General features: G+C 71.6%; 58 protein-coding genes (1 of these 58 only partly in view). 24 read left to right on the top strand and 34 right to left on the bottom strand.

Going from position 1 to position 55,152, the window contains the following annotated elements; all coding sequences use genetic code 11:
- Window positions 1-269, top strand: the 3' end of a protein-coding gene (locus AB0D49_RS31010; RefSeq protein WP_362763720.1) for an MFS transporter. It extends 955 nt beyond the left edge of the window; 269 of the gene's 1,224 nt are visible here — the last part of the coding sequence; its start codon lies off the left edge, out of view; it ends in the stop codon at window positions 267-269.
- Here the strand turns inward: AB0D49_RS31010 and AB0D49_RS31005 are convergent.
- Window positions 206-1,369: a hypothetical protein gene (locus AB0D49_RS31005; protein ID WP_362763973.1), complete on the bottom strand. Its 1,164-nt coding sequence runs from the start codon at window positions 1,367-1,369 to the stop codon at window positions 206-208. The two genes, AB0D49_RS31010 and AB0D49_RS31005, sit on opposite strands and share 64 nt — an antisense overlap.
- A gap of 38 nt (window positions 1,370-1,407) precedes the next feature.
- On the bottom strand, window positions 1,408-2,349 hold the full coding sequence (locus AB0D49_RS31000; RefSeq protein WP_362763718.1) for a 5-dehydro-4-deoxyglucarate dehydratase: 942 nt from the start codon (window positions 2,347-2,349) through the stop codon (window positions 1,408-1,410).
- Between the two features lie 264 nt (window positions 2,350-2,613).
- On the opposite strand from AB0D49_RS31000, the gene AB0D49_RS30995 reads away from it, so the two are divergent.
- The 8 genes from AB0D49_RS30995 (at window position 2,614) to AB0D49_RS30960 (ending at window position 11,153) form a co-directional block, all read left to right on the top strand.
- The gene (locus AB0D49_RS30995; RefSeq protein WP_362763715.1) at window positions 2,614-3,423 is read left to right on the top strand and encodes an NAD(P)-dependent oxidoreductase; all 810 of its coding nucleotides are present in this window, start codon (window positions 2,614-2,616) and stop codon (window positions 3,421-3,423) included.
- An 823-nt stretch (window positions 3,424-4,246) separates the two neighbouring features.
- The gene (locus AB0D49_RS30990; protein ID WP_362763712.1) at window positions 4,247-5,017 is read left to right on the top strand and encodes a DeoR/GlpR family DNA-binding transcription regulator; all 771 of its coding nucleotides are present in this window, start codon (window positions 4,247-4,249) and stop codon (window positions 5,015-5,017) included.
- A 208-nt stretch (window positions 5,018-5,225) separates the two neighbouring features.
- Window positions 5,226-6,596, top strand: a complete 1,371-nt coding sequence (locus AB0D49_RS30985; RefSeq protein WP_362763710.1) for a sugar ABC transporter substrate-binding protein — start codon at window positions 5,226-5,228, stop codon at window positions 6,594-6,596.
- Entirely contained in the window at window positions 6,593-7,534 is a 942-nt protein-coding gene (locus tag AB0D49_RS30980) for a sugar ABC transporter permease (protein WP_362763707.1), read from the top strand. Before AB0D49_RS30985 ends, AB0D49_RS30980 begins: the two co-directional genes overlap by 4 nt.
- Complete coding sequence (locus AB0D49_RS30975) at window positions 7,531-8,376, top strand: carbohydrate ABC transporter permease (protein WP_362763704.1); 846 nt, start codon at window positions 7,531-7,533, stop codon at window positions 8,374-8,376. The genes AB0D49_RS30980 and AB0D49_RS30975 overlap by 4 nt, the downstream gene beginning before the upstream one ends.
- Window positions 8,373-9,362, top strand: coding sequence for a zinc-dependent alcohol dehydrogenase family protein (locus AB0D49_RS30970; RefSeq protein WP_362763701.1), 990 nt, complete (start codon window positions 8,373-8,375; stop codon window positions 9,360-9,362). The genes AB0D49_RS30975 and AB0D49_RS30970 overlap by 4 nt, the downstream gene beginning before the upstream one ends.
- A 45-nt stretch (window positions 9,363-9,407) precedes the next feature.
- Window positions 9,408-9,671, top strand: a complete 264-nt coding sequence (locus tag AB0D49_RS30965; RefSeq protein WP_362763698.1) for a hypothetical protein — start codon at window positions 9,408-9,410, stop codon at window positions 9,669-9,671.
- Between the two features lie 252 nt (window positions 9,672-9,923).
- Window positions 9,924-11,153 (top strand): TerD family protein, encoded by a 1,230-nt coding sequence (locus AB0D49_RS30960; RefSeq protein WP_362763696.1) that lies wholly within the window; start codon window positions 9,924-9,926, stop codon window positions 11,151-11,153.
- A 136-nt stretch (window positions 11,154-11,289) separates the two neighbouring features.
- Here the strand turns inward: AB0D49_RS30960 and AB0D49_RS30955 are convergent, their stop codons facing one another.
- The 4 genes from AB0D49_RS30955 to AB0D49_RS30940 all read right to left on the bottom strand — a co-directional run bounded on the left by AB0D49_RS30955 (window position 11,290) and on the right by AB0D49_RS30940 (window position 13,342).
- A complete protein-coding gene (locus tag AB0D49_RS30955) occupies window positions 11,290-11,514 on the bottom strand; it encodes a hypothetical protein (RefSeq protein ID WP_362763693.1) in 225 nt (74 codons plus the stop codon).
- The gene (locus tag AB0D49_RS30950) at window positions 11,511-11,717 is read right to left on the bottom strand and encodes a hypothetical protein (protein WP_362763691.1); all 207 of its coding nucleotides are present in this window, start codon (window positions 11,715-11,717) and stop codon (window positions 11,511-11,513) included. Before AB0D49_RS30950 ends, AB0D49_RS30955 begins: the two co-directional genes overlap by 4 nt.
- Window positions 11,705-12,037, bottom strand: coding sequence for a hypothetical protein (locus tag AB0D49_RS30945; protein WP_362763688.1), 333 nt, complete (start codon window positions 12,035-12,037; stop codon window positions 11,705-11,707). Before AB0D49_RS30945 ends, AB0D49_RS30950 begins: the two co-directional genes overlap by 13 nt.
- A 102-nt stretch (window positions 12,038-12,139) precedes the next feature.
- Window positions 12,140-13,342: a helix-turn-helix transcriptional regulator gene (locus AB0D49_RS30940; protein ID WP_362763685.1), complete on the bottom strand. Its 1,203-nt coding sequence runs from the start codon at window positions 13,340-13,342 to the stop codon at window positions 12,140-12,142.
- Window positions 13,343-13,421: 79 nt separating this feature from the next.
- On the opposite strand from AB0D49_RS30940, the gene AB0D49_RS30935 reads away from it, so the two are divergent.
- Window positions 13,422-14,090, top strand: coding sequence for an HAD hydrolase-like protein (locus AB0D49_RS30935; RefSeq protein WP_362763682.1), 669 nt, complete (start codon window positions 13,422-13,424; stop codon window positions 14,088-14,090).
- Between the two features lie 86 nt (window positions 14,091-14,176).
- Here the strand turns inward: AB0D49_RS30935 and AB0D49_RS30930 are convergent, their stop codons facing one another.
- Complete coding sequence (locus AB0D49_RS30930) at window positions 14,177-14,572, bottom strand: DUF6188 family protein (RefSeq protein WP_362763679.1); 396 nt, start codon at window positions 14,570-14,572, stop codon at window positions 14,177-14,179.
- A gap of 53 nt (window positions 14,573-14,625) precedes the next feature.
- Window positions 14,626-15,846, bottom strand: a complete 1,221-nt coding sequence (locus tag AB0D49_RS30925) for an IS30 family transposase (protein WP_362763676.1) — start codon at window positions 15,844-15,846, stop codon at window positions 14,626-14,628.
- Between the two features lie 192 nt (window positions 15,847-16,038).
- Between AB0D49_RS30925 and AB0D49_RS30920 the strand changes: the two genes are divergently transcribed.
- Together AB0D49_RS30920 and AB0D49_RS30915 are read left to right on the top strand one after the other, a co-directional pair.
- Window positions 16,039-16,581 carry an NUDIX domain-containing protein gene (locus AB0D49_RS30920; protein WP_362763673.1) on the top strand — a complete coding sequence of 181 codons (543 nt, stop codon included), beginning with the start codon at window positions 16,039-16,041 and terminating at the stop codon, window positions 16,579-16,581.
- Window positions 16,582-16,874: 293 nt separating this feature from the next.
- On the top strand, window positions 16,875-17,483 hold the full coding sequence (locus AB0D49_RS30915) for a hypothetical protein (protein ID WP_362763670.1): 609 nt from the start codon (window positions 16,875-16,877) through the stop codon (window positions 17,481-17,483).
- A gap of 236 nt (window positions 17,484-17,719) precedes the next feature.
- Here the strand turns inward: AB0D49_RS30915 and AB0D49_RS30910 are convergent, their stop codons facing one another.
- From AB0D49_RS30910 to AB0D49_RS30895, 4 genes are all read right to left on the bottom strand, one after another.
- Window positions 17,720-18,289 (bottom strand): helix-turn-helix domain-containing protein, encoded by a 570-nt coding sequence (locus tag AB0D49_RS30910; protein WP_362763667.1) that lies wholly within the window; start codon window positions 18,287-18,289, stop codon window positions 17,720-17,722.
- 78 nt (window positions 18,290-18,367) lie between these two features.
- Window positions 18,368-19,408 (bottom strand): 1-aminocyclopropane-1-carboxylate deaminase, encoded by a 1,041-nt coding sequence (locus AB0D49_RS30905; RefSeq protein ID WP_362763664.1) that lies wholly within the window; start codon window positions 19,406-19,408, stop codon window positions 18,368-18,370.
- Window positions 19,405-20,106, bottom strand: coding sequence for a GntR family transcriptional regulator (locus tag AB0D49_RS30900; protein ID WP_362763661.1), 702 nt, complete (start codon window positions 20,104-20,106; stop codon window positions 19,405-19,407). The genes AB0D49_RS30905 and AB0D49_RS30900 overlap by 4 nt, the downstream gene beginning before the upstream one ends.
- A 146-nt stretch (window positions 20,107-20,252) precedes the next feature.
- On the bottom strand, window positions 20,253-21,731 hold the full coding sequence (locus AB0D49_RS30895) for an alkaline phosphatase PhoX (RefSeq protein WP_362763658.1): 1,479 nt from the start codon (window positions 21,729-21,731) through the stop codon (window positions 20,253-20,255).
- On the opposite strand from AB0D49_RS30895, the gene AB0D49_RS30890 reads away from it, so the two are divergent.
- Window positions 21,721-21,876: a hypothetical protein gene (locus tag AB0D49_RS30890; RefSeq protein WP_362763655.1), complete on the top strand. Its 156-nt coding sequence runs from the start codon at window positions 21,721-21,723 to the stop codon at window positions 21,874-21,876. The two genes, AB0D49_RS30895 and AB0D49_RS30890, sit on opposite strands and share 11 nt — an antisense overlap.
- A 192-nt stretch (window positions 21,877-22,068) precedes the next feature.
- Here AB0D49_RS30890 and AB0D49_RS30885 read toward each other — a convergent pair whose 3' ends face one another.
- Entirely contained in the window at window positions 22,069-23,541 is a 1,473-nt protein-coding gene (locus AB0D49_RS30885) for a hypothetical protein (protein WP_362763652.1), read from the bottom strand.
- A 407-nt stretch (window positions 23,542-23,948) separates the two neighbouring features.
- Here AB0D49_RS30885 and AB0D49_RS30880 point away from each other — a divergent pair, with 407 nt between their 5' ends.
- A complete protein-coding gene (locus tag AB0D49_RS30880; RefSeq protein ID WP_362763649.1) occupies window positions 23,949-25,769 on the top strand; it encodes an endonuclease/exonuclease/phosphatase family protein in 1,821 nt (606 codons plus the stop codon).
- Window positions 25,770-25,806: 37 nt separating this feature from the next.
- Here AB0D49_RS30880 and AB0D49_RS30875 read toward each other — a convergent pair whose 3' ends face one another.
- The 3 genes from AB0D49_RS30875 to AB0D49_RS30865 form a co-directional block, all read right to left on the bottom strand.
- On the bottom strand, window positions 25,807-26,595 hold the full coding sequence (locus tag AB0D49_RS30875) for an SRPBCC domain-containing protein (protein ID WP_362763646.1): 789 nt from the start codon (window positions 26,593-26,595) through the stop codon (window positions 25,807-25,809).
- Window positions 26,596-26,708: 113 nt separating this feature from the next.
- Window positions 26,709-27,389, bottom strand: coding sequence for a helix-turn-helix domain-containing protein (locus tag AB0D49_RS30870; protein WP_362763643.1), 681 nt, complete (start codon window positions 27,387-27,389; stop codon window positions 26,709-26,711).
- 64 nt (window positions 27,390-27,453) lie between these two features.
- On the bottom strand, window positions 27,454-28,155 hold the full coding sequence (locus AB0D49_RS30865; RefSeq protein WP_362763640.1) for an antibiotic biosynthesis monooxygenase: 702 nt from the start codon (window positions 28,153-28,155) through the stop codon (window positions 27,454-27,456).
- A 188-nt stretch (window positions 28,156-28,343) separates the two neighbouring features.
- Between AB0D49_RS30865 and dapA the strand changes: the two genes are divergently transcribed.
- On the top strand, window positions 28,344-29,369 hold the full coding sequence (gene dapA / locus AB0D49_RS30860; RefSeq protein ID WP_362763637.1) for a 4-hydroxy-tetrahydrodipicolinate synthase: 1,026 nt from the start codon (window positions 28,344-28,346) through the stop codon (window positions 29,367-29,369).
- Here dapA and AB0D49_RS30855 read toward each other — a convergent pair.
- The 14 genes from AB0D49_RS30855 to AB0D49_RS30790 form a co-directional block, all read right to left on the bottom strand.
- Complete coding sequence (locus AB0D49_RS30855) at window positions 29,312-30,508, bottom strand: WD40 repeat domain-containing protein (RefSeq protein WP_362763635.1); 1,197 nt, start codon at window positions 30,506-30,508, stop codon at window positions 29,312-29,314. The two genes, dapA and AB0D49_RS30855, sit on opposite strands and share 58 nt — an antisense overlap.
- Complete coding sequence (locus AB0D49_RS30850; RefSeq protein WP_362763632.1) at window positions 30,505-31,041, bottom strand: SigE family RNA polymerase sigma factor; 537 nt, start codon at window positions 31,039-31,041, stop codon at window positions 30,505-30,507. Before AB0D49_RS30850 ends, AB0D49_RS30855 begins: the two co-directional genes overlap by 4 nt.
- A 192-nt stretch (window positions 31,042-31,233) precedes the next feature.
- A complete protein-coding gene (locus AB0D49_RS30845) occupies window positions 31,234-31,497 on the bottom strand; it encodes a hypothetical protein (RefSeq protein WP_362763629.1) in 264 nt (87 codons plus the stop codon).
- A 170-nt stretch (window positions 31,498-31,667) separates the two neighbouring features.
- Window positions 31,668-32,657 carry a 2,3,4,5-tetrahydropyridine-2,6-dicarboxylate N-succinyltransferase gene (gene dapD / locus AB0D49_RS30840; RefSeq protein WP_362763626.1) on the bottom strand — a complete coding sequence of 330 codons (990 nt, stop codon included), beginning with the start codon at window positions 32,655-32,657 and terminating at the stop codon, window positions 31,668-31,670.
- A 53-nt stretch (window positions 32,658-32,710) separates the two neighbouring features.
- A complete protein-coding gene (locus AB0D49_RS30835; RefSeq protein WP_362763624.1) occupies window positions 32,711-33,265 on the bottom strand; it encodes a TetR family transcriptional regulator in 555 nt (184 codons plus the stop codon).
- Entirely contained in the window at window positions 33,265-33,585 is a 321-nt protein-coding gene (locus AB0D49_RS30830) for a multidrug efflux SMR transporter (RefSeq protein ID WP_362763621.1), read from the bottom strand. Before AB0D49_RS30830 ends, AB0D49_RS30835 begins: the two co-directional genes overlap by 1 nt.
- Window positions 33,586-33,749: 164 nt before the next feature.
- Window positions 33,750-34,082, bottom strand: coding sequence for a metal-sulfur cluster assembly factor (locus AB0D49_RS30825; protein WP_362763618.1), 333 nt, complete (start codon window positions 34,080-34,082; stop codon window positions 33,750-33,752).
- The gene (gene sufU, locus AB0D49_RS30820; protein WP_362763616.1) at window positions 34,079-34,558 is read right to left on the bottom strand and encodes a Fe-S cluster assembly sulfur transfer protein SufU; all 480 of its coding nucleotides are present in this window, start codon (window positions 34,556-34,558) and stop codon (window positions 34,079-34,081) included. Before sufU ends, AB0D49_RS30825 begins: the two co-directional genes overlap by 4 nt.
- Before the next feature lie 16 nt (window positions 34,559-34,574).
- Window positions 34,575-35,831 carry a cysteine desulfurase gene (locus tag AB0D49_RS30815; protein ID WP_362763613.1) on the bottom strand — a complete coding sequence of 419 codons (1,257 nt, stop codon included), beginning with the start codon at window positions 35,829-35,831 and terminating at the stop codon, window positions 34,575-34,577.
- Window positions 35,828-36,592 (bottom strand): Fe-S cluster assembly ATPase SufC, encoded by a 765-nt coding sequence (sufC, locus tag AB0D49_RS30810; RefSeq protein WP_362763610.1) that lies wholly within the window; start codon window positions 36,590-36,592, stop codon window positions 35,828-35,830. Before sufC ends, AB0D49_RS30815 begins: the two co-directional genes overlap by 4 nt.
- Before the next feature lie 7 nt (window positions 36,593-36,599).
- A complete protein-coding gene (locus tag AB0D49_RS30805; protein WP_362763607.1) occupies window positions 36,600-36,920 on the bottom strand; it encodes a non-heme iron oxygenase ferredoxin subunit in 321 nt (106 codons plus the stop codon).
- Window positions 36,917-38,101: a Fe-S cluster assembly protein SufD gene (gene sufD, locus AB0D49_RS30800; protein ID WP_362763604.1), complete on the bottom strand. Its 1,185-nt coding sequence runs from the start codon at window positions 38,099-38,101 to the stop codon at window positions 36,917-36,919. Before sufD ends, AB0D49_RS30805 begins: the two co-directional genes overlap by 4 nt.
- Before the next feature lie 116 nt (window positions 38,102-38,217).
- The gene (gene sufB, locus AB0D49_RS30795) at window positions 38,218-39,639 is read right to left on the bottom strand and encodes a Fe-S cluster assembly protein SufB (RefSeq protein ID WP_362763601.1); all 1,422 of its coding nucleotides are present in this window, start codon (window positions 39,637-39,639) and stop codon (window positions 38,218-38,220) included.
- Complete coding sequence (locus AB0D49_RS30790) at window positions 39,636-40,418, bottom strand: ArsR family transcriptional regulator (RefSeq protein WP_362763598.1); 783 nt, start codon at window positions 40,416-40,418, stop codon at window positions 39,636-39,638. The genes sufB and AB0D49_RS30790 overlap by 4 nt, the downstream gene beginning before the upstream one ends.
- Before the next feature lie 173 nt (window positions 40,419-40,591).
- Here AB0D49_RS30790 and AB0D49_RS30785 point away from each other — a divergent pair, with 173 nt between their 5' ends.
- The 4 genes from AB0D49_RS30785 (at window position 40,592) to AB0D49_RS30770 (ending at window position 44,635) form a co-directional block, all read left to right on the top strand.
- A complete protein-coding gene (locus AB0D49_RS30785) occupies window positions 40,592-41,416 on the top strand; it encodes an AAC(3) family N-acetyltransferase (protein WP_362763595.1) in 825 nt (274 codons plus the stop codon).
- Between the two features lie 212 nt (window positions 41,417-41,628).
- Window positions 41,629-42,552: an ABC transporter ATP-binding protein gene (locus AB0D49_RS30780; RefSeq protein ID WP_362763592.1), complete on the top strand. Its 924-nt coding sequence runs from the start codon at window positions 41,629-41,631 to the stop codon at window positions 42,550-42,552.
- Window positions 42,549-43,319 (top strand): ABC transporter permease, encoded by a 771-nt coding sequence (locus AB0D49_RS30775; protein ID WP_362763589.1) that lies wholly within the window; start codon window positions 42,549-42,551, stop codon window positions 43,317-43,319. The genes AB0D49_RS30780 and AB0D49_RS30775 overlap by 4 nt, the downstream gene beginning before the upstream one ends.
- A 275-nt stretch (window positions 43,320-43,594) precedes the next feature.
- A complete protein-coding gene (locus tag AB0D49_RS30770; RefSeq protein WP_362763970.1) occupies window positions 43,595-44,635 on the top strand; it encodes a COX15/CtaA family protein in 1,041 nt (346 codons plus the stop codon).
- On the opposite strand, the gene AB0D49_RS30765 is transcribed toward AB0D49_RS30770, so the two are convergent.
- The 4 genes from AB0D49_RS30765 to AB0D49_RS30750 form a co-directional block, all read right to left on the bottom strand.
- Window positions 44,590-45,354: a nucleotidyltransferase gene (locus AB0D49_RS30765; protein ID WP_362763586.1), complete on the bottom strand. Its 765-nt coding sequence runs from the start codon at window positions 45,352-45,354 to the stop codon at window positions 44,590-44,592. The genes AB0D49_RS30770 and AB0D49_RS30765 overlap by 46 nt on opposite strands.
- 18 nt (window positions 45,355-45,372) lie before the next feature.
- A complete protein-coding gene (locus AB0D49_RS30760) occupies window positions 45,373-46,479 on the bottom strand; it encodes an amidohydrolase family protein (RefSeq protein WP_362763583.1) in 1,107 nt (368 codons plus the stop codon).
- 127 nt (window positions 46,480-46,606) lie between these two features.
- On the bottom strand, window positions 46,607-46,969 hold the full coding sequence (locus AB0D49_RS30755) for a hypothetical protein (protein WP_362763580.1): 363 nt from the start codon (window positions 46,967-46,969) through the stop codon (window positions 46,607-46,609).
- A gap of 67 nt (window positions 46,970-47,036) precedes the next feature.
- The gene (locus AB0D49_RS30750; RefSeq protein WP_362763967.1) at window positions 47,037-47,990 is read right to left on the bottom strand and encodes a heme o synthase; all 954 of its coding nucleotides are present in this window, start codon (window positions 47,988-47,990) and stop codon (window positions 47,037-47,039) included.
- 389 nt (window positions 47,991-48,379) lie between these two features.
- Between AB0D49_RS30750 and tkt the strand changes: the two genes are divergently transcribed.
- The 5 genes from tkt to pgl are packed head-to-tail and all read left to right on the top strand — an operon-like array spanning window position 48,380 to window position 55,014.
- On the top strand, window positions 48,380-50,488 hold the full coding sequence (gene tkt, locus AB0D49_RS30745; RefSeq protein WP_362763577.1) for a transketolase: 2,109 nt from the start codon (window positions 48,380-48,382) through the stop codon (window positions 50,486-50,488).
- A 39-nt stretch (window positions 50,489-50,527) separates the two neighbouring features.
- Entirely contained in the window at window positions 50,528-51,646 is a 1,119-nt protein-coding gene (gene tal, locus AB0D49_RS30740; RefSeq protein WP_362763575.1) for a transaldolase, read from the top strand.
- A gap of 4 nt (window positions 51,647-51,650) precedes the next feature.
- The gene (zwf, locus tag AB0D49_RS30735) at window positions 51,651-53,207 is read left to right on the top strand and encodes a glucose-6-phosphate dehydrogenase (protein ID WP_362763572.1); all 1,557 of its coding nucleotides are present in this window, start codon (window positions 51,651-51,653) and stop codon (window positions 53,205-53,207) included.
- Window positions 53,204-54,235 carry a glucose-6-phosphate dehydrogenase assembly protein OpcA gene (gene opcA, locus AB0D49_RS30730; RefSeq protein WP_362763569.1) on the top strand — a complete coding sequence of 344 codons (1,032 nt, stop codon included), beginning with the start codon at window positions 53,204-53,206 and terminating at the stop codon, window positions 54,233-54,235. Before zwf ends, opcA begins: the two co-directional genes overlap by 4 nt.
- Window positions 54,232-55,014, top strand: a complete 783-nt coding sequence (pgl, locus tag AB0D49_RS30725) for a 6-phosphogluconolactonase (RefSeq protein ID WP_362763566.1) — start codon at window positions 54,232-54,234, stop codon at window positions 55,012-55,014. The genes opcA and pgl overlap by 4 nt, the downstream gene beginning before the upstream one ends.
- Window positions 55,015-55,152 lie beyond the last annotated feature (138 nt).

The raw sequence follows: 55,152 nt of genomic DNA, 5'->3' as shown, positions 1-55,152 counted from the left end.
GGCTGCCCTGTGTGCTGATCGCCGCGCTCACGGCGGTGCAGCGGGCGGTGCCGGACGCCGTGCTGGGCCGGGCGTCCGCCACCGCGAGCACCATGATGTTCGCGCCGAACGTGATCGGTCTGGGCGTGGGCGCCGCCCTGGTCGGCGCGGTGCCGTACGCGCCGCTGCTGCTGCTCGTCGGTCCGGTGCTGCTACTGACGGCCCTTCAGCTGGAGCGCAGCGCCGCGCGGACGGCCGCCAGATCGGCGTCGGACGCCAGTCCGACGTGATAGAGGCGCAGTCCGGTCGCGCCCAGTACCCGCGCGCGTGCCGCGTCCCGGGCGAGGGTGGCGGGGCTGCCGCCCATGCCGGACACCACGGTGAGGTTGGCGGCGAGCACCTGGCCCGCGCGGGCGTGCCGCGCGAACGGAACCAGCGCCCCGGCGCCGCCCGTGCAGGGCACGACCACGCCGTCGGCGACGGACAGGATGTGCGCGGGGTCGACTCCGGCGTTGGCGCCGCAGTGGTAGGACACCGGGTCGGCGTGCAGGAGGACCTGGAAGCCGTCGGGCGCCGCCGCGCGGACGGCCGTGACGACGGACTCCTGGAGGCTGCGGGCGGTGCGGTCGCGCCAGGCGCGCGTGGCGTCGGCGGTGGTGCGCCCGAGGAGCTTCCCGACCCCGTTCCAGGCCCCGTCGGAGGGGCCGCCGCGCCAGACCGGTTCCAAGGCGGTGCGTACGGCCCGCGCGAGCCGGTCGGGGTCGAGGCCCTGCTCGCCGTAGCCCGTGCGGCAGTCGGGGCAGAAGCAGAGCGACATCAGGTACTGCCCGGCGTCGCCCAGGGCGACGCCGGCGGTCTTGTCGTGGGCGTGCAGATGGGCCAGGCCGTACCAGCCGAGGGACTCCAGTTCGGTGCCGTGCGCCCCGGGCCGCACGGCCGCCTCGGCGGCGAGGGCGACGAGGTAGGCGCGGGTGGCGGGCTGGGCGATACAGGGCGCCCAGGGGTAGCGGTCGCCGTAGGCGTTCACGACGGAGGTGTCCGGGTGTTCGGCGCCGAGCGCGGAGTCGTGCGCGAGGACGACCCAGGTGTGCACCTCCAGACCGGCCGCGGTGAGCGCGGCGGAGGCTTCGCCGAAGGCGTCGCCCGGCGCCCAGTCGCCCGCCGCGCGGGGGCGCGGTGCGCGGCCCGCCCAGTGGTCGCCGGGCGGGTAGAGCACGGCACTGTGCCCGGCGGTGACCACGCGGTGCCGGGGGTGGCGGGGGGTCAGGGCGCGGGTGGAGTGGTAGGCGGCGGCCAGGGTGGCGCTCCGGACACCGAGGTCGGCCACGGCTGCGGCGGCGCGCGGGTCGCCGTTGATGTCCCAGGGGTACACGAACGCGGACGCCTCCAAAGGAGCGGCCTCCGCCACGGGGGCCGTATGCGCGGTGCTCACGCGTTCTCCTCCAGGAGCGCGTGGCCGCGCTCGATGAGCCGGACGAGTTGCTTGAGGTGGTCCTCGGTGGGTTCGTGCAGCGGCGGGCGGACCTCGCCGACGTCCAGACCGCGCAGCCGGACGCCCGCCTTGACCAAGGAGACGGCGTAGCCCCGGCCCTGGGCGCGGAGTTCGACGAACGGCTTGTAGAAGCCGTCCAGGAGGCGCTCGGCCGTGTCGCGGTCGCCGGTGGCCGCGGCGTGGAAGAAGGCGAGGGCGATCTCGGGGGCGAAGCAGAAGACGGCGGACGAGTACAGGTCGATGCCGATGCCGCCGTAGGCGAGCTGGGTCTGTTCGGCGGTGGGCAGTCCGTTGAAGTACAGGAAGTCCGCGAGCCCTTCGAGGCGTACGGCGCTGACCACGCGCTGCATGAGGTCGAGGTCGCCGAGTCCGTCCTTGAAGCCGATGATCCCGTCGGTGCGGGCGAGCGCGACGACCGTCTCGGGCGTGAATACGGCGTTGTCGCGCTGGTAGACGATGACGGGCAGGTCGGTGGCGGCGGCGATGTCGCGGTAGTGCCGCAGCAGTCCGTCCTGCCCGGCGACGACGAGATAGGGCGGCATGGCGAGCAGTCCGTCCGCGCCCGCGTCGGCGGCGAGCCGGGCGTAGCGCGCGGCGAGGGCGGTGCCGTAGCCCGCGCCCGCGACGACGGGGACGCGCCCGGCGGTCTCCTCGGCGGCGGCCTGGACGCAGCGCGCGAACTCCTCGGGGGTGAGCGCGTGGAACTCGCCGGTGCCGCAGCAGGCGAAGACCGCGGCGGCCCCGGCCTCGACTCCGCCGCGCACATGGGCGCGGTAGACGTCGAGGTCGACCTGTCCGTCCGGTCCGTAGGCCGTGACGGGGAAGAACAGCGGCCCGCTGGGGGCACGGAGGCGGTCGGCGAGGGGCGCTGTCGTCACGGGCTCTCCCTAGTCCATATTCATGATCTGCGTCCATGTTTCTGAACTCACTCACGCTAAGACGGCACCATGGGGGCGGTCAAGCGCGTCAACCCCGGACACACCAGCGGATTCCCCAGCCGGGCCGGGTACTTGACGAGTCCCCGCACCCCTCCTTAGCGTGTCCACGAATGTGAATCACGTCTACACATGCGGCTCCCCTGAACGGTCTTGACCGGTCAGGAACAGGGAATCGCCGCCACCGGCCAGCCGAGGAGACCGAGGATGCCCACGCCCCGCACCGTTCTGCTCACCGGCGCCGCCGGGGGACTCGGCACCCTGATGCGCGAACTGCTCCCCGCGTACGGCTACACGCTCCGCCTGTTCGACGTCCGGCCGGTCGAGGGCGCCCCGGAGGCGATCACCGCCGATCTGAACGACAAGGCGGCTCTGCGCGAGGCGGTGCGCGGTGTCGACGCGGTCCTGCACCTGGCCGGGATCTCCCTGGAGGCCCCGTTCGAGAAGATCCTCAGATCGAACATCGAGGGCACCTACCACCTCTACGAGGCCGCGCACGAGGCGGGCGTGGCCCGGATCGTCTTCGCCTCCTCCAACCACGCGGTGGGCTACACGCCCCGCCCCCTGGACACCGACCCCCTGATCCCGGTCGACACGCCACGACGCCCCGACACCCTCTACGGCCTGTCCAAGGCGTTCGGCGAGGATCTCGCGCAGTTCTACTGGGACAAGTACGGCATGGAGACCGTCTCCGTGCGGATCGGCTCCTGTTTCGCCGAACCGACCAGTGTGCGGATGCTCTCGGTCTGGATGAGCCCGGCCGACGGCGCGCGGCTCTTCCACGCCGCCCTGAGCGCCGCCGAGGTCGGCCACACGGTCGTCTACGGCTCCTCCGCGAACACGCGGCTGTGGTGGGACCTCACCTCCGCGCGGGCCCTCGGCTACGCCCCGCAGGACGACTCCGAACCGTTCGCCGAGAAACTGATCGCCGCGCAGGGCGAACTGGACCCGGACAACGAGGCGCACGCCTACCTGGGCGGCCCCTTCGTGACGGACCCCCCGATCTGGCCGTACTGACCAACCGGCCCGCCCCAGGCGACGCCCCCACCACCGGGACGCCCCAACCTGCCCCGCGCGAACGTTCGCACACTCGCCCTGCGCGAACGATCACCCCCGCCCACAGGATCGTTCGCTCACGCCCCACACGACTGTTCACTCACCCGCCTGTGCGAACGGTCACTCATCCACCCACGCGATCGACCGCACACCGACCGCACGCACACGGTCATCGACTCACCGCACACGGCTGATCACCACACACCTCACGCGCAACAACCGCCCACCCACCCGCACGAACGGTCACCCACCCACCCCACGGTGATCGATCGCCCACCCGAACGAACGATCACCCAACACACCCCACCCGCACAGAGGCCCCCCACCCGTCACACCTCCCCCGGCGCCCCTCCCCCACCCCGCACCCCCTGACCGTTCCTGCCCGTTCGCCCCCACCCGTGCTCGAACGAACATCACGCCCCTGCCCGTACGAACACCGCACCCACGCCCGTACGAACACCCCGCCCCCATCAACTCCCCGCCACCCGCCGCGCCCCGGCCGCGCGCCGACGCCGATCGGGCCGTGAACGGGCCCCGCGATCACCCGATTCGGGCACGCGAGCCGCCCGATCCCCCACCCGCCACCGCAACCGTGCTGGTCCGCGACGGGCAGGCGCCAGCCGCAGTCGGGCACATACGGGCAGGATCGGGCCCGCGACAGACCTGGTGAGCGCCGGACGGCCGCTGTAGAACATCCCCCAAGGACCCGACGGGCCCGAACGGGCACCGGGCCCGGACGCACGGTGCGATCAAAGGCGAACAGAGGCAGAGGCAGGTGTCGGCCATGACGGCGAGGACCGCGGAGGAACGCCAGCGCGAGATCGTGCTGGCGGCGCGCCGCGCGGGCTCGGTCGACGTCAACGCGCTCGCCGAGGAACTCGGCGTGGCCAAGGAGACCGTCCGGCGGGATCTGCGGGCCCTGGAGGACCACGGGCTGGTCCGCCGCACCCATGGCGGCGCCTACCCCGTGGAGAGCGCCGGGTTCGAGACGACCCTCGCCTTCCGGGCCACCAGCCATGTGCCCGAGAAGCGCAGGATCGCCGCCGCGGCGGCCGACCTGCTCGGGGACGCCGAGACCGTCTTCGTCGACGAGGGGTTCACGCCGCAGCTGATCGCGGAGGCGCTGCCCCGGGACCGGCCGCTGACCGTGGTCACCGCCTCCCTGCCGGTCGCGGGCGCGCTCGCCGGGGCGGACGGCTTCTCCGTGCTGCTGCTCGGCGGACGGGTGCGCTCCGGGACGCTGGCGACCGTGGACCACTGGACGACGAAGATGCTCGCCGGGTTCGTGGTGGACCTGGCCTTCATCGGCGCCAACGGCATCTCCCGCGAGCACGGTCTGACCACGCCCGACCCGGCCGTCAGCGAGGTCAAGGCGCAGGCGGTGCGGGCGGCGCGGCGGACGGTGTTCGCGGGGGTGCACACCAAGTTCGGCGCGGTCAGCTTCTGCCGGTTCGCGGAGATCGGCACGCTGGAGGCGATCGTGACCAGCACGCTCCTGCCGTCGACGGAGGCCCACCGCTACTCACTGCTGGGACCGCAGGTCATCCGCGTCTGAGCACCCGACCGACCGATCAACCAACCGATCAACCAACTGATCATTCGATCAACCGATCCACCCTCCCCACCCACCGCTCTCCCCCTCCTCCCCCGCACCTCTCCCCACCCCCTCCCTTCTCCCCTTCCCCCCTCTCCCCTTCCCTCCGAGGGGCGCCTCCTCATCCCCCATCACGCCCCTTATGTCCCTATATCTTCAGGAGCGAACCATGCGAACCCAGAGCCGACGGAGGCCGCGAGACATGCTCGCCACGGCCGCCGCAGGGACGCTGCTCGCCCCGCTGCTCTCCGGCTGCTGGGTCGGGGCGGGCGGGTCCGGCTCCGGCGGCGACGCCATCAATGTCCTGATGGTGAACAACCCGCAGATGGTCGAGTTGCAGAAACTCACCGCAGAGCACTTCACCGCGGAGACCGGCATCAAGGTGAACTTCACGACGCTGCCGGAGAACGACGTCCGCGACAAGATCAGCCAGGACTTCGCCAACCAGGCCGGCCAGTACGACGTGGCGACGCTGTCCAACTACGAGATACCGATCTACGCCCGCAACGGCTGGCTGAAGGAGATGGACTCCTATGTCGCCGACGACCCGGGCTACGACGAACAGGACGTCCTGGTGCCCATGCGCCAGTCGCTGACCGGCGAGGACGGCAAGCTCTACGGCCAGCCCTTCTACGGCGAGTCGTCCTTCCTGATGTACCGGAAGGACATCTTCGAACAGGAGGGCCTCACCATGCCCGCCGCCCCCACCTGGACCGAGGTCGCGGACCTCGCCGCGCGGCTCGACGGCGCCGAGGAGGGCATGAAGGGCATCTGTCTGCGCGGACTGCCCGGCTGGGGCGAGGTGATGGCACCGCTCACCACGGTCGTGAACACCTTCGGCGGCACCTGGTTCGACCAGGACTGGAACGCCCGCCTGGACTCCCCGGAGTGGCAGAAGGCGACGAAGTTCTATGTCGACCTGGTGCGCGAGCACGGCGAGTCCGGCGCCGCCCAGTCCGGCTTCGCCGAGTGCCTCAACAACATGACCCAGGGCAAGGTCGCCATGTGGTACGACGCCACCTCCGCGGCCGGGTCCTTGGAGGCCGATGGCTCACCTGTCAAGGGGAATGTGGGGTACGCGCCCGCTCCGGTGGAGCGGACCGAGTCCTCCGGCTGGCTCTACACCTGGGCCTGGGGCATCCAGAACAGCTCCCGCAACCCCGACAAGGCATGGCAGTTCGTCTCCTGGGCGTCGAGCACGGAATACGAGCAACTGGTCGGCGATCAGATCGGTTGGTCGAACGTGCCCGCAGGCAAACGCGCTTCCACCTATGCGAACCCGGACTACCGCGCGGAGGCCGCCGCCTTCCAGGAGATGACCAGGGAAGCGATCGAAGGCGCACGACCGGACGATCCCGGGGTGCAGCCGCGCCCGGCGCCCGGCATCCAGTTCGTCGGCATCCCCGAGTTCACCGATCTCGGCACCAAGGTGTCCCAGGAGATCAGCGCGGCCATCGCCGGACGCCAGTCCGTGGAGGACGCCCTCGACCGGTCCCAGCAGCTCGCCGAAGAGATCGCAGAGGAGTACGAGGGACGATGAGCGCGACCACCACAGCCCCCGTGGCCACTCCTTCCGTCCGTACGGACCCCCCGCGTCCGCCCGCCCGGCTCAAGGCATGGACGACCCGTGCACCGCTGCTGCCCGCCCTGGTCTTCATGATCGCGGTCACCCAGCTGCCGTTCGTGGCCACACTGGTGATCTCCTTCTTCGACTGGAACGCGCTCTACCCGGACGCCCGCAGCTTCACCGGGTTCGGCAACTACTCCGAGGTGCTCGGCGACGCCGACCTGCGCCGCTCGGTGTGGACGACGATCCTGCTGACGGTGGCGGTGGTGCTGGCGAGCCTGGTCCTCGGGCTGCTGCTGGCGCTGCTGCTGGACCGCCGCTTCAAGGGCCGGGGCGTGGTCCGCACGCTGCTGATCGCCCCGTTCCTGGTCGTCCCGGTGGCGGCGGCGCTGCTGTGGAAGCACGTCCTGTACAACCCCGAGTACGGCCTGCTGAACGGTCTGCTCGGCTATGTCGGCGGGCCGCAGCCCGACTGGATCTCCAACACGCCGCTGCTGGCCGTGGAGGCGGCCCTCGTGTGGCAGTGGACGCCGTTCATGATGCTGATCCTGCTGGCGGGGCTCCAGAGCCGTGATCAGCAGCAGATCGAGGCCGCGCGGGTGGACGGCGCCAGCGACTGGCAGATCTTCCGCCATCTGACGCTGCCGCATCTGCGCCGCTATCTCGAACTGGGCGCTCTGCTCGGTTCGATCTACATCGTGCAGAACTTCGACGCGGTGTTCACGATCACCTCGGGCGGCCTCGGCACCGCGAACCTGCCGTACACCGTCTACCAGAGCTTCTACCAGGCACATGAGAACGGCCTCGCGTCCGCCGCCGGTGTGCTGGTGGTCATCGGTTCGATCATCATCGCGACCTTCGCCCTGCGCGTGGTGTCGTCCCTGTTCCGCGAGGAGGTGGGCCGCGCATGAGCACCGCCGCCGTACGCGTCCGCAAGCGCAAGGGCCTCGGTCTGGGTCTGGTGGCCTGGCTGGCCGGGATCGTCTTCTTCCTGCCGATCGCCTGGATGGCGCTGACGTCGTTCCACTCCGAACAGGACGCGGCGACCAATCCGCCGTCCTTCCTGGCCGCGCTCACCCTGGACGGCTACCGGGAGTTCTTCGGCGCGGGCGGCGGGGCGAGCCCCTGGCCGTCGCTGGTCAACTCGACGGTCGCCTCGGTCGCGTCGACGCTGCTGGTCCTGGTGCTGGCGCTGCCGGCCGCGTACGCGCTGTCGATCCGGCCGGTGCGGAAGTGGACGGATGTCCTGTTCTTCTTCCTGTCGACCAAGATGCTGCCGGTGGTGGCGGGTCTGCTGCCGATCTATCTGTTCGCCAAGAACGTGAACATGCTGGACAACATCTGGCTGCTGGTCATCCTCTACACCTCGATGAACCTTCCGATCGCGGTGTGGATGATGCAGTCGTTCCTGTCCGAAGTACCAGTAGCGATCATCGAGGCCGCGCGGGTCGACGGGGCGCGACTCCCGACGGTCCTCGGGCGTGTCGTGGCGCCGATCGCCCTGCCCGGGATCGCGGCGACCGCCCTGATCTGTTTCATCTTCAGCTGGAACGAACTGCTGTTCGCGCGGGTGCTCACCGGTGTCGTGGCGGAGACCGCGCCCGTCTTCCTGACCAGCTTCATCACCAGTCAGGGCCTGTTCCTGGCGAAGGTGTGCGCCGCGTCGCTCGTGATCTCCCTGCCGGTGCTCGCCGCGGGGTTCGCCGCCCAGGACAAGCTGGTCCAGGGTCTGTCGTTGGGAGCCGTGAAATGAAGGCCGCCGTCATCGAGTCCGTGGGCCGGGCCGTCGTCGCCGAGGTCCCGGACCCGACGCCGGGACCGCGCGAGGTGGTCGTGGAGGTCGCCGCCTGTGGACTGTGCGGCACGGATCTGCACATCCTCCAGGGCGAGTTCGCGCCGAAGCTGCCGATCGTGCCGGGCCATGAGTTCGCGGGCGAGGTGGTCGCCGTCGGCACCCAGGTCACCGAGGTCGCGCCCGGCGACCAGGTCGCGGTCGACCCGTCGCTGTACTGCCACGAGTGCCGGTACTGCCGCAACGGCCACAACAACCTGTGCGAACGGTGGGCGGCGATCGGTGTCACCACGGCCGGTGGCGCCGCCCAGTACGCGCTGGCGCCCGTCGCGAACTGTGTGAAGCTCCCCGAGCACATCCGCACCGCCGACGCCGCTCTGGTGGAACCCCTGTCCTGCGCGGTGCGCGGCTACGACGTGCTCCAGTCCCGACTGGGCGCACATGTGCTCATCTACGGATCGGGCACCATGGGCCTGATGATGCTGGAGCTGGCCAAACGGACCGGCGCCGCGAGCATCGACGTGGTGGACCTGAACGCCGGGCGCCTGGAGACGGCACGGCGGCTCGGGGTCTCCGGGGCGGCGGCGACCCCCGACGAACTGGACCGGCCGCAGGGCTGGGACCTGGTGGTGGACGCCACGGGCAACGCGGCGGCCATCCAGGACGGCCTGGGCCGGGTCGCGAAGGCCGGGACGTTTCTGCAGTTCGGCGTCGCCGACTACGCGGCCCGGGTCACCATCGACCCGTACCGGATCTACAACCAGGAGATCACCATCACCGGCTCGATGGCGGTCCTGCACAGCTTCGAACGGGCGGCGGAACTGTTCGCGGGCGGAGTGCTCGATCCGGACGTGTTCATCAGCGACCGGCTGCCGCTGGAGCAGTACCCGCAGGCACTGGAACAGTTCGCGTCGGGGATCGGCCGGAAGATCGTGGTCGTCCCATAGGTCTCCCGTACGGGCATCCCGCTGGTCGGCGGGTACGGCCCCGCCATGGCGGCGGAGGAGGCGCTCACCCGTGATCTGTCCGCCGAGCCGGCCCCGTACGGCATCCGGGTGGTCGGGCCGCGCCCGCAGGCGGTCCCGGAGACCCCGACGATCAGGGAGGCGTACGAGCCACGGGCCGAGGCGACGGGTCTGAGCTGGGCGGAGTGCCAGGAGCGGCCGGCGGCCCGGACCCGCGCGACGGCTGCGGACGCTGGACGAGCCGGCCGGGGCGGCGGTGTTCCTGGCGTCGGACCGGGGCGAGCGCGCTGACGGGCACGACGGTGAATCTGACGCTGACGGGCACGACGGTGAATCTGACGCTGGGGAGCCTGGACGACTGAGTTCGGGGGCGATCAGAGGAGGGAGAACCATCGGCGAGTGAACGAACGAACAACACCTGATCATTCGCTCAATCGGCGGTGAACCGATCATTTGATGGGCCGGTCGGTCGAAGGTGACCCGATCGGTGGCCTGGTAAGGGAACGGTAAAACGTGTTCGCTCGTTCATCGGGCATGACAGCTATGACCCCTGGCTCGAACATCCCTCTGACCGCCGCGCGTGTGACGGTGGACGTCTCCGCACCGGTGCGGCTCGACGTATCGGGCCTGCTGCTCACCGCCGACGGCAAGGTGCGCTCCGACGACGACTTCATCTTCTACAACCAGCCCCAGGGACCGGGAGTGACCTATCGCTCGGGCGGCGGTGCGGCCCCCGACGCGATCATGGTGGACACGGCTGCGGTCCCGCCGGGCATCGAGAAGATCGTGGTCACCGCCAGTCCCGACGCGGCCGGGCAGTCCTTCCAGGGCATCGAGCCCACGGCCACGATCCGCAACGCGGACGACAGCGGTGTGCTGGCCACGTTCACGCCGCCGCAGCTCGGCGCGGAGACGGCGCTGGTGATCGTGGAGATCTACCGGCGCAACGGCACCTGGAAGGCCCGTGCGGTCGGTCAGGGGTACGCCGACGGCCTGGCCGGGATCGCCACGGACTTCGGGGTGACGGTGGAGGAGCCGGCGGCTCCCGCCGCCCAGCCGGTGGCTCCGCCCGCGCCGACGATGCCGACGGTTCCGTCGATGCCGGTGGATCCGCGGCTGGCCGCGCCGCCCGCGCCCGCGGCTCCGCCCGCGCCTCCCGCTCCGGCCGCGCCGCCCGCCGCCGCGCCGGGCAGCGGGAAGATCAACCTGGACAAGGGCCGGGTCAGCCTCCAGAAGAACCAGACGGTGTCCCTCGTCAAGGGCGGCCGTCCGCTGCTGTCCCGGGTCAAGATGGGGCTGGGCTGGGAGCCCGCGTACCGGGGCAAGGACATCGACCTGGACGCGTCGGTCATCGCGTTCGGCCCGCAGCGCAATCATCTCGACAGTTGCTACTTCGGCAAGCTCCAGATCCTGGGCGGCTCGGTCCAGCACTCCGGGGACAACCTCACGGGTGAGGGCGGCGGGGACGACGAGGTGATCACCGTCGACCTGGGACGGCTCCCGCAGGAGGTCTCGGGGCTGGTCTTCACGGTCAACTCCTTCTCCGGCCAGAAGTTCACCGAGGTCGCGAAGGCGTACTGCCGTCTGATCGACGCGGCCTCCGGCGAGGAACTGGCCCGCTTCGACCTCACCAACGCCGAGCCGCAGACGGGCGTGATGATGGCGAAACTGATCCGGCAGTACTCCGGGGAGTGGGAGATGACGGCGATCGGCGAGTTCGTGAAGGGCCGCACGGTCCGCCAGATGGTGAAGCCCGCGGGCGCGGCACTGTAGCCGTTCGCGCGGGTCGGGTGACTGGCAGCGCCCCACTGCTACTGACCCCACGCCGCTTGAGCCCCGCCCCCTCCGGGGGGACGCATCGGCGACATGTACCGCCCGCCCCTCGCCGACCTGAGGGGCGGGCGGTGGCTCAAGGGGCGACCGTCGGTTCCTCGGCCGCCCGGTACGCCTCCCAGAGGTCCCCGGCCGTGACGCACACCTCGCCGTCCACGGCGCAGACGGGGCAGTCCCGCAGGTGATCGCCGTAGGCGAGGTAGGCGCGCTGGGCGGCGGTGTACTGGATGTCCGCCCCGATGCGCTGCGAGCGGACGGCACCCGCGCTGCCGCTTCGCCCCTCCCAGGCGGTGCCGCTCATGCCGGCCCCTGCGGGTGGTGGCGTTTGATCAGGACCGTCATGTCGATCGCGCGGGCCAGATCACCGACGTGCTTCGCCTCGGCCCGCTCGATGGCCCGTTGCGCACACTCCTCGCAGTCGGCGGGCGGTTCGACCGGGGGCAGGGGCAGGCCGAGGGTGACCGGCGGCTCGGATGTCCCGCAGCGGCGGCTCACGGCCGCCATCCGTGCATGAGGTAGCGGAGTGCCGCGCCGGTCGTGCAGCTGACTGCGTCGCGGATGCAGTTGTCGCACTGGGGGGCGTGGTCCTGGAGGGCCCGGTAGGCGTGCTTCCCCGTGTGCTGGCGGCAGGCTCGGGGGAACCAGTGGCGGTCCCCGTCGTGCTGCTCGCCGAGGTCGATCGCGGTCTCGGCGGTGAGCGGGTTCTCCGTCGCGCCCCAGACGCAGACCGCGCCGCGCGCCTGGTCGGGCGTCAGGGATTCCAGCAGCGGGAGCGCGAGCAGTTCCAGCGCCTCGGGCGGGATGGTCGTCTCGGTTGACGGCATGGCTACGCCTCCACGATCACGGTGATCCGTCTCACATGAGGACCGTATGGGCGCGGCGAGGGAGCGACCCGAGCTGTCAGCTCGGATGAACCACGGGCTCGTCTAGACGAGGCCGATCCGTCGTGCGAGATCCTCCGCATCCCGCGCCTGCCTCGCCCTGGCCCGGCGGATCACCGTGAGGAGCACATGCTGCGCGAGGGGAGTCCGCGCCAAGTCCTCCGGCGCGATCCGCTCCAGGCCGAGCAGGGACAGCAGTGCCCCGGCATCGTCGCGGCGCTGACTGTGGCAGGCGGCGACCTCCAGGCCGAAGGTGAACTCCCTTTCCATCGAGGGCAGCGCGCCGGTGTCGATCGCGTCGGCGGTGTGGAGGGCCTCTGTGGTGTCGCCTGCCTCCATGTCGATGGACACCGCGTGCAGCGCCACGTTCGTCGGGCCGAAGACGGTCCAGAGCAGGTTGCTGTCGTCTCCGACCCGGCGGGCCGCAGGTGCCGCGTGCTCCCGCAGCCGCTGCCGGGCCGGCCCCCACTGGCGGCGTCGCGCGGCGCCCACCACGGCAACCAGCTGGAGCGCACCGCCCATCGCGGTCCGGTCCGCCTCGGCGACCGGCTCCCCGGCCAGCTTCTCGGCGGATCGCAGCGCCAACTCCTCCGCCTCGGCGGGCTGCCCAGCCGCAAGCAGCACATGCCCCAAGTTCCACTGTGCGGCGGCGATACGGAGTGGATCGTCGGCCCCCTCGGCGGCACGCATCGCCCGGTCGGCGGCGAGGGTGGCGAGATCGACGCGGCCGGTACGGCGGAGGTACGACCTGAGGAGACAGTAGAGGTCGGCTGCCGCCCGGAGCACCGCCCGTCGCTCTGCGGCGTCCGTGCCTGCCCTGCTCGTTCGTGCGGCGTGCTCGGCGTCGGCTACGAGGGCGGGCAGGATCTCAGCTGCCTTGGTGAAGCGGTCTCCGTCGGTCTGCCAACTTCGCCACGCGGCCTCCACACGGTCCCTCAGCACGTCCGACCGTACGGGCTCGGCACTGGCGGCCGGGCCATAGCCGAGGAGTGCACGGCCCACCGCAGCCTCGCCCGTGGCAGGGGAATCGGGCTCAGCCGGTGCCTGTTCGGAGAGCAGTGCGGCGGCGGGCACGCCCAACTCCTGGGCGAGGGCGTACAAGATCTGGAGGGAGGGAATCTTGAGGCCGCGCTCGATCTGTGAGAGGTAGTCCGGCGCGATGCCGACCAGTCCGGCCACGGCGTCCTGGCGGCGCTCTCCCCGGTAGTGCCTGATCCTGTCCCCGATGGGGAGATCTGCCGCAACCATCCGCACTCCTCGTGTCTGGTCCTGAGCGTAGGGTGCCCGGTGCGCGGGGGCGCGGGGTTCATGGAGAGAGGAGGCGCCGGTGCCCGAACTGGTCCTGTGGGACATCGATCACACGCTGATGGCGACGAGGGGGCTCGGCCGTGAGCTGTGGGCCGATGCATTCGAAAAGGTGACGGGGGTGGCGCTTCGGGAACAGGCGGCCGTGACCGGATCTACCGAGCGGGCGATCTTGCGGGAGACGGCGAAACTCCACGAGCTCCCTTACGACGGCGACCTGTTCGATCGGTTCGCCGTGGCGCTGGGGCAAGCCCATGTCCGGCGAGCCGCTGAGCTTCGTGAGCGAGGCCACGCACTGCCCGGCGCGGCGGCGCTGCTCGCGCGCCTGCACCGCCAGGGTGTGCGGCAGTCCGTCGTCACCGGCAACGTCCGTGCCGCAGCGGAGGTGAAGGTGGCCACGTTCGGGCTGGACACCTACCTCGATCTGGCTGAGGGGGCCTATGCCGAGGATGGCGAGGACCGTTTCGAGTTGCTGCGGGCTGCCTTGACTCGGGCGGCTGTAGCCCCAGCCGATGCGGTGTTCCTCGGCGACACCCCGGCCGATGTCACCGGTGGACTGGAAGCGGGTGTGCGGGTTGTGGCCGTCGCCACGGGCAGGACTTCAGCGGCCGAACTGTCCGACCTCGGCGCAGACGTCGTATTGGACAGCCTGGCGGACGCCGAGCAGGCTCTCACCGCGATCAGAGGGTGACGAAACGCCCCCGTCCGCCCGGGGCGGATTCCAGCGGTCGTCGCAACACGGGTTGAGTGCCGCAACGGTGTCGGTTGCGGCGGTGATCAGTGTTGCCAGTCGGTTTCGCCGCCTGGGCCTACCAGGACGGGATCGATGCCTGAGCCGGTGAGGTTCCACGACTCGTAGTCGGGGTCTGGTTCGACGCTGAGCCGAGTGCCGTCATCGAAGCCGAGGGACAGGGCGCCTTGCCCGGTGACCTCGGCTTCGGTGACGAACTTGGCGAACAGGCCGAGTAGCGGCGCCAAGGACGGTCCGGTGGCTGGCGTCAGAGGGGACTGGTGGCCCTTGGCGTCTGTGAGGGTGAACGGTGTCTCGATGACGAGCTCACCATCGACGCGGATGCGGCCGTCTGGGGCGTGATCGGTGAAGCTGATCCGGACCTGGTGGTCGAAGGCCGTGCGTGTGACACGGGTGCCGACCAACTCCGCAGGTATCTTCACCGCTCCCCCTGCTGCGGTTCTGCCGTGTGTCGACGGAAAGGCGACGACCGGCTCTATCGGACCTTGAGCAGTGTAGACAGACGCTCGGCGGGCGTTTCCCAGCCGAGCGTCTTGCGGGGCCTGCTGTTCAGTTCGGCAGCGACGGCGTTCAGGTGTTCGCGGGTGTGGACGGACAGGTCGGTGCCCTTGGGGAAGTACTGCCGGAGCAGGCCGTTCGTGTTCTCGTTCGAGCCGCGCTGCCAGGGGCTGGCCGGGTCGCAGAAGTAGACGGGGACGTCCGTGGCGATGGTGAACTCGTGATGCCTTCCCATGTCGCTGCCCTGGTCCCAGGTCAGGGATCGCGTGAGACGGGCCGGCAGAGCCGTCACGGCATCCACCAGGGCGTCGCGGACCAGTTCGGTGCCACGGCCGCCTGGCAGGTGGAGGAGCATCACGTAGCGGGTGGAGCGTTCGACGAGCGTGCCGATGGCGGAGGCTCCGTCCTTGCCGATGGTCAGGTCGCCCTCCCAGTGGCCGGGCACTGCCCGGCCTTCCGCTTCGGCAGGTCGGTCACTGATCATGACCATCGGGTCGCGGAAGCGGGGCTGACATTGCTGGGCCTGGCGGCGGGGCTTGCGGCGGGCCCGGCCGGTGCGGAGGGCCTTCACCAGGTCCCGGCGCAGTTCGCCCCGGCCCTGGACGTAGAGGGCCTGGTAGATCGTCTCGTGGACCACGTGCATCTCCGGCCGGTCGGGAAAGTCCCGGTGCAGGTGCTGGACGATCTTTTCTGGACTCCAGCGCTTGCCCAGACGCTCCTGTATGTAGTCCCGCAGCTCCGGGTTCTGGGCAATCTTCCCGGCCTTGGGGCGGGGCCGACGCGACTCGGCGCGGGCCTCGGCGGCATGGGGCCGGTACTGGCCGTTGGTGGGGTGGCGGTTGCGGCGTATCTCGCGGCTGATCGTCGATGGGCTGCGGCCCAGGTCCGCGGCGATCCTCCGCACGGGCGCCTTCGCCCACACCTGGTCGGCGATGTAGAGACGCTCCTCCAGCGTCAGATGCCGAGACGCGGAAAAGACCCGCTCAGCCCGCACTCTGTGTGCAGGCTGAGCGGGTCTCTTCTTCGTTGCGTTGGTGCCGTTGCGCCAGCGCTTGCCGGTACGCCGGTTGATGCCGACGATCCGGCACGCCTCCCGGCTGCTCACGCCTTGATCCATGAGCCGGAAGTATTCCGCCCGCTCACGGTCGAGCTTCTTCCGTCCCTGAGCTGTGCGGATCTTGCGGATCTCGAAGGTCATCGCGTCCCCGAAGGTCGGGTGTTGCGATGACCGCTAGAACCTAAGCGGAGGCGGAAGGGGCCACGATCACCGACAGAACCCCCGCTCGCGCGGGGACCAGCGCGGGATCAGGCCGTGCACATAGACGGGCATGGGACCACCCCGCCACTGGCGGTGTGCTGGGATTGCGCCACCCGACGAGAGGCAGCGAGCGTGTCTGTGTGGCAGACGCACGGCGAGCACACGGTGTACGAGAACCGCTGGGTCCAGGTCGCCATGGCGGACGTGGAACTGCCGGACGGTCGGCACCTGGATCACACCGTCATCCGGCTGCGCCCGGTCGCCGTGGCCACCGTCGTCAACGAGGCGAACGAGGTGCTGCTCCTGTGGCGCCACCGCTTCATCACGGACGCCTGGGGCTGGGAGCTGCCGTCGGGCGGGACCGGCGCGGGCGAGGACCCGGCGGCTGCGGCTGCCAGGGAGTTCGAGGAGGAGACCGGCTGGCGGCCGGGGCCGATGCGGCTGCTGCTGGCTGTCGACCCGATGCCGGGTATCTCGACGTCTCACCACCGCGTCTACTGGTCCGACCGTGCCAAGCAGATGCGGACCGTCCCTGAAGACGCGTTCGAGTCCGCTCGCCGCGATTGGGTGCCGCTGGCCACGGTGCCCGAGCTGATCGCGCGGGGCGAGGTCCGATCCGCGAACGCCGTTGCCGCGCTGCTGATGCTGCACCACCTTCGCCTCTCCCAGGGCTGACCGCCGTTGCCGCGCTGCTGATGCCGCACCACCTTCGCCTCTCCCAGGGATGACCGGCGTGACCGTCGACTGGTGCACACCGGCACCGAGGCGCTCCGTCAGTCGCCGACATGGCAAGACGCCCCCTTCCGCCCAGAGGGCGTCGAACACCGCCACGACCCCGACGCAGTCCGCTGAAGGACCACCCCCAAACACACGTACACCCCGCCCCGTTGGAGAAAACCCCCACCACCCCCCACCCCCGTCCGGCATCGTCGACCCCGGACCGCCCACCGCGACGCGAAGGGACGACCATGGCAGACCACCGGGACGCATGGACCACCTCGGAGTTCGGCACCTCCCACGAGGGCGTCGTCGGCGTGCTGCTCGCCGACGGCACCGTCCCCGAGCCGGTCTACTTCGACATCGGCTCCGGCCCCACCATCGAGTCGTCCTCCCACTGGAGCGTCTACGACGGCCACCGCGCGGGCGTCCCCACGGCGGCAGCCCTCCGCGGTGTCTGCTCCTGCGGCTGGACCGGCACGGAGTACCCGATCGACGAGGACGGCGTCGGCAGCCGGGAGCGTCCGACCGCCGCCGTGGGCCTGGCGGGCCGCTGCGAAGCGGACTGGGACACCCATGTCGCCGACCTGGAGGCGTCCGCCATCCCCGTCCCGGAGACGGTCACCGCGCTGCTGAGCCGCCTCACCGAGGAGATCGAGCGACTCGCGCGCTCCTCCCCGCTCGCCGCCGTCCGCGCGGTCCGCCATATGGAGATCGCCGCCGAGGACCTCGGCTACTGGGCTGCCCGTGGCGTACGCCAGGACACCCCCGTCGCGCAGGTCGCCACCGCCCTCAAGCTCGACGAACACGAGGCCCGCAAGCTCCTGGCCCGGCTCGGCGGATGGAACCCGTACTTCTGATCGCCGCCCCTGCGCCCCCCGCAACCCCGCGCACAAGGCACACACGCCACCGGCCCGACGCCGCGGACGAAGCCCGCACTTCTACCCCCGCCCCTGCGCCCCTCCGCGCCCCGCGCACGAGGCACGCACGCCATCGGCCCGACTTCACACACGGAGCCCGCACTTCTGCCCCGCAACCCCCGCTGCACGACCACGAGGCACGGGAGCCACCAGCCCGGCTCCACAGACGGAGCCCCCTACCGACTCCCCAACCCCTCCATCAGCAACCGCAGATACCGCCCCATGTGCCGCCCCTCCCCATCCGCCAGTTCCGACGCCGTCGCCAGGCCGTGCGCCAACCGCAGGATCTCCACCGGCTCGACATCCGGCCGCAGCGTCCCCTCCGCCCGCGCCGCCCGCACCAACCGCTCCGCCGCCCCGTTGAGCGTGCTCGCGCAGACCGTCGCCGCGTAGGTGTCGCCGTCCGTCACCGCCGAGCCGAGGAGCGCGCGCAGGCCGCCGACCCGGATGATGCCGAGGCCGATCTCGCCCAGCCAGGCCAGCAGCGCCTCCCCCGGCGGGAGTTCGGCGGCGTACACGTCCGCCCGCGCCGCCAGCGCCTCCATCCGGCCCACGTACGCCGCCTCCAGCAGGGCCTGACGGGTCGGGAAGTGACGGTAGAGCGTGCCGGAACCGACGCCCGCGCGCTTGGCGATCTCGTCCAGCGACGCCTGCTCGCCCTGCTCGGCGAAGACCTCGGCGGCCACCTTCAGCAGCCGTTCATGGTTGCGCCGGGCGTCCGCCCGCATGGGCCTGACCTGCGCCATCCAGCACTCCTCGGGAACAGGGCCCCGTCGGCGGGCCCGCCCCCGACTCTACCCAGCCCCCCGCACCCCCGACGCCCGCTAGAACAGCGCGCTGTACGCGTTCAGCGCGGGCTGCCCGCCCAGGTGCGCGTACAGCACCGTCGCCTCCGCCCCGATCTCCCCCCGCTCCACCAGATCGACCATCCCCGCCATCGACTTCCCCTCGTACACCGGGTCGGTGATCATGCCCTCCGTGCGGGCCGCGAGCCGCATCGCCGCGAGGGTCCGCTCGTCGGGGATGCCGTACGTGCCGCCGTGGTAGCGCTCGTCGAGTTCCACGTCCGCGACCGTCACCGGGCGCCGTACGCCGATCAGGCCGCCCGTGGCGTCGGCGATGCGGGCGATCTGGGTCCGCGTCCGCCCGGGGTCCGCCGACGCGTCGATGCCGAGCACCCGGCGCTCGCGCCCCCCGGCCTCCTCCAGCGCCCGGAACCCGGCGATCATCCCGGCCTGGGTGGACCCGGTCACCGAGCACACCACCACCGTGTCGAAGAAGACGCCCAGCTCCCGTTCCTGCGCGGCGACCTCGGACGCCCAGCGGGCGAAGCCCAGTCCGCCGAGCCGGTGGTCGGAGGCGCCCGCCGGGATCGCGTACGGCCGTCCGCCCGACTCCTCGACCTCCCGCAGCGCCTGCTCCCAGCTCTCCTTGAACCCGATCCCGAACCCGGCCCGCACCAGCCGCACATCCGCCCCGGCCAGCCTGCTGAGCAAGATGTTGCCGACCTTGTCGTACACCGCGTCCGGCCAGTCCACCCAGCTCTCCTGCACCAGGACGCACTTGAGCCCGGCGCGCGCGGCGACCGCCGCGACCTGCCGGGTGTGGTTCGACTGCACCCCGCCGATCGACACCAGCGTGTCGCAGCCCCGCGCGAGCGCGTCCGCGACCAGGTACTCCAGTTTGCGGGTCTTGTTCCCGCCGTACGCGATACCGGAGTTGCAGTCCTCCCGTTTCGCCCACAGCGCCGCCCCGCCGAGACGGGCGGTCAGCCGCTCCAGCGGATGCACCGGCGACGGGCCGAAGAGCAGGGGGTAGCGCTCGTAGGAGGCGAGGGACGGTGTTGTCGTCGTCGTACTCGTCATACGGGGTCTCCTTCTCCAGGGCGGGATTCAGGGCGGGGTCCGGGGTCGGGTCCGTCGAGGTCGGCCAGGTCCGCCAGCGAGTGCCAGATGTCCGCCGTGATCCGGACCGCGGCCTCCGGGTCCCCGGCCGCGCACGCCGCGATCAGCCGGGTGTGCAGGTCCGCGGAGCGGCAGTTGCCGCCCTCGCCGAAGCGGTGGCGTTCCAGCCGGCGGATCAGCGGGGTGTAGCGGGCGACGGTCGCCGCGGCGGCCCGGTTGCCGCTCACGCGCACCAGGACGTCGTGCAGTGCGTCGTCCGCGCGCAGCGCGGTGTCCACGTCACCGGCGGCCACCGCGGCGGCGAAGCGGTCGTTCGCCGCGCGCATCCGCTCCAGGTCCGCGGGGAGCAGCCGGGGTACGGCGGTGCGGGTGGCCAGTTCGTGCATCGCGCCGACCACCGCCGCCGCGTCCCGGACCTCGGCGGCGACGACCGGGGTCACCCGGGTGTAGCTCTGCGGCTTGCTCTCCAGCAGCCCCTCGTCCACCAGCCGGGAGAACGCCTCACGCACCGGCGCCCGGGACAGTCCCAGCCGCTGCGCGAGATCGGCGTCGCGCACCACCGTGCCGGGCGCGATCTCCCCGGCGACGATGGCGTCCCGGATGGCCGCACATGCCTGGTCCCTGAGCAGGGTCCGCCCGACGGGGCGTAGAGCCTTCATGGACTGAAATGTTAGATGTCAGTCAGCGGCGAGGGAAGGGCCGGGCACGCGAGAGAAGAGCCAGGCACGCGAGAGAAGGGCCCGGCACCCACCGCCTCCGCACTCCCCGAAACGGCGGGCCCCGGCCTACGTCACCTCACCTCACGTCACGCACCGCGCCGCTGCCGCTTCCACGGCCCCGTGATCGCCAGCATGATCCCCGGCGTCATGATGTTGGCGTACAGCGTCTTCCCGTCGGGCGAGAAGGTCACCCCGCTGAACTCGCTGTAGTCCGGGTCCTCCGCCGTCCCCAGGTTCAGCTCGTTGCGGGCGATGGGGTACGTCCGCCCCCGGTCGGTCGCGCCGAACAGGTGCTGGATGCCGTCGCCGTCCTCGGCGATGATCAGACCGCCGTACGGGGAGACGGTGATGTTGTCGGGGCCGTCGTAGGCGCCCTCGGCGGACGGGTCGGAGTTGACCCCGAAAAGGACCTTCAGGGTGAGCGTGCGGCGCTTGGGCTCGTAGAACCAGACCTGTCCGTCGTGCGCCTGGCCGGGGCTCTCGGAGCCCGCGTACGAGGAGACGATGTACGCCCCGCCGTCGCCCCACCACATGCCCTCCAGCTTGCGGCAGCGGGTGACCTGACCGGCGGTGAACTGCTTGCGCACGGAGACGGTACGGGCGTCCCGGTCGGGGACGTCCACCCAGTCGACGCCGTACACCGTGCCGATCCGGGTGGCGCGGGAGAGGTCGTCCACGAGACCGCCGCCGGAGTCGAAGCACTTGGCCGCCTGGAACCGGCCGGCGTCGGCGGCGAGGGTGCGCAGCTTGCCGCGGCCGTGCCGGAACCCCTCCGGCGGGGTCCAGCGGAACAGCAGGCCGTTGGGGTTGGACGCGTCCTCGGTGAGATAGGCGTGACCGCGCCTGGGGTCGATGACGACGGCCTCGTGGGCGTACCGGCCGAGCGCCTTCACGGGCTGGGGGTCCCGGTTGGCCCGGCGGTCCTCGGGGTCGACCTCGAAGACATAGCCGTGGTCCTTGGTCATCCCGTTGGACCCGGCCTTGTCCTCGGTCTCCTCGCAGGTCAGCCAGGTGCCCCAGGGGGTGGTGCCACCGGCGCAGTTGGTGGCGGTGCCGGCGATCCCGACCCACTCGGCGACCTTGCCGCGGCGGACCTCGACGACCGTACAGCCACCGGCCGCGGCGGGGTCGTAGACCAGGCCCTCGGTGAGCGGCACGGGGTACGCGGCGCGGGTCCGGGGGCCGCCTATCTCATGGTTGTTGACCAGCAGGGTCGCACCGCGCGGCCCGTCGAACGCGGCGGTGCCGTCATGGTGGGACGGGGTGAACTCGCCCGACTCCAGCTTCGTACGCCCGCTGTAGGTGACGATCTCGTACGAGAACCCGGCGGGCAGCGCGAGCAGGCCCTCCGGGTCGGGCAGCAGGGGGCCGTAGCCGACCTCGGCGTGCCGTCCGTCGGCGTCATCGTCGTGGTGCCCGTCACCGTCACGGCCGTCGGCGGTGTCGGTCCCGGCGGTGGCGAGCGCGTGGGGGGCGGAGGCGAGGGCGCCTACGCTGCCCGCCAGCGCCACCCCGGCGCCGGTGATCGCGGAGTTCCTGGCAAAGTCCCTGCGGGTGAGCGACATGCTGTCTCCTGAGAACGGTGGGCGTGTCGTTGAGGGGGTGATCGTGCCGTGGAGGACGGTGTTCGTGCCGTGGTGGACGGTGTTCGTGCCGTGGAGGACGGTGTTCGTGCCGTGGTGGACGGTGATCGTCCGTGGAGGACGGTGATCGTGAACCGGCGCCGATGTTCCGCCCAAGCCTGAACGCCCATTGAGCACAGGGGAACAGGGCGCAAATGCCTTTCGGGCATCGGATGGATGCACGAGGGGGAGCGGGGAGCTCCGAACCCGCCCCCTCCTCCCCTCCCCCTTCTTCCCCCCTCCTTCCCCTTCCTCCCCTTCCTCCCCCTCCCCCGCTCTCTCAACTCCCGTTCTGCGAGCGCGCCTTGAACGCCGCCTTCCGGGCCTCCTTCGCGATCTTCTTGTCCGGGTGGAGCCGCCCCATCGCCTCCAGCACATCCGCCGTAGCCGGGTGGTCCACCCGCCAGGCCGCGTCGAAGAACCCGTGGTGCTGGGCGGCGAGCCCCGCCACCAGCTCCCGCAGCTCCTCCGAGTTCCCCTCGGCGGCGAGCTGCGCGGCGACCGTGTCGACGGTCAGCCAGAAGATCATGGCCTCGGACGGCGGCGGCACATCGCTCGCGCCCTGCTCGGTCAGCCACACCCGGGCGAGTCCACCCAGCTCCGGGTCGTCCAGGACCTCCCGCAGCGCCGGTTCGGCCCGGACGCCGACCAGGGACAGCGCCTGCTGGCAGCGCAGCCGCCGCAACGGCGCCCCGGCGTCCGCGCCGCGCGCCGCGGCCAGCAGCTCCCGCGCGGCGGGCAGCGGATCACGCCGGTCGAGCCACTGCTCGGTCTCCGCGCGGGCGGCCCGCGGCCCGAACCCGGCGGTCCCGTCGAGCAGCGCGTCGGCGCCCTTGTCGGCGAGGTCCCCGACGGCGGGCGCCTCGACACCGCTCTCCAGCAGCCGGGCCCGCAGCCCGTAGCGGCCGAGCGGGGTCAGCCGGACCATGCCGTACCGGGCCACATCGGTGTCGTCCACACCGTCGGCACCGTCCGCCCCGGCACCCGCGCCCGGCTCCTCCTCCGCCATCAGCGCCTCGTCCACCGGCCGGTACGCCACCAGCCCGATCGGCTCCAGCAGCCGGAACTGGTCGTCCAGCCGCATCATCGCGTCGGACACCTGCTCCAGCACATCGTTGGTGGGCTCGTCCATGTCGCCGGGGACGATGACCGACGCGGCCAGCGCGGGCAGCGGGACAGGGTCGTCGCCGGGGCCCTCCTCGCTCACCGACAGGAGATAGAGGTTGCCGAGGACACCGTCGAGGAAGTCGGCCTCCGCCTCGGGGTCCCAGTCGAGCCGGGAGAGGTCGAGGGTGCCGTCCGCGTCGAGGGACTCGACCAGATCGTCCAGGTCGGGCACGCTCGCGTCGGCGAGGACCGTCTCCAGCGCGGCCAGCCACACCGCGAGCACATCCTGCGGCGACCCCCCGGTGAGCAGCGCCAGCTCCTCCCCGGCGACAACGCTCCCCTCCGCCTCGCCCCCTGCTTCCCCTTCTTCTCCCTCGTCCACGATCTCGACCAGCCCCGTGTCCACGGCGACCCGCCACGCCTCGCTCGCCAGCGCCGCCGCGTCGTCGCCGGTCAGCCCGAGCGCCTCGGCGGCGGCGGGCAGCTGGTCGTCCACCAGTTCGCCCCCGGCGTCCACCCGGGTGCCGGGCCCGGCCCAGCGGGCGAGCCGGACGGCCCGGGAGAGCAGCGGCGTGGACAGCGCGTCGCGCGCCAGCTCCGCCTCCGGAGTCGGCCGCAGCGGGGGCAGGGAGGAGCTGTCTGACATCGGGGGGTACTCCTAGGGCGCCTGGAAGGCCGTACACCGCACGGACCCGGCCATGGGGCCCGCTGGCCTCATGAACACGTCACGTCGCTCCGGCACGACACTCGGTTACGCCGCTCAGCCTAGACGGATATCCACCCATGCCGCCCGGTTCATCTCTCCGACGTCTCACGTCCACAGCGGAAACCTTGACAACTTACCTGGGCAGGCTGGAGATTGACGCGCGTAGACGAAGCCGCCGAGGCCATCAGGCCACCCGGCACACCGCCCCACCGGCACACCCGCGGCACACCCGGCACCGTCCTCCCCCACAGCGCCCGACACAGCCCTACGCCTCCCCCACACACGCAGCAGCACCGAACACCAGATCCCGAACCGCACATCCGGAACCCGTTCCTCGGAGGAACCCCTTGCCGAGCAAGTCTTCCGCGCGTCTCGCCGCGCTCACCGTCGCCGCCGTGTGCTCGGCGGCGTCGACCCTCGTGCTGACCTCGCCCGCCCACGCGGACGCGGTCCGTATCCATGACATCCAGGGCTCCACCCGGACCTCCCCGTACGTCGGACAGCAGGTCACCGGTGTGACCGGAATCGTCACCGGGGTACGGGGCTACGGCTCCAGAGGTTTCTGGATACAGGACCCGAACCCGGACGCCGACCCGGCCACCAGCGAGGGCGTCTTCGTCTTCACGTCCTCCGTCCCGAGGGTCGCCGTCGGCGACGCGGTGACCGTGTCCGGCACGGTGACCGAGTACGTGCCCGGCGGCGCGTCCTCCGGGAACCAGTCGCTGACCGAGATCACCCGCCCGACGGTCACCGTCGACTCCAGCGGCAACGCCGTCCCCGCCGCGACGGTGATCGACCGCCGCTCGGTGCCGTCCCGCTACGCCCCGGCGGGCGACCCGGCCGCGAACGGCTCGGTCAACGCCCTGCCGCTCCAGCCGAAGAAGTACGCGCTGGACTACTACGAGGCGCTGGAGGGCATGAACGTCCAGGTCTCCGACGCCCGGGTGGTGGGCGCCACCGACCCGTACACCGAGCTGTGGGTCACGGTGAAGCCGCGGGAGAACCGGGGTGCGAGCGGCGGCACGGTCTACGGCTCGTACACCGCGCAGAACACCGGGCGGCTCCAGATCCAGTCGCTGGGCGCGGTCGCCGACTTCCCGAAGGCGAACGTCGGTGACACCCTCACCGGCACCACGGCCGGTCCGCTGGACTACAACCAGTTCGGCGGCTACACCCTGGTCGCCCACCGCCTCGGCGCCCTGGAGCAGGGCGGCACCGAGCGGGAGACGACGGACAAGCAGCGCCGCGACGAACTGGCGGTCGCCACGTACAACGTGGAGAACCTGGACCCGTCCGACACGACCTTCGAGGCGCACGCCGCCGCGATCGTGCACCACCTCCAGTCGCCCGACATCGTGTCCCTGGAGGAGATCCAGGACGACAACGGCGCCACCAACAACGGTACGGTCACCGCCGGTCAGACCCTGAAGAAGCTGACCGACGCGATCGTCGCCGCGGGCGGCCCGGCCTACCAGTGGCGCTCGATCGACCCGGTGAACAACGCGGACGGCGGCGAGCCGGGCGGCAACATCCGCCAGGCGTTCCTGTTCAACCCGGAGCGGGTGTCCTTCACCGACCGCGCGGGCGGCGACGCGACGACCGCGACCGGTGTGACGAAGGTGCGCGGCAAGGCGGCGCTGACCGCCTCCCCGGGCCGGGTCGACCCGGCGAACACCGCCTTCACCAGCAGCCGCAAGCCGCTGGCGGGCGAGTTCGTGTTCCGGGGCGAGACGGTCTTCGTGATCGCCAACCACTTCAACTCCAAGGGCGGCGACCAGGCGCTGACCTCGCAGTTCCAGCCCCCCGTGCGCAGCTCGGAGACCCAGCGCCACCAGCAGGCCACGGTGCTCAACGCCTTCGTGAAGGACATCCTGGCCAAGCAGCGCAGCGCGGACGTCATCGCGCTCGGCGACATCAACGACTTCGAGTTCTCCGAGACGGTCGACATCCTGGAGGGCGACGGCGAGCTGTGGTCGGCGGTGAAGTCCCTGCCGAAGAGCGAGCGTTACTCGTACGTCTACCAGGGCAACAGCCAGACCCTCGACCAGATCCTGATCAGCCCGTCGATCCGGCACCGGCACTTCGAGTACGACAGCGTGCACATCAACGCCGAGTTCCACGACCAGATCAGCGACCACGACCCGCAGGTGCTGCGCTACCGCCCGTGAGGTCATGACCGGCCGTGGCCGGCGTACCGCACCGTTCTCAGGGCTGGCTGAACACGCCGTTCAGCCAGCCCTGCCACGCTTCCTGGAGCGATGTCGAGTCGGCGTCCGGGGCGAAGTCGTGGACGGCGATGCCGAGCACATGGCCCCAGTGGTGGCGGCCGAAGACCCGGATCAGGGCGTCGCCGGTGCGCAGCCCCAGGAAGTAGGGGTCGTGGTAGTCCACCACCGCGTCGAGCGCCACGCCTCCCGGTCCCGCCGCCCGCACCGGGGTCCCCTCGGGGGCACCGGCGTCCAGGCCGAGGGCCCGCTCGACGGTCGTGAGGGCATCGGGCGCCCCCGCCGCGTCCGGCCCGTCGAACGCGGTGAACGCGGTGACCGGGCGCCCGGCGAACCGGGTCAGGTACTGGCGCAGGGTGTGCAGATAGAAGGCGGTGTGCTTGGCGGCGCCGTCGTACTGGTTGTCCCAGTCGTCGGCGAAGATCCCGCTGTGCACATAGCGCACCCAGGCGCGGCGGCCCTCGTCGCGCGGCTCGATGGTGTAGTCGAGCTGGTTGAGGGGCTGGGGCGCGTCCGGCGCGGTGTACTCGGCCCGGTTGGTGTAGTGGTGCGGCGGGTCCCAGACGACCACCTCGGAACCGAACGGGCCCACGCCCCCGGCCCGCGGCTCGGGCGGCTCCGTCGGCCACAGCCATCCACCGGTGCCGGTGGTGACGGCCGCCCACACCCGCGCGGGCTCCGCGTCGACCTCGAACTCCTGCACGATCTCGAATTCCCGGGACGGGACGGACGGGACGGACGGGACGGACGGAACAGACGGGACGGACATGGCGCTGTGCTCCTGATCATGGTTCTCGGGACGGCCCCGAAGTCCGGGGCCTGGACGGCGGCGCACCTGACGGATCTGACGGATCTGGCGGACCTGGCGGACCTGGCGGACCCTCACTCCTCCGGCACCGCCGACGGCACCACCGACGACCCACCCGACGGCAACGCACCCCCGGCCCCCGCCCCCGGCTCCGGCGCCGGCTCCGGCCCCGGCTCCTTCACCGTCGGATGCAGCGCGACCACGATCCGATGGTCCCGCCCTCCCTCCGCGTCCGGCGCGTCGTACTTGCGGACCAGCGCGCTCACCCCCGCCGCCAGCTCCTCCACGAACGCGGCCCGGTCGGCGGCGGAGGCGAACCGCACCTGTCCGTCCAGCGCGAAGGTCGCGAGCCGCTGCCGGGCCCGCGCGGCGCCGGTGATCAGCGCGCCGACGTCCCGGACCAGCCGGGCGCCGAGCGCCAGCATCCAGCGCGCGGACAACTGGTCGCGGAACCGGTCCGGGTCGGGCTGCACAGCGGCCAGCGCCAGCGGCGAGATGACGTACGACGCGGCGGTCGCCCGCATCAGCCGCTCGTTCACATTGCCCTTGCGGCGCTCCCCGGCCAGCTCGACCAGACCGTGCCGCTCCAGCGCCTTGAGGTGGTAGTTCACCTTCTGCCGGGGCAGTCCCACCCGTCCGGCCAGCATGGCGGCGGACGCGGGTCCGCCCGCCAGTTCGGCCAGCAGCCGGGCCCGTACGGGGTCCAGACTGACGGCGGCGGCCTCGGGGTCCTCGATGACGGTGACGTCCAGCATGGCCCCAGACTCCCACCGAACATTATTCTTGTCCAGGAACCCCGACTGTTCCGTATGTCGCGGCCTAGTCCCCCACCAGCCCCAGCACATGCCGGTACCGCGCCCCCGTGAACCCGGTGACCCCCGGATACGTCCGCACCCGCTCCCACTCCCGGTCCTCCGCCCCCCGCTCCTTCGCCCGCGCGATCACCGCGTCGTAGGCGGCGTCGTCCTCCCACTCGGCGTAGTTCAGGACGTGGGTGCCGTCCTCCGACGGGTGGAAGTGCGCGGCGATCAGCCCCCGGTGCCCCTCCGGGTCCCCGCCGGTCGCCGCGAGCAGGGTGTCGATCCAGTCCGTGCGGCGGTCGGCGGCACCGGGCTCGAAGTCGATCCGGACGGTGACGACCAGCCCCGGCACCCGGCCGTCACCGGCGGCCCGCGCCTGGCTGCGGTAGTGGCGGTAGCGGTGCAGCGGCAGCCGCTCGATCCCGGGCACGGCGGTGTCGATCTCGTCCACGGTCTCCTGGCGCCGGGTCTTCGCGAACCCCTCGTAGGCCGCCGCGCTCGCCCACTGGGCGTGGTGGAGCAGGGTGCTGCCGTCATGGCCGAGGTAGACGTGGTGGGAGCGCAGTTCCCGCGCGGGCCACGGCCTGCGCTCCCAGGCGGCGGCGAAGGCGTCGACCGCGAGCCGCTGCCGCTCGGGGGTGCCGAGCCGCCAGGTGGAGAAGGTGGGCGCCCCGACCGAGGGGTGCGGCAGTTCGGGGTGGGTGTCGACACGACGGGGCATTCGGACCTCCTGGAGCGGCCGGACAGGGACACGTCCCCACCCTCCGACCTCAACCGGACTTCAGGTCAAGCGGCGCCCATCCCGCCCTCACCTGACCCCCACCTCACCCCCATCTCTCAGAATTACTCCCGAATACCCCGTAGCAGATTTAAGTGGAGCTTCACAATGACCGGGCCGACACTACCCCTATGACGCATCCGGCTCCTTCCCTCGCCCTCTCCTCCCCCAGCCTCTTCGGCCGTGCGCTGTGCGCGATGGTCACGCCGTTCACCGCGTCCGGTGCGCTCGATCCGGACGGGGCGGCGCGGCTCGCCGCCCACTTGGTCGCCCGGGGCTGCGACGGACTGGTGCTGTCCGGCACCACCGGCGAGTCCCCGACCACCTCGGACGCCGAGAAGGCGGACCTGGTGCGGGCGGTACGGGAGGCGGTCGGCGACCGCGCCACGCTGATCGCGGGCGTGGGCACGTACGACACCCGGCACTCGGTGGAGCTGGCGCGGGCGGCGGAGCGGGCGGGCGCGGACGGGGTGCTGGTGGTGACCCCGTACTACAGCAGGCCCCCGCAGGACGCGGTCGAGGCGCACTTCCGGGAGGTCGCCGACGGCTGCGGACTGCCGGTGATGCTGTACGACATCCCGGGCCGCACCGGCACCCGCGTCGAGCCCGACACCCTGCTGCGGCTGGCCGAACACCCGAGGATCGTCGCCGTCAAGGACTGCTCCTACGACTTCCTCGCCGCCCAGAAGGTGATGGCCCGCACGGAACTGGCGTACTACGCGGGCTGCGACGAGCACATCCTCGCCCTGTACGCGGTCGGCGGGGCGGGCTATGTGAGCACGGTCGCGAATGTGGTCCCGGAGCATCTGCGGGCGGTGCTGGACGCGTTCGACGCCGGGGTCACCATGAAGGCGGGCCGCCTCCAGCGCGAGGCGGCCGGTCTGATCGAGGCCATGATGGCGGCGGGGCTGCCGGGCACGGTCACCGCGAAGGCGCTGCTGGCCGACCTCGGTCTGCCCGCCGGGCCGGTGCGGGCGCCGCTGCGTCCGGCGGGACGGGAGACCGTGGAGCGGCTGCGGGCGGTGTACGAGGAGATGGCGGGGGCGCGGCGCGGCACGCCCCCCGGGCCCAGGTCGGCGTGGGCTGACCACCGGCGGGGTCACCAGGTCGTGAACACCGGCTGCCACCCCTCCGCGAAGTCCCTGCCCATCGGCTGACCGGCCCCGCTGAGCCGTACGACCTCGTCACTGCCGACGGTGACCAGCACCAGCCGTCTCCCGTCCTTGTCCCACTCCCAGGCGATGAGCCGGCGCTGGTCCACCCAGGCGAGCAGTTCCGCGCCCCGCACCTTGGTGGCCCGCTCACCGGTGCGGGCGTCGAGCAGCTCGGAGTACGACTCCCCCATGTCCCCGCCCACCCGGCCGCCCGCGGCGAGCGTCCCGTCCGGGGACTGCTTGGCACCGACGTCCGCGTTCAGATGCCGCTCGCCGGGCGAGGCGACGATCGAGCGCCCGGCCAGGTCGTAGAACGCCTGGAGGGTCGCCGGAGCCCCCCAGACCGGACCCGAGACGGTGGTGCCGTCCCGGCCGAAGGTGAAGTCCGCGCGGGCCCCCGGCAGCGTGTGCCCGGTGGCGACCTCGCTCCAGCGCACGGCGCCGTCCCTGAGGTCCACGATGCAGAAGCCGCTCCGGCTCGACGGCGCCTCGCTCGCCGAACTGGACGCGGGGGCTCGCTCCACCTCGTACATCTCGGGATGATCGGTGTAGGCCGTGGCGACCAGCCGCTGCCCGTCCGGTGCGAAGGCGAGCCCGCCGACACCCCGGTCGACCTTGATCCAGCGCTCGACGCGCCCGGTCGCCAGGTCGAGCAGCCCGATCCGGTTGGCCGGCAGCTCCCGTTCCAGGACCGCCGCGGTCCGGGCGCCGGGGGCGACGGCGACGAACGACCAGCGGTCGTCCTTCTCGTACCGTCCGGTGTCGGGGTCGAGCAGGCTGTAGGTGCGTTCGCGGTGGGCGGTGCCGTCGCCGTGCTCCTTCAGCGCGCTGGTGTAGTAGGCGGCGAGGAGGGTCCGTCCGGCGGAGAGGCGCTCGCGCGGCGGCGACTGGTCGGGGTGGCCCTCCACGTCCCGCGGCACGGTCTGCGAGGAGGGCCGGACGTCCCGCTCACCGGAGTTCAGCAGGGGCACCCCCACCCCGAGGATCACGGCGGCGACGGTGGCCGCGGCGCCGGCGGCGAGGGCGCGGGCCCGGCGGCGGCGCCGCACGGCGAGCACCCGGTCGGCGAAACCGGACCCCAGGGGCCCCTGTTCGGCGGCCTGTTCGCCGAGCGCCTGGCGGAGCAGTACCTCGGTGTTCACGGACGTACCTCCAGGATCGGGCGGTCGGCGGCGAGGGCGGCCAGTTCGGGCGAGTAGGCACGCAGCCGCTCCAGGGAGCGATGGGTGGTGGACCGTACGGTGCCCACCGAGCAGCCGAGGACCCGGGCGACCTCGGCCTCGGGCAGATCCTCGAAGTAGCGCAGCACCAGGACGGTCCGCTGGCGCGGGGTGAGCCGGGCCAGCGCGTCCCGGATGAGCAGCCGCAGTTCGGCGGCGGTGACGGCGTCGTCGCCGTGGGTGTCGTGCTCGTCCGGTGGCTCGGCGACGGTCAGTTCACGGCGCGGCCACTTCAGGCGCCAGCGGCTGATCTGCTGGCGGTAGAGGATCTGCCGGACGTACGCCTCGGGTTCGTCGATCCGCTGCCAGCGGCCGGCCGCCTTGATCAGGGCGTTCTGGAGGAGATCCTCGGCGGCGTGCCGGTCTCCGCCGGTGAGCAGCACCGCGCAGCGCAGCAGTGCGGTCGAGCGGCCCGCCACGAACTGCCGGAAGCTCTCCTCCGCCTGGGCATCCATCGTCACCTTCTCTTCCCCGGGTCCGGCGTTCCCTGGTGTCCGGCCCCCTCACCCCTGCTGACGCGTGTGCCGGTGCACCGCTATGCCTGCGGTGGACGATTCGGCCCACGCGGAGCGGCCCGGGGCCGTCCGTGCCGCGTATCCGCGGTACGAACGGCCCCGGGCCGCTGGGAGAACGACGGGGACGGCGGGCTACCCGGCGGCCGTCTCGGCCGCCGCGGCCCCTTCCGTGGTGTGCTCGTCGCCGAACAGCCGGAAGTGTTCGAGGACATCCTCGGCCGGGTCGTCGACCTGGCCGACATGGACGTTGACGAGACCGACCGTGGGGCCGTTGTGGGAGTCGCTGTGGGTCTCGTCGGCGTGGGCGGCACCGGCCGGGAGCCAGCAGCCGACCGCCAGGGCGGCGACCGTCCCGGTCAGCAGCCGTACGGCGTTCCTGGTCCGCTTGTTCGTCATTGCTCAGCCCCTCGTCCTACGACCGCGTCGGCAGATGATCGGACACGACGTGACCGTGCCCTCCGGTCTATCGGCCGAACGGGTGCCGAAGTCACGGTCAGTGGGCGTTTTAAGTGATCGTCATGATCGAAGAAGCGGCACACCGGCGTGACGGGGGGGCGCCACGGACGTCAGTTGTGGCTGTGCAGGATGTCGTTCAGGCCGCCCCACTCGGCGTTGTTGGGGCGCGCCTCGACCGTGCCGGTGACCGAGTTGCGGCGGAAGAGGATGTTGTCGGCGCCGGAGAGTTCCCGGGCCTTGACGATCTGTCCGTCGGGCAGGGTGACCCGGGTCCCGGCGGTGAGGTAGAGGCCGGCCTCGACCACGCAGTCGTCGCCGAGCGCGATACCGATCCCGGCCTCCGCGCCGACCAGGGAGCGTTCGCCGATGGCGACCCGCTCCTTGCCGCCGCCGGACAGGGTGCCCATGGTGGAGGCGCCGCCGCCGATGTCGGAGCCGTCGCCGACGACCACGCCCTGGGAGATCCGGCCCTCGACCATGGAGGTGCCGAGCGTGCCCGCGTTGAAGTTGACGAAGCCCTCGTGCATCACGGTGGTCCCGGCGGCCAGGTGGGCGCCGAGCCGTACCCGGTCGGCGTCGGCGATCCGGACCCCGGCGGGGGCCACGTAGTCGGTCATCCGGGGGAACTTGTCCACGCCGAACACGCTGACGTGCAGTCCCCGTGCGCGGGCGGCGAGCCGTACGGTCTCCAGGGTGTCCACGGCGACCGGGCCGAGGGAGGTCCAGGCCACATTGGGCAGCAGACCGAAGATCCCGTCCAGGTTCTGCCCGTTGGGCCGGACCAGCCGGTGCGAGAGCAGATGCAGCCGCAGATAGGCGTCGTGGGTGTCCAGCGGCTTGTCGTCCAGCGAGGAGATGACCGTACGGACCGCGACGGTCTCCACGCCGCGCACCCCGTCCTTGGCGAGCGCGGCGACGGCGTGCTCACCGAGCAGCGCGCGGGTGCGGTCGGCGTCCAGCCGCTCGGTACCGGCCGGTCCGGGCGCGTCGGACAGTTCGGGGGCGGGGAACCAGGTGTCGAGAACGGTGCCGTCGGCGGCGACGGTGGCGAGCCCGGCGGCCACGGCACCGGAGGTACGGGGGGCAGTCGTGTCGGTCATGAGGGCAACCTAACCGTCCCCGGCCCGAGGAGCCTAACCAGCGCGGAGGCGTCTCATCGGGCGGGCGGCGGGCCCGCGATCACCCGTCCCAGCATCTCCCGCGCGTAGCCCTCGTCGTAGGGCGTGTCGGTCAGCAGGACCTGGAGACAGATGCCGTCCATCAGCGCCACGACGGCCCGCGCGGTCACCGGGTCGGTGTGCGGGGCGAGGGCCTCGGTCACCGCGTCGGTCCATTCGGCGGCGACCGGGCGCAGCGCGGGGCGGCGCAGGGCGGCGAGATACAGCTCGTACTCCAGCTCCACCCCGGTCCGCTCCCCGGCGAGCCAGACGCCGAGCACGGTGGCGAGTCCGGCGGCCAGGTCGGTGGAGCCGTCGAGCAGTGCGCGGTGGTCCGCCAGCACGGTGGCGAACCCCTCGTTGCACTGCCGCAGCGCGGCGATCAGCAGCTCGTCCAGGGTCGCGAAGTGGTACGTGGTGGAGCCCAGCGGCACATCGGCCTCGGCGGCGACCGTGCGATGGCTGAGCCCGGCGATGCCCTGGGCCGCGGCGACCCGGATCGCCGCGTCGATGATCCGCTGGCGGCGCCCGGGGTCGTGGCGGCGGGCCATCAGTGGGCGCCGCCCAGATTCAGCACCACGACCCCGATGACGATCAGGGCGATCCCGGCGGCCTTGGTCAGGGTCATCCCCTCCCCGAGGAAGACGGTCCCGATGAGCGCGATCACGGCGGTCCCGGCGCCGGACCAGATGGCGTAGGCGGTGCCCACGGAGATCGTCTTGAGCGTCTGGGCGAGCAGCACGAAGGCCACTATGTACCCGGCCGCGGTGATCAGCGAGGGCCACAGCCTGGTGAAGCCCTGGCTGTACTTCATGGAGGTGGTCGCGGCGATCTCGGCGGCGATGGCACCGGCCAGCAGGAGGAAACCCATACGGGCGAGCGTACACAGGCATGTGTACGGGCGTACATAACGATTCAGGACGGGCCACGGGAAGGGGTACGGGAACGGGAACGGCCCCCGGCATCGCTGCCGGGGGCCGTACGAGGGACTGCGAGAGGGACCACGAGAGGGACTGCGAGAAGGTCAGGGGCGCGTCAGACGTTGAAGCCCAGCGCCCGCAGCTGCTCCCGGCCGTCGTCGGTGATCTTGTCGGGGCCCCATGGCGGCATCCACACCCAGTTGATGCGCAACTCGTTGACCAGGCCGTCCGTGGCGGACTTGGCCTGGTCCTCGATGACATCGGTGAGCGGACAGGCCGCCGAGGTGAGGGTCATGTCGATGGTGGCCACGTTGGAGTCGTCCACATGGATGCCGTAGATCAGGCCGAGGTTGACGACGTCGATGCCCAGCTCGGGGTCCACGACGTCCATCAGGGCCTCGCGGAGTTCCTCCTCCGAGGCCGGCTTCGTCTCAAGGGTCTCGGTCATGCCGTCTTCCTTTCCGAGGCGTCGGCGACGGTCCCTGAGCCCAGGGCCTGGGCCGTCGCGTCCTTCCACGCCATCCAGCTCAGCAGGGCGCACTTCACCCGTGCCGGGTACTTGGAGACACCGGCGAACGCGACCGCGTCCTCCAGCACCTCCTCCATGGCGTCGTCCGGCTCGATCCGGCCCTTGGACTGCATCAGCTCCAGGAAGGTCTCCTGGATCTTCCGCGCGTCGGTGACGTCCTTGCCGACCAGCAGTTCGTTCAGCACCGAGGCGCTGGCCTGGCTGATCGAGCAGCCCTGGCCCTCGTACGAGACGTCCTCGATCCTCGTGCCGTCGTACTTCACGCGCAGGGTGATCTCGTCGCCGCACGTCGGGTTCACATGGTGGACCTCGGCGTCGCCGTCCCTCAGACCACGCCCGTGCGGGTTCTTGTAGTGGTCCAGGATGACTTCCTGGTACATGGAGTCCAGCTTCACGGTTCCAGCACGCCCCTCAGCCGAAGAAGTTCCGTACGTGCTCCAGGCCGTCGACCAGCGCGTCGATCTCGGCCGGCGTGGAGTACAGATAGAACGACGCTCGTGTGGTCGCGGGAATTCCGTAGCGCAGGCAGACCGGGCGGGCGCAGTGGTGGCCGACCCGGACCGCGATGCCCTGCTCGTCCAGCACCTGCCCCACGTCATGGGGGTGGATGTCACCGAGCGTGAAGGAGATCGCCGCGCCCCGGTCCTCGGCCGTGGAGGGGCCGATGATCCTGAGGTCGGGGACCTCCAGGAGCCGCTTGACCGCGTACTCGGTGAGCGCGTGCTCATGGGCGAGGATCTTGTCCATGCCGAGGGCGTCGAGATAGTCGATGGCCGCGCCGAGACCGACCGCCTGGGCGATCGGCGGGGTGCCCGCCTCGAACTTGTGCGGCGCCGGGGCGTAGGTGGAGGAGTGCATCGAGACGGTCTCGATCATCTCGCCGCCGCCCAGGAACGGGGGCAGGTCCTCCAGCAGCTCCTGGCGGCCCCACAGGACCCCGATGCCGGTCGGCGCGCACATCTTGTGGCCGGTGAAGGCCACGAAGTCGGCCTGGAGGGACTGCACGTCCAGCGGCATGTGCGGGGCGGCCTGGGAGGCGTCGACGCAGACCAGCGCGCCGACCTCCTGGGCGCGCCGGACGATCGCCTCGACCGGGTTGACCGTGCCCAGGATGTTCGACACCAGCACAAAGGAGACGATCTTCGTCTTCTCGGTGATGATCTCGTCGATGTTGGACAGGTCGAGGCGGCCGTCGTCGGTGAGACCGAACCACTTCAGCTTCGCGCCCGTGCGCTGCGACAGCAGCTGCCAGGGGACGATGTTGGAGTGGTGCTCCATCTCGGTGATGACGATCTCGGTGTCGGCGTCGACCCGGTAGGGCTCGTCGGCCCAGCCGAGCATGTTCGCCACCAGGTTCAGCGACTCGGAGGCGTTCTTGGTGAAGATCACCTCGTCGCGGCTGGGCGCGTTGATGAAGTCGGCGACCTTGTCGCGCGCGCCCTCGTACAGCGCCGTGGCCTCCTCGGCGAGGACATGCACACCGCGGTGGACGTTGGCGTTGTACCGCTCGTAGTACTCGCTCAGGGCGTCCAGTACCTGGCGCGGCTTCTGCGAGGTCGCCGCGTTGTCCAGGTACACGAGCTTCTTACCGTCGTGGACCTGGCGGTCCAGGATGGGGAAGTCCTTGCGGATCGCCTCGGTGTCGAGGAGGCCCGGCATGTGTGTCACGCGGATGCGCCACCCTTCACGTATGCCTCGTAGCCCTCGTTCTCCAGCTTGTCCGCCAGCTCGGGGCCGCCGGACTCGGCGATCCGGCCGCCCGCGAAGACATGGACGTGGTCGGGCTTGATGTAGCGCAGGATGCGCGTGTAGTGGGTGATCAGCAGGGTGCCGACCTCGCCGGACTCCCGGACCCGGTTGACGCCCTCGGAGACCACCCGCAGCGCGTCCACGTCGAGACCGGAGTCGGTCTCGTCCAGGATCGCGATCTTCGGCTTGAGCAGTTCGAGCTGGAGGATCTCGTGGCGCTTCTTCTCACCGCCGGAGAAGCCCTCGTTGACATTGCGCTCGGCGAAGGAGGGGTCCATGTGGAGCCGCTCCATGGCCTCCTTGACCTCCTTCACCCAGGTACGCAGCTTGGGGGCCTCGCCGCGGATGGCGGTGGCGGAGGTGCGCAGGAAGTTGGAGACGGAGACACCGGGGACCTCGACCGGGTACTGCATCGCCAGGAACAGTCCGGCGCGGGCCCGCTCGTCGACGGACATCTCCAGGACGTCCTCGCCGTCGAGGGTGACGGTGCCGCTGGTGATCGTGTACTTGGGGTGACCGGCCAGCGAGTAGGCGAGGGTCGACTTGCCGGAGCCGTTGGGGCCCATGATGGCGTGCGTCTCGCCCTGCTTCACGGTGAGGTCGACGCCCTTGAGGATCTCCTTCGTGGCGTTGTCGGCCTCGACGGTGACGTGCAGGTCTCGGATTTCAAGCGTTGCCATGGGTGCCTCAGGACTCCTGGGTGAGGGAGACGAGCACGTCGTCCCCTTCGATCTTTACGGGGTAAACGGGTACGGGCCGGGTGGCGGGGAGGCCGGACGGCTTGCCGGTGCGCAGGTCGAAGGTGGAGCCGTGCAGCCAGCACTCGATGGCGCAGTCCTCCACCTCGCCCTCGGACAGCGAGACGTTGGCGTGCGAGCAGATGTCGTAGATGGCGAACACCTCGCCCTCGGTGTGCACCAGGGACATCGGTGTGCCGTCGAGTTCCACCCGCTTGGGGGTGTCCTCCTCCAGCTCGCTGAGCGCGCAGACACGCACGAAGGGGCTCATGCGACCGCGGCCTCCAGCTCCTGCTCGATCCGGGCGATGAGCCGCTCCTCGACGTCCGGGATGCCGATCTGCTGGACCAGCTCCGCGAAGAAGCCGCGCACCACCAGACGGCGGGCCTCGTGCTCGGGGATGCCGCGGGCCATCAGGTAGAACAGCTGCTCGTCGTCGAACCGGCCGGTGGCGGAGGCGTGTCCGGCGCCGACGATCTCCCCGGTCTCGATCTCCAGGTTGGGCACCGAGTCGACCCGGGCGCCGTCGGTGAGGACCAGGTTGCGGTTCATCTCATAGGTGTCGGTGCCCTCGGCGCGGGCCTCGATGAGGACGTCGCCGATCCACACCGCGTGCGCCTGCTCGCCCTGGAGGGCGCCCTTGTAGACCACGTTGGACTTGCAGTGCGGAACGTTGTGGTCGACCAGCAGCCGGTGCTCCTGGTGCTGTCCGGCGTCGGTGAAGTACAGCCCGATCAGCTCGGCCTCGCCGCCGGTGCCGGAGTAGGCGACCCGCGGGTGCAGCCGTACGACGTCGCCGCCGAAGGTGACGACCACGGACTTGAAGGTGGCGTCGCGGCCGACGAGGGCGTTGTGCTGGGCCACATGGACGGCCTTGTCGTCCCAGTCCTGGACGGAGACCACGGTGAGCCTGGCGCCGTCGCCGAGGACGTAGTCGACATTGCCCGCGAGGACCGCGTCACCGGTGTGGTCGATGACGAGCAGCGCCTCGGCGAAGGCGCCCAGCTCGATCACCTGGTGGGCGTAGGCGACCCCGCCCTCGCCGTGCACGGTGATCCGGATCGGCTCGGTGAGCTGGGTGTCCTTGGGCACGGTGACGATCCCGGCCTGCTCGAACGCGGAGTACGCCTGGGCGGCGACCCGGTCGACGGGGGTGCCGGCCCGGCCGAGCCGGGCGTCGTCGCGGCCGACGGTCTCGACGGTGACGCCCTCGGGGGCCTCGACGGCGACCTTCACTCCGGTGCCGGTGGCGGTGGCGGTGCCGTCGTGCAGCCCGCGCAGGCGCGCCAGCGGGGTGAACCGCCACTCCTCCTCGCGGCCGTGCGGCACGGGGAAGTCCGCCACGTCGAAGGACGGGGGGGCGCTCATGCGGGTGGCGACGGTCGACTCCGCGGCCACCGCGATCGAGCCGGCGGTGGTGGAACCCACCGGGATGTTCTGAGCCTCAGCCATGGCTGTCGGTCTGCTCTCTTCCTTACGCTTGCGCGCTTGACGCTTGGGCGGTGCGATCCTCGGCCCGCCCCCCGGGGAGGCGGGCCGCCTGCTGCTGTCGGACGGGGGCGGGGGTCTTAACCGACCGCGCCTTCCATCTGCAGCTCGATCAGCCGGTTCAGCTCCAGGGCGTACTCCATGGGCAGCTCCTTGGCGATCGGCTCGACGAAGCCGCGCACGATCATCGCCATCGCCTCGAACTCGCTCAGCCCGCGGCTCATCAGATAGAAGAGCTGGTCCTCGGAGACCTTGGAGACGGTCGCCTCGTGGCCCATGGACACATCGTCCTCACGGACGTCGACATAGGGGTAGGTGTCCGAGCGGGAGATGGTGTCCACCAGCAGCGCGTCGCACAGCACGTTGGACTTGGCGCCGGGGGCGCCCTCGCCGATCTCGATCAGCCCGCGGTAGGAGGTACGGCCACCGCCGCGCGCCACCGACTTGGAGACGATGTTGGACGAGGTGTTCGGCGCCATGTGGACCATCTTGGCGCCCGCGTCCTGGTGCTGGCCCTCGCCCGCGAAGGCGATGGACAGGGTCTCGCCCTTGGCGTGCTCGCCCATCAGATAGACGGCCGGGTACTTCATGGTGACCTTGGAGCCGATGTTGCCGTCGATCCACTCCATGGTCGCGCCCTCGTAGGCGACGGCACGCTTGGTGACCAGGTTGTAGACGTTGTTCGACCAGTTCTGGATGGTCGTGTAGCGGCAGCGGGCGTTCTTCTTGACGATGATCTCGACCACCGCGCTGTGCAGCGAGTCCGACTTGTAGATCGGCGCCGTGCAGCCCTCGACGTAGTGCACATAGGCGCCCTCGTCGACGATGATCAGGGTCCGCTCGAACTGGCCCATGTTCTCGGTGTTGATCCGGAAGTACGCCTGGAGCGGGATCTCGACATGGACGCCCGGCGGGACGTAGATGAAGGAGCCGCCGGACCACACCGCGGTGTTCAGCGAGGCGAACTTGTTGTCGCCGACCGGGATGACCGTGCCGAAGTACTCCTTGAACAGCTCCGGGTGCTCCTTGAGCGCGGTGTCGGTGTCCAGGAAGATGACGCCCTGCTCCTCCAGGTCCTCACGGATCTGGTGGTAGACGACCTCCGACTCGTACTGCGCGGCGACACCGGCGACCAGGCGCTGCTTCTCGGCCTCGGGGATGCCCAGCTTGTCGTAGGTGTTCTTGATGTCCTCGGGCAGGTCCTCCCAGGACTCCGCCTGCTTCTCCGTGGAGCGCACGAAGTACTTGATGTTGTCGAAGTCGATGCCGGAGAGGTCGGAGCCCCAGTTCGGCATGGGCTTCTTCTCGAAGAGCCTGAGGCCCTTGAGGCGGAGCTTGGTCATCCACTCCGGCTCGGACTTCTTCCCGGAGATGTCGCGGACGACGGCCTCACTCAGACCGCGCTTCGCCGCGGCACCGGCCTCGTCGGAGTCGGCCCAGCCGTATTCGTACGTGCCCAGCCCTTCGAGTTCGGGGTGGGCGGTCTCCGTGGGGAGAGTCATGCGGGGTTCCTCCCGGCCGTGCTGGTGGATGCGTTGGTAGGGGTCTGGGGGGTCTGCGGGGTGCGCGCCGTCGCGGTGCTCCCGGGGCGCCGCGGCTTCGCGGTCCTCGGGATGAACGTCGTGCAGACACCGTCGCCGTGGGCGATGGTGGCCAGCCGCTGGACGTGCGTACCGAGGAGTTCGGCGAACAGCTCCGTCTCGGCCTCGCACAGCTGCGGGAACCGCTCGGCGACATGGGCGACCGGGCAGTGGTGCTGGCAGAGCTGCTCGCCCTGCCGGGGCTGGGGCGCGCTGCGCGCGGTAGCAGCGTACCCGTCGGCGCTGAGGGCCTTGGCCAGGGCTTCGGTGCGCTCCTCGGGGCCGGCCGCCTCGACCGCCGTGCGGTAGGCGTCGGCGAGGGCGGCGATCCGGGCGCGGGCGAAGGCGGCGACCGCCTCGCTGCCGCCGTGCTGCTCGGCGATCCAGCTGAGGGCGTCGGCGGCGAGCTGGTCGTAGGACTGGTCGAAGGCGTCCCGCCCGCAGTCGGTCAGGGCGAACACCTTGGCGGGCCTGCCGCGCGTACGGGCGCCGTAGATCCGCTGCTCATGGGCGGCCACCACGTCGTCGGCGAGCAGGGCGTCCAGATGGCGGCGGACGGCCGCCTGGGTGAGGCCGAGGCGGCTGGCCAGCTCGGCAACGGTCGAGGGGCCGTGTTGCAGGATGGAGCGCGCGACCCGGTTGCGGGTGGACCGCTCCCCGGTCGCGAGTTCCTCCTGCGGGGCCTCGCCGACGTTTTTCACAACGCCATTGTTGCGTAATTCCTCAGAGCCTGACAAGCCGCGTCCGTACAGGCGAGCGGTGCCCTGCGTCACTTAGGTAAACCTAAGCTGACCTGCGGAAACGATCTTTGATCGATCAGCCGGTACGGCAATCGGGTGGCGCGGGCGGACGCCGTCGAGCAGACTGCCGAACCATGTCCGACACGCCCGCACCCCCTCCGACCGGCCCTCTTGTCACCCGCGCCGGCCTCGCCGCCGAGTTGCGCGCGGCCGGGGCGCTCAGCGGCGAGACCCTGCTGGTGCACTCCTCGCTGCGCTCCCTGGGCTGGGTGTGCGGCGGCCCGGTCGCCGTGGTCCAGGCGCTGCTGGACGCCCTCGGCCCGCGCGGCACGCTGGTGGTCCCCACCCAGAGCGGCGATCTCTCCGACCCCGCCGTCTGGGCCGCCCCGCCGGTCCCCCGGTCCTGGTGGGACACCATCCGCGCCACCATGCCGCCCTACGACCCCGACCTCACCCCCACCCGGGGCGTCGGGGTGATCCCGGAGACCGTACGGCGCTGGCCCGGCGCCCTGCGCAGCGCGCATCCGCAGACCTCCTTCGCCGCCGTCGGCCCCCGCGCCGCGACGGTCACCGACGGCCACGCCGAGGACTGCCGGCTGGGCGAGCGCAGCCCGCTGGCCCGGCTGGAGGAGCTGGGCGCCCGGGTGCTGCTGCTCGGCGTGGGCTACGACTCCTGCACCTCCTTCCATCTCGCCGAGTACCGCGTACCCGCCCCGCTGGCCCGGGTCGGCCGTCCGGCGCCGGACGGCTGGCGGGAGATCACGGAGGTCTCGATCAGCTCGGACCGCTTCGGTGAACTCGGCCATGACTTCGAACGCGACCGCCCGGTCGTCCGGGGCACGGCGGGCGCCGCCACCACCCGGCTCTTCCCGGTCGCGGACGCGGTGGCCTACGCCGAGGGCTGGCTCCCCGTCCACCGGCCCCGCGTGGGAGACATCCTGCTCGGCGGACCCGAATGACCAGGCGGGGGCGCGGGCGGGGGCACGGCGAGGGCAGGGGGAGGGCAGGGCGGCGGCACGGTGAGAGGTCCGGTGAGGGTCCCGGCATGGGGTCTGGCAAGGGGTCCCGTAAGGGCTCCGGCCGCCCGGCGCCCTGCCACCCCCCCGCGCGCTCCCGGAGTTCCCGTACCCGCCCGTCCGGCGCACCCACCGCGAACCTAGACTCTGGACCCATGCGAAGTGAGCCCGTGGTCCAGGTCGACGCCTTGGTGAAGCGGTACGGCGACAAGACCGCGGTGGACCGACTCTCCCTCGTGGCCCGTACCGGGGTGACCGCCGTGCTCGGTCCCAACGGCGCCGGGAAGACCACCACGGTCGAGATGTGCGAGGGATACCGCAGGCCCGACTCCGGGACCGTACGGGTGCTCGGCCTCGACCCGGTCCGGGAGGCGCGCGCGCTGCGCCCGCGGATCGGCGTGATGCTCCAGACCGGCGGGGTCTACTCCGGCGCCCGCGCGGACGAGATGCTGCGCCATGTGGCCCGGCTGCACGCCCACCCGCTGGACGTGGACGCGCTGAGCGCCCGGCTCGGCCTCGGCTCCTGCGGCCGTACCCCCTACCGTCGGCTCTCCGGCGGCCAGCAGCAGCGCCTTGCCCTCGCCATGGCCGTCGTCGGCCGCCCCGAGCTGGTCTTCCTGGACGAGCCCACCGCCGGACTCGACCCGCAGGCCCGCCGCGCCACCTGGGACCTGATCCGCGATCTGCGCGCCGACGGCGTCTCGGTGATCCTCACCACCCACCACATGGACGAGGCGGAACAGCTCGCCGACGACGTCGCCATCATCGACAACGGCCGGGTCGTCGCCCAGGGCAGCCCCGAGGAGCTGTGCCGGGGCGGCGCCGAGAACACCCTGCGCTTCACCGGCCGCCCCGGTCTCGACGTGGCCTCGCTGCTCAAGGCGCTGCCCGCCGACGCCGCCGCGGTCGAGCTGACCCCGGGCTCCTACCGGGTCACCGGCAAGATCGACCCCCAGTTGCTGGCCACGGTCACCTCCTGGTGCGCCCAGCACGGAGTGCTCCCGGACCGTATCTCGGTCGAGCGCCACACCCTCGAAGACGTCTTCCTGGAACTGACCGGCAAGGAGCTGCGCGCATGAGCGCCACCGGCACGTACGCCCCCCGGCCCGGCGCCGCCCCGCTCCCCCGCATGATCGCGGCGCAGGCGGCGCTGGAGACCCGGATGCTGCTGCGCAACGGCGAGCAGCTGCTGCTGACGGTGGTCATCCCGACGCTGCTGCTGGTGCTGTTCAGCACGGTCGACATCGTCGACACCGGCGCGGGCGCGGCCGTCGACTTCCTGACCCCGGGCATCCTGGCGCTGGCGGTGATGTCCACGGCGTTCACCGGTCAGGCCATCGCCACCGGCTTCGAGCGGCGCTACGGGGTGCTCAAGCGGCTGGCGTCCTCGCCGCTGCCGCGCTGGGGGCTGATGACCGCCAAGACCCTCGCGGTGCTGGTCACCGAGATCCTCCAGGTGCTGCTGGTGACGGCCATCGCGCTGGCGCTGGGCTGGTCGCCGCACGGCGACCCGTTCTCCGTGCTCCTGCTGCTCGTCCTCGGCACCGCCGCGTTCTCCGGGCTCGGTCTGCTGATGGCGGGCACGCTGAGGGCGGAGGCCACGCTCGCCGCCGCCAATCTGGTCTTCCTGCTGCTGCTGGTGGGCGGCGGGGTGATCGTGCCGCTGGACAAGTTCCCGCCCGCCGCGCAGGACGTGCTCGGGCTGCTGCCGATCTCCGCGCTCTCGGACGGGCTGCGGGACGTGCTCCAGGACGGCGCCGGGCTGCCGTGGGGCAGTCTGGCGATCCTCGCGGTGTGGGCGGTCGCGGGGCTGGCGGCGGCCGGCCGCTTCTTCCGCTGGGAGTAGCCCTGGCTGTGGGAGCTGCTCCGACCGCAGGCGTAGCCCCGGCCGCAGGAGTAACCCCGGCTGCGGGCCTAGCCCCGGCCGCGTGAGCAGCCCCGGCCGCAGACGTAGCCCCGCCACCGCAGGCGTACCCCCGGCCGCGAGAGTCTCCCCGCCGCCCCGCCCGCAGCGGAGTGTCCCCGCCCCGCCACCACCCCCGTACGCAGGCACGACACGGCGAGCGGCCCCCCTCGTGAACGTGTGCACAAGCCGCCTTCTACGATGGCCCCGTGCCAAAGCTGACCCGTACGGACGCCCGTGACGCCGTGCGCAACCCCCTCGCCTTCATCGCCGCGCGCTGGACCCCCACCCCGCGCACGGTCCGCCGGGCCGCGCTCGCGGCCCTCGTCATGGCGGTGGTCATCGTCGTCACCGGCGGGGCCGTGCGGCTCACCGGCTCCGGCCTCGGCTGCCCGACCTGGCCCAAGTGCACCGACGACTCGCTGACCGCGACCCGGGAGATGGGTCTGCACGGGGTCATCGAGTTCGGCAACCGGATGCTGACCTATGTACTGTGCGCGGCCGTCGGCTGGGCCATCATCGCCGCCCGCGCCGAGAAGCCGTACCGGCGGGAGCTGACCCGGCTGGGCTGGGCCCAGTTCTGGGTGGTCATGGGCAACGCCGTGCTGGGCGGGATCGTCGTGCTGGTCGGTCTCAACCCGTACACGGTCGCCCTGCACTTCCTGCTCTCCTCCGCGCTGATCGCGGTGGCCACGGTGATGTGGCAGCGCGCCCGCGAGGGCGACGGCGAGCCGCGTCCGCTGGTCGGCGCGGTGGTGCGGCAACTGGTCTGGGTCCTGGTCGGGGTGACGGCCCTGCTGATCGCCGTCGGCACGGTGGTGACCGGCGCCGGGCCGCACGCGGGCGACTCCAGCGAGGTGCCCCGGATGGACGTCCCGTGGGAGGACGTGACCCGGCTGCACTCGGTGCTGGCCTGGATCGTGGTGACCCTGACCTTCGCCCTGTGGTTCGTCCTCAAGGCGGTCGACGCTCCCAAGGGCCCGCTGGACCGGACCCGGGACCTGTTCGTGATCCTGCTCGCGCAGGGCGTGATCGGATACGTCCAGTACTTCACCGATCTGCCCGAGGTCCTGGTCGGCGCGCACATGCTCGGCTCGTGTCTGGTGTGGATCGCCACGCTGCGGGTGCTGCTGGCGCTGCGCGAGCGCCCGGCCGCCACGCACCCCGGGACGGACTCCGGGACGGACTCCGCCGAGGTGCCCGCCCCGGCCGCTCAGCCGTACGAGGCGACCAGCGCGTCGATCGCCGGACCCAGGTAGTCCCGGGTCAGTCCGGCGCGGCGGTCCCGCCAGCCGGGGGCCGGTGCCGGGCGCGGGCCGCCGTAGCGGCGGGCGGTGATGTCCTCGACCACCGGCACCGGGGCGCCCAGGGCGGGCAGCAGGGCGAGCGCCTCGCGCTTGCTGATCAGCCGCCCGTCCGTGACGGTGGCGGTCGCGCGGGCCAGCGTGATCAGCCCGAGGTCGACCCACTCGTCCCGGGTCCACAGCGCGGGCCGGTCCACCATGGGCCGCCAGTAGTCCCGCTGGTCCCGGAGCACGAACGCGGCCAGTTCCCGGTCCGGCACCGGCGGCAGCAGCCCGGCGGGCTCCCGGCCGTACAGGACCCGGCCGAAGGTGTGCAGCTCACGGCGGGTCACCGGGGTGACGGGGCGGCGGAACAGCCGCTCGTGCGCCCAGGTCAGATGCGCGCGGGCGGTGTCCCCGGCGGCCGACGGGGTCAGATACGTGCAGTGCAGTCCCGGGGCGAGGGGGTCGGCGCGCAGCCGGGCGTGCAGCAGGGCCAGCCGCCACACCGTGCCCGGGGTGGGGGTCCGGGGCAGGACGGCGATCAGATCGAGGTCGCTGCGGCCCTCCTGGTAGTCACCGCCCGCGAGGGAGCCGTGGGCCCACACCGCGACCGGGGCGAGCGGCAGGAGCCCGGTCACGAAGCGGTCGAGCAGGGCGCGGGTGGCGGGCGGCGGCTGTTCCTGGTGCGGCATGGGGCCAGTCTGTCCGGCTCAGTCGAGCCCGTACACCCGCCGCGCGTTGCCCGCCGCGATCAGTGCGGCCACCCGGTGCGCGTCCGCCGCCGACCACGCCCCGTCGGCCACCCAGGCGCCCAGCACCCGGCCGAGCGCCTCCTGGAACAACCGTGCCCCGACCACATGCAGTTCGGGCAGCGCGCCCGCCCCGCTGGAGAACAGGATCTTCCCGAACGGGGCCAGCTCCAGGACCTCGGCGAGGACGTGCGCGGCACGGGCGCCGGTACGCGCCAGGGCGGCACCGCAGTCGGCGTACACATGGGGGAAGACGCCCGCGAGATGGGCGGTGTGCCGGTGGTACGGGTAGCCGTGCAGCAGGATCAGATCGGTGCCGAGTCCGGCGGTGGCCCGGACGAAGCCGGTGAGCAGCACCGGGTCGGTCCGGTCGGTGCGCGCCCCCGGCTCCCCGAGCCCGGTGTGCAGTTGCAGCGGCCGTCCGGAGGCGACGGCGATCCACAGCAGATGGCGCAGCAGCACCGGATCGTTCAGTTCGTCGCCGGCCCGGCGTCCGGCCAGCCAGCGCCCCGCCGCGCCGCGTACCTCGCCGGGGCCGGGCGGTTCGGGGGCGAGGGCGAGTCCGTGCCGGACCCCGGCGACGGAGGTGAACGCCACGGCGTGGGCGGCGGCGCCGTGCACCGACTCGGCGAGGTTGGCGAGCAGGGAGGCGACCGTGCCGGAGGTGTCGGCGACCTGCTCGGCGAGGAGTTCCAGACGGACGATCTCCCGGGCGTCGGCGTCGGCGGCGGTGGCGAGTTCGGCGGGGCAGGTGAGGTCGCCGGGCAGCCCGGTGTCGACGAGGTAGGTGGTGATGCCGCTGCCGCGCAGCAGCCGTCGGCCGGACTCCAGGACGCCCAGTTCGCGGCGGCGGGCGAGATAGCGGGCGGGCGGGCTGTGCGGTTCCAGACCGAGTAGCGGGGGGCACCAGCGGCGTACCGCGAAGCCGGTCTGGGTGTCGAAGAGGGTGGTGCCGGGGGCGGGCGGGCCCGCGGTGCGGGCGAGCTGGGTCTCGAAGGTGCCGAGTCCCAGCTCCGTGCGGAGCACTCCGTGGCAGTGCTGGTCCACGAGCGCCGGTGTCTCGATCATCCCGCTGCTCCCCGTGCTGGACCGACCCTTCTCCGTCCTAACGGGTGGGGCGGGGTTCAGGTGTTGCCGTCCGGGAGGTCTGGCCGGAATGGCGGGGGCGGTCACCTGACAGACCAGGGGGCGTCCGTCAGCCGTTTCCGACCTGGATTCCGGCCATGCGCTTCCACTCGTACGGGCCGGTCGTCACCTTGGCGGCGAACTCGCCGTCGAAGGAGGCGTGGACCGTGATGCCGGACCGGGCGACGGCCTGCTCGGCGACGGCGTAGGTGGGGGCGACCAGGTCGCCCCAGGTGCCGTCGGCGGCGACCAGGACGATCCGGGCGCCGCGTTCGCCGAGGTAGGCGACCTGTCCTTCGGCGGTGCCGCCGTGCTTGCGGGCGAAGGCGCCGATCTGCTTCGCGAGGCGGGCGGTGCGGCGCTCGGCGCGGGCGGCGGCCCGGGAGTCGGTGGTCCCGTCCTGGGCGGCCGGCTGCTGTGTGTCGTCTGCCATGGTCAGGATGCTACCGACGGGTACGGGGGTCGGGGAGGTGACCTGCGCCTCAGCGCCGCGCGGGCGCTCAGCGCAGGAAGGGGTCCACGGCCACGGCGACGAACAGCAGCGACACATAGGTGATCGACCAGTGGAACAGCCGCATCTCCTTCAGCTTCGCGCCGGTCACCTCGGCCTTGGCGCGGTGCTGGAGGGCGTGTGCCTCCCACAGCCACCAGCCGCCCGCGGCCAGCGCGACCGCGGTGTAGAACCAGCCGGTGTAGCCGAGCGGGGTCAGCAGCAGGGAGACGGCGACCATGACCCAGCTGTAGAGGACGATCTGCCGGGCGACCGTCTTGTTGGAGGCGACCACCGGCAGCATGGGGACGCCGACGCGCGCGTAGTCGTCCTTCACCTTCATGGACAGCGGCCAGTAGTGCGGCGGGGTCCAGAAGAAGATGACCAGGAAGAGGATGAGCGGCGCCCAGGTCAGCGAGTCGGTGACGGCGGTCCAGCCGATCAGTACCGGCATACAGCCCGCGATGCCGCCCCACACGATGTTCTGCGAGGTGCGGCGCTTGAGGATCATCGTGTAGACGACGACATAGAAGAGGAGCGCGCCGAGGGAGAGCCAGGCGGAGAGCCAGTTGACGGTGTAGCCGAACAGCAGGGTGGAGCCGATGGCGAGGGTGATGCCGAAGGCGAGGCACTCACGGGGGCTGACCATGCCGGTGACCAGGGGGCGCTGCGAGGTGCGGTCCATCAGCGCGTCGATGTCCCGGTCGATGTACATGTTGAGGGCGTTGGCGCCGCCCGCGGAGAGATAGCCGCCGACGCAGGTGAGCAGCACCAGCGTCAGATCGGGCACGCCCTGCTCCGCCAGGAACATCACCGGAACGGTGGTGATCAGCAGCAGCTCGATGATCCGCGGCTTGGTCAGCGCCACGAACGCCATGACACGGGCCCCGAACGGCCGGTGGCGCGGGCTCTGGCTCGTCCCGGCGACCCCCGCAGGACGGGATTCAACGGCCGTCACGTACACCCCTGACAGAGACATCCCAGCGAGCCTCCAGGTGTTAAGCCCCGGTAAAGGCTCACGCGTACGTCGACACTGTAGACGTTGGCCAGACCCGGACATTCGCGGGGGTGGGGTCGTGTCCGCGGGTGCCCCCGGACGGGCCGACGGGTGCTCCGGGCGCGCCGGGGTCCACCGCGTTGAGCGCACGGACGAGCGGGGCCGTATTCAGGTGCCGGGGGCGCGCCCGGCGCGGCCGACAGGCGGACCGGGGGAAGTCCCGGCAGTCTGGAAACGAGGCGGAAAACGCCGGTACGGGCAAGGGTAGGCTCGACAGCGGCCGGGTGCCCGATGCACCGGCATGCGACATGCGTGATGCGACATGCGTGACATGTGGAGAGGAGCCCTGACCCAGGGTGAGCACCAAGCCGACCACCACAGACCTCGACTGGACCGATGTGGACCAGCGAGCCGTCGACACGGCCCGTGTCCTGGCCGCCGACGCCGTACAGAAGGTCGGTAACGGCCATCCTGGTACGGCCATGAGCCTCGCTCCCGCCGCGTACACCCTGTTCCAGAAGGTGATGCGGCACGACCCGGCGGACGCCGACTGGGTCGGGCGGGACCGCTTCGTGCTGTCCGCCGGACATTCCTCGCTGACCCTCTACACCCAGCTGTACCTGGCCGGTTTCGGGCTGGAGCTGGATGATCTGAAGGCGTTCCGCACCTGGGGCTCGAAGACCCCGGGGCACCCCGAGTACGGGCACACCACGGGTGTGGAGACCACGACCGGGCCGCTGGGCCAGGGCGTCGCCAACGCGGTGGGCATGGCGATGGCCGCGCGCTACGAGCGCGGGCTGTTCGACCCGGACGCCCCCGAGGGCGAGTCGCCCTTCGACCACTTCATCTACTGCATCGCCGGTGACGGCTGTCTCCAGGAGGGCATCTCCGCGGAGGCGTCCTCGATGGCGGGCCACCAGAAGCTGGGCAACCTGGTCCTGCTGTGGGACGACAACCACATCTCGATCGAGGGCGACACCGAGACCGCCGTCTCCGAGGACACCGTCAAGCGGTACGAGGCGTACGGGTGGCATGTGCAGCGGATCGCCCCGAAGCCGGACGGCGATCTGGACCCGCACGCGATCTACAACGCGATCGAGGCCGCGAAGCAGGTGACGGACCGGCCGTCGTTCATCGCGATGCGCTCGATCATCGCCTGGCCCGCGCCGCACGCGCAGAACACCGAGGCGGCGCACGGCTCGGCGCTGGGCGACGAGGAGGTCGCGGCCACCAAGCGGGTCCTCGGCTTCGACCCGGAGCAGTCCTTCGAGGTGTCCGACGCGGTGATCACCCACACCCGGGGTGCCGTGGAGCGGGGGAGCCAGGCGCGCGCCGAGTGGGAGAAGACGTTCCAGGAGTGGCGGGACAACAACCCGGCGCGGGCGGCCGAGTTCGACCGGATCGCCGCGGGTGAGCTGCCGGTGGGCTGGGAGGAGAAGATCCCGGTCTTCGAGGCGGGCAAGGGGGTCGCCACCCGGGCCGCGTCCGGCAAGGTGCTCCAGGCGCTCGGCGCGGTGATCCCGGAGCTGTGGGGCGGCTCCGCCGACCTGGCGGGCTCCAACAACACCACGATCGACAAGACGTCGTCGTTCCTCCCCGCGGACAACCCGCTGCCGGAGGCCGACCCGTACGGACGCACGATCCACTTCGGTATCCGCGAGCACTCGATGGGCGCGGAGATGAACGGGATCGCGCTGCACGGCAACACGCGGATCTACGGCGGCACCTTCCTGGTGTTCTCCGACTACATGCGCAACGCGGTCCGGCTGTCGGCGCTGATGCACCTGCCGGTGACGTTCGTGTGGACGCACGACTCGATCGGGCTCGGCGAGGACGGTCCGACGCACCAGCCGGTGGAGCACCTGGCGGCGCTGCGGGCGATCCCGGGGCTGAACATCGTCCGTCCGGCCGACGCCAACGAGACGGCCATCGCCTGGCGGGAGATCCTGCGCCGGTACACCAAGGAGTTCGGCAAGGGCGCCCCGCACGGGCTGGCGCTGACCCGGCAGGGCGTGCCGGTCTACCCGCACAACGAGGACGCGGCGCGCGGCGGTTATGTGCTGGCCGAGGCGGGGTCGGGCACACCGGAGGTGGTCCTGATCGCGACCGGTTCCGAGGTGCATCTCGCGGTCGCGGCGCGGGAGGCGCTGGAGGCCGAGGGGGTCGCCACCCGGGTGGTGTCGATGCCGTCGGTGGAGTGGTTCGAGGAGCAGGACGCGGCGTACCGGGAGAGTGTGCTGCCGTCGTCGGTGCGGGCCCGGGTGGCGGTCGAGGCGGGGATCGGCCTGACCTGGTACCGGTATGTCGGGGACGCCGGGCGGATCGTGTCGCTGGAGCACTTCGGCGCGTCTGCGGACGGCAAGGTGCTGTTCGAGAAGTTCGGCTTCACGGCGGAGAACATCGCCGCGAAGGCAAGGGAATCGCTGGCCGCCGTGCGGGAATCCGACGCCGCCGCCGGGCGCTGACGCTGACATACGCACTGACACGTAGGAGATGCATTTTTCATGACGGACGCACTGAAGCGCCTCTCCGAGGAAGGCGTCGCGATCTGGCTGGACGATCTGTCGCGCAAGCGGATCACGTCCGGCAACCTGGCCGAGCTGATCGACCAGAGCCATGTCGTGGGGGTCACCACCAACCCGACGATCTTCCAGAAGGCCATCAGCAGTGGCGACGGCTATGAGCAGCAGCTCGAGGACCTCGCCGCGCGGAAGGTGACGGTCGACGAGGCCGTACGGATGATCACCACGGCGGACGTCCGGGACGCCGCCGACATCCTGCGGCCGGTGTTCGACGCGACGGGCGGACAGGACGGCCGGGTCTCCATCGAGGTGGACCCGCGGCTCGCCCATGACACCAAGGCGACCATCGCCGAGGCCCGGCAGCTGGCCTGGCTGGTGGACCGCCCCAACACCCTGATCAAGATCCCGGCGACCCGGGCGGGGCTGCCCGCCATCACCGAGGTGATCGGCAGCGGCATCAGCGTGAATGTGACGCTGATCTTCTCCCTGGAGCGCTACCGCGCGGTGATGGACGCCTATCTGGCGGGTCTGGAGAAGGCGAAGGCCAAGGGCCTGGACCTGTCCCTGATCCACTCGGTGGCCTCGTTCTTCGTGTCCCGGGTGGACACCGAGATCGACAAGCGGCTGGTGGCGCTCGGCACCGACGAGGCGAAGGCGCTGCGCGGCAAGGCCGCCGTCGCCAACGCCCGCCTCGCCTACCAGGCGTACGAGGAGGTCTTCGGGACCGACCGCTGGGCGGCGCTGGAGCAGGCGGGCGCGAACAAGCAGCGTCCGCTGTGGGCGTCGACCGGTGTGAAGGACCCGGCGTACAAGGACACCCTGTACGTGGACGACCTGGTCGCGCCGAACACGGTGAACACCATGCCGGAGGCCACCCTGGAGGCCACCGCCGACCACGGGCAGATCACCGGCAACACCATCGCCGGGACCTATGAGCAGGCGCGGGCCGAGCTGGACGCGGTGGAGAAGCTCGGCATCGCGTACGACGACGTGGTGCAGGTCCTGGAGGACGAGGGCGTCGACAAGTTCGAGGCGTCCTGGAACGAACTGCTGGCGTCCACCGAGGCGGTCCTCAAGCGCCTCGCCCCTTCGGAGGGCTGACACCTTGTCCCCGCAGTCCCCGCAGTCTCGGGTTTCCGGTAGCGGAGCCAACCCGCTGCGTGACCCCGCCGACCGACGGCTCCCGCGTATCGCGGGGCCGTCGGGCCTGGTGATCTTCGGCGTCACGGGCGATTTGTCCCGGAAGAAGCTGATGCCCGCGGTGTACGACCTCGCGAACCGGGGTCTGCTGCCGCCCGGCTTCTCGCTGGTCGGGTTCGCCCGCCGCGAGTGGCAGAACGAGGACTTCGCCCAGGAGGTCCATGACGCGGTCAAGGAGCACTCCCGCACCCCGTTCCGTGAGGAGGTCTGGCAGCAGCTCATCCAGGGGATGCGCTTCGTGCAGGGCACCTTCGACGACGACGAGGCGTTCGAGCGGCTCCGCGACACCATCGACGAGCTGGACAAGGCGCAGGGCACGGGCGGCAACTTCGCCTTCTATCTGTCGGTGCCGCCGCGGTCCTTCCCGGTGGTCATCCAGCAGCTGAAGAAGCACCAGCTGGCCGACCAGACCGGTGGCTCCTGGCGCCGCGCGGTGATCGAGAAGCCGTTCGGGCACGACCTGGCCTCCGCCGAGCAGCTGAACAAGGTCGTCCATGAGGTGTTCGCCCCGGACCAGGTGTTCCGGATCGATCACTACCTGGGCAAGGAGACCGTCCAGAACATCCTGGCGCTGCGCTTCGCCAACACCATGTTCGAACCGATCTGGAACCGGTCCTTCGTGGACCATGTGCAGATCACCATGGCCGAGGACATCGGCATCGGCGGCCGGGCCGGGTACTACGACGGCATCGGCGCCGCCCGGGACGTCATCCAGAACCACCTCCTCCAGCTGCTCGCGCTGACCGCCATGGAGGAGCCCGCCTCCTTCGACGCGGACGCGCTGGCCGCCGAGAAGACCAAGGTGCTCGGCGCGGTCCGGCTCCCCCGCGACCTGGGCCGGGACACCGTGCGCGCCCAGTACGCGGCGGGCTGGCAGGGCGGCGAGAAGGCCGTCGGCTATCTGGAGGAGGACGGCATCGACCCCTCCTCCACCACCGACACCTACGCGGCCGTGAAGCTGGAGATCGACAACCGCCGCTGGGCGGGCGTCCCCTTCTATCTGCGCACCGGCAAGCGGCTCGGCCGCCGGGTCACCGAGATCGCGGTGGTCTTCCAGCGCGCCCCGCACTCCCCCTTCGACTCCACGGCCACCGAGGAGCTCGGGCAGAACGCCATCGTGATCCGGGTCCAGCCGGACGAGGGCGTCACCGTCCGCTTCGGCTCCAAGGTGCCGGGCACCTCGATGGAGATCCGGGACGTGTCCATGGACTTCGCGTACGGCGAGTCCTTCACGGAGTCCAGCCCGGAGGCGTACGAGCGGCTGATCCTCGATGTGCTGCTCGGCGACTCCAACCTCTTCCCGCGCACCGAGGAGGTCGAGCTGTCCTGGAAGATCCTCGACCCGATCGAGGAGTACTGGGACGCGAGCGGCAGGCCCGCGCAGTACCCGTCGGGGACCTGGGGCCCGGTCGAGGCGGACGAGATGCTCGAACGAGACGGCAGGAGCTGGCGCCGGCCATGAAGATAGACCTCACCGACACCACGGCCAGCAAGGTCAACAAGGCGCTGGTGCAGGGCCGCCGCGCGGTCGGCACGCCCGCCGTCGGCATGGTCCTCACCCTTGTCATCGTCACCGACGAGGAGAACGCCTACGACGCCCAGCGCGCCGCCAACGACGCCTCGCGCGAGCACCCCTCGCGCAAGCTGGTGGTGATCAAGCGGCACGCCCGCACGCCCCGTGACCGCACCCAGTCCCGGCTGGACGCCGAGGTCCGGGTCGGCGCGGACGCGGGCACCGGCGAGACCGTGGTGCTCCGGCTGTACGGCGAGGTGGTGGACCACGCCCAGTCGGTGGTGCTGCCGCTGCTGCTGCCGGACGCCCCGGTGGTCGTGTGGTGGCCGGCGGGCGCCCCGCTCGACCCGGCCAGCGACCCGCTGGGCGCGCTCGCCCAGCGCCGGGTCACCGACACCTACGCGGCCGAGCAGCCGGTGCGGGAGCTGACCGAGCGGGCCGGGACCTACACGCCCGGCGACACCGATCTGTCCTGGACCCGGATCACGCCCTGGCGCTCCATGCTGGCGGCGGCCCTGGACCAGGTGGTGTGCGAGGTCACCGGGGTGGAGGTGGAGGGCGAGGAGTTCAATCCGAGCTGCGAGCTGCTCGCCATGTGGCTCGCGGACCGGCTGGACGTGCCCGTGAAGCGGTCGCTGTCCGGCGGTCCGGGACTGACCGCCGTACGGATGCAGACCGACTGCGGGCCGATCGTGCTGGACCGGGCGGACGGTTCGCTGGCCACCCTGTCCATCGACGGTCAGCCGGACCGGGCGGTGGCGCTCAAGCGGCGGGAGACGGCCGAGCTGATCGCGGAGGAGCTGCGGCGGCTCGACCCGGACGACACCTACGCGTCCGCGCTGCGGTTCGGGGTGGAGCGGCTGCACGCGACGCAACCGGCGGCTCCGGAGGCTCCTCAGACGCCCGAGGCCGCGCCCGCGCCGGTGAAGAAGGCACCGGCGAAGAAGGCCACCGCGAAGAAGGCGGCGGCCAAGTGAACACCCCGCAGCTGGTCGTGCACCGGGACAAGGAGCTGATGGCCGAGGCCGCCGCCGCCCGGCTGATCACCCGGATCGTGGACGCCCAGGCGTCCCGGGGCTCCGCCTCGGTGGTGCTGACCGGCGGGCGCAACGGCAATGGTCTGCTGGCCGCGCTGGCCACCGCGCCCGCCCGGGACGCGATCGACTGGACCCGGCTCGACCTGTGGTGGGGCGACGAGCGCTACCTGCCGGAGGGCGACCCGGAGCGCAATGTCACCCAGGCGCGGGCGGCGCTGCTCGACTCGGTGCCGCTGGACCCGGAGCGCGTGCACCCAATGCCCGCGTCGGACGGTCCGTTCGGGGCGGACGTGGACGCCGCCGCCGCCGCCTACGCCGAGGAGCTGGCGGCGGCCTCGAAGGCCGAGAACCATGGCGCGGTGCCGTCGTTCGACGTGCTGCTGCTGGGGGTCGGACCGGACACACATGTGGCCTCCCTGTTTCCGGAGCTTCCCGCGGTGCGGGAGACGGACCGTACGGTGGTGGCGGTGCACGGTGCGCCCAAGCCGCCGCCGGTCCGGGTCTCGCTGACCCTTCCGGCGATCCGGTCGGCGCGTGAGGTGTGGCTGCTGGCGGCGGGCGCGGACAAGGCGAACGCGGCGGCCATCGCCCTGTCGGGCGCGGGCGAGATCCAGGCTCCGGCGGCCGGGGCCCGGGGCCGTGCGCGCACGCTGTGGCTGCTGGACTCGGCGGCGGCGGGGCAGTTGCCGCGGTCGCTGTATCCCCCGGCCTCGCCGTGACGCCGTAGGTTCCTGACGCGGTGACCGACACCGGGTCCACCCGCCGCTTCGGGTGGACCCGGCCCGGTCACCGGGGCCGGACTGGCCAAGCACGCCTGGTCCAACCTCGTCGCGCCCTGGAACGCGGAGGCGACGGTA

Origin of the sequence: Streptomyces sp. NPDC048290 (assembly GCF_040652095.1) — a bacterium.
GTDB lineage: Bacteria > Actinomycetota > Actinomycetes > Streptomycetales > Streptomycetaceae > Streptomyces.
This window is presented reverse-complemented; position numbering and strand designations above follow the sequence as displayed.

Bases quoted from the DNA above. Each gene is read 5' to 3' on its own strand.
- AB0D49_RS30995 (WP_362763715.1), top strand. From the start codon at position 2,614: ATGCCCACGCCCCGCACCGTTCTGCTCACCGGCGCCGCCGGGGGACTC.
- AB0D49_RS30990 (WP_362763712.1), top strand. From the start codon at position 4,247: ATGACGGCGAGGACCGCGGAGGAACGCCAGCGCGAGATCGTGCTGGCG.
- AB0D49_RS30985 (WP_362763710.1), top strand. From the start codon at position 5,226: ATGCGAACCCAGAGCCGACGGAGGCCGCGAGACATGCTCGCCACGGCC.
- AB0D49_RS30980 (WP_362763707.1), top strand. From the start codon at position 6,593: ATGAGCGCGACCACCACAGCCCCCGTGGCCACTCCTTCCGTCCGTACG.
- AB0D49_RS30975 (WP_362763704.1), top strand. From the start codon at position 7,531: ATGAGCACCGCCGCCGTACGCGTCCGCAAGCGCAAGGGCCTCGGTCTG.
- AB0D49_RS30970 (WP_362763701.1), top strand. From the start codon at position 8,373: ATGAAGGCCGCCGTCATCGAGTCCGTGGGCCGGGCCGTCGTCGCCGAG.
- AB0D49_RS30965 (WP_362763698.1), top strand. From the start codon at position 9,408: ATGGCGGCGGAGGAGGCGCTCACCCGTGATCTGTCCGCCGAGCCGGCC.
- AB0D49_RS30960 (WP_362763696.1), top strand. From the start codon at position 9,924: ATGACCCCTGGCTCGAACATCCCTCTGACCGCCGCGCGTGTGACGGTG.
- AB0D49_RS30955 (WP_362763693.1), bottom strand. From the start codon at position 11,514: ATGAGCGGCACCGCCTGGGAGGGGCGAAGCGGCAGCGCGGGTGCCGTC.
- AB0D49_RS30950 (WP_362763691.1), bottom strand. From the start codon at position 11,717: ATGGCGGCCGTGAGCCGCCGCTGCGGGACATCCGAGCCGCCGGTCACC.
- AB0D49_RS30945 (WP_362763688.1), bottom strand. From the start codon at position 12,037: ATGCCGTCAACCGAGACGACCATCCCGCCCGAGGCGCTGGAACTGCTC.
- AB0D49_RS30940 (WP_362763685.1), bottom strand. From the start codon at position 13,342: ATGGTTGCGGCAGATCTCCCCATCGGGGACAGGATCAGGCACTACCGG.
- AB0D49_RS30925 (WP_362763676.1), bottom strand. From the start codon at position 15,846: ATGACCTTCGAGATCCGCAAGATCCGCACAGCTCAGGGACGGAAGAAG.
- AB0D49_RS30915 (WP_362763670.1), top strand. From the start codon at position 16,875: ATGGCAGACCACCGGGACGCATGGACCACCTCGGAGTTCGGCACCTCC.
- AB0D49_RS30910 (WP_362763667.1), bottom strand. From the start codon at position 18,289: ATGGCGCAGGTCAGGCCCATGCGGGCGGACGCCCGGCGCAACCATGAA.
- AB0D49_RS30905 (WP_362763664.1), bottom strand. From the start codon at position 19,408: ATGACGAGTACGACGACGACAACACCGTCCCTCGCCTCCTACGAGCGC.
- AB0D49_RS30900 (WP_362763661.1), bottom strand. From the start codon at position 20,106: ATGAAGGCTCTACGCCCCGTCGGGCGGACCCTGCTCAGGGACCAGGCA.
- AB0D49_RS30895 (WP_362763658.1), bottom strand. From the start codon at position 21,731: ATGTCGCTCACCCGCAGGGACTTTGCCAGGAACTCCGCGATCACCGGC.
- AB0D49_RS30885 (WP_362763652.1), bottom strand. From the start codon at position 23,541: ATGTCAGACAGCTCCTCCCTGCCCCCGCTGCGGCCGACTCCGGAGGCG.
- AB0D49_RS30875 (WP_362763646.1), bottom strand. From the start codon at position 26,595: ATGTCCGTCCCGTCTGTTCCGTCCGTCCCGTCCGTCCCGTCCGTCCCG.
- AB0D49_RS30870 (WP_362763643.1), bottom strand. From the start codon at position 27,389: ATGCTGGACGTCACCGTCATCGAGGACCCCGAGGCCGCCGCCGTCAGT.
- AB0D49_RS30865 (WP_362763640.1), bottom strand. From the start codon at position 28,155: ATGCCCCGTCGTGTCGACACCCACCCCGAACTGCCGCACCCCTCGGTC.
- dapA (WP_362763637.1), top strand. From the start codon at position 28,344: ATGACGCATCCGGCTCCTTCCCTCGCCCTCTCCTCCCCCAGCCTCTTC.
- AB0D49_RS30850 (WP_362763632.1), bottom strand. From the start codon at position 31,041: ATGGATGCCCAGGCGGAGGAGAGCTTCCGGCAGTTCGTGGCGGGCCGC.
- AB0D49_RS30845 (WP_362763629.1), bottom strand. From the start codon at position 31,497: ATGACGAACAAGCGGACCAGGAACGCCGTACGGCTGCTGACCGGGACG.
- dapD (WP_362763626.1), bottom strand. From the start codon at position 32,657: ATGACCGACACGACTGCCCCCCGTACCTCCGGTGCCGTGGCCGCCGGG.
- AB0D49_RS30835 (WP_362763624.1), bottom strand. From the start codon at position 33,265: ATGGCCCGCCGCCACGACCCCGGGCGCCGCCAGCGGATCATCGACGCG.
- AB0D49_RS30830 (WP_362763621.1), bottom strand. From the start codon at position 33,585: ATGGGTTTCCTCCTGCTGGCCGGTGCCATCGCCGCCGAGATCGCCGCG.
- AB0D49_RS30825 (WP_362763618.1), bottom strand. From the start codon at position 34,082: ATGACCGAGACCCTTGAGACGAAGCCGGCCTCGGAGGAGGAACTCCGC.
- sufC (WP_362763610.1), bottom strand. From the start codon at position 36,592: ATGGCAACGCTTGAAATCCGAGACCTGCACGTCACCGTCGAGGCCGAC.
- AB0D49_RS30805 (WP_362763607.1), bottom strand. From the start codon at position 36,920: ATGAGCCCCTTCGTGCGTGTCTGCGCGCTCAGCGAGCTGGAGGAGGAC.
- sufD (WP_362763604.1), bottom strand. From the start codon at position 38,101: ATGGCTGAGGCTCAGAACATCCCGGTGGGTTCCACCACCGCCGGCTCG.
- sufB (WP_362763601.1), bottom strand. From the start codon at position 39,639: ATGACTCTCCCCACGGAGACCGCCCACCCCGAACTCGAAGGGCTGGGC.
- AB0D49_RS30785 (WP_362763595.1), top strand. From the start codon at position 40,592: ATGTCCGACACGCCCGCACCCCCTCCGACCGGCCCTCTTGTCACCCGC.
- AB0D49_RS30780 (WP_362763592.1), top strand. From the start codon at position 41,629: ATGCGAAGTGAGCCCGTGGTCCAGGTCGACGCCTTGGTGAAGCGGTAC.
- AB0D49_RS30775 (WP_362763589.1), top strand. From the start codon at position 42,549: ATGAGCGCCACCGGCACGTACGCCCCCCGGCCCGGCGCCGCCCCGCTC.
- AB0D49_RS30765 (WP_362763586.1), bottom strand. From the start codon at position 45,354: ATGCCGCACCAGGAACAGCCGCCGCCCGCCACCCGCGCCCTGCTCGAC.
- AB0D49_RS30760 (WP_362763583.1), bottom strand. From the start codon at position 46,479: ATGATCGAGACACCGGCGCTCGTGGACCAGCACTGCCACGGAGTGCTC.
- AB0D49_RS30755 (WP_362763580.1), bottom strand. From the start codon at position 46,969: ATGGCAGACGACACACAGCAGCCGGCCGCCCAGGACGGGACCACCGAC.
- tal (WP_362763575.1), top strand. From the start codon at position 50,528: ATGACGGACGCACTGAAGCGCCTCTCCGAGGAAGGCGTCGCGATCTGG.
- opcA (WP_362763569.1), top strand. From the start codon at position 53,204: ATGAAGATAGACCTCACCGACACCACGGCCAGCAAGGTCAACAAGGCG.